The following is a 57,671-nucleotide window of genomic DNA, read 5'->3' as shown; positions in this document are numbered from 1 at the left end:
CGCTGGACCCGTGGCAGTCGTCGATGTATCCGAAGAGCTGAAGTCCCTCTCCTCGACCATGGGGTCGATCGAGGCCGTCCTGGACCTTGAGAAGATGAGGGCCGACATCGCCGTGCTTGAGGAGCAGGCAGCGGCCCCGTCGCTGTGGGACGACCCCGAAGCGGCACAGAAGATCACCAGCAAGCTCTCGCACCTCCAGGCCGAGCTGCGCAAGACCGAGGCGCTCCGGAGCCGGATCGACGACGTGGCCGTGCTCTTCGAGCTGGCCGAGGCAGAGGACGACGCGGACACCCTCGCCGAGGCCGAGTCCGAGTTGACCAATGTCCGCAAGGCCCTGGACGAGATGGAAGTGCGCACGCTTCTGTCCGGCGAGTACGACGAGCGCGAGGCCCTGGTCAACATTCGTGCCGAAGCCGGTGGCGTCGATGCCTCGGACTTCGCCGAGCGGCTCCAGCGCATGTATCTGCGGTGGGCCGAGCGACACGGATACTCCACCGAGATCTACGAGACCTCGTTCGCGGAGGAGGCCGGCATCAAGTCGACCACCTTCGTGGTGAAGGCGCCCTACGCCTACGGCACCCTCTCCGTTGAGCAGGGCACCCACCGTCTGGTCCGCATCTCGCCCTTCGACAACCAGGGTCGCCGTCAGACGTCCTTCGCGGGCGTCGAGGTGCTGCCCGTGGTCGAGTCGAGCGACCACGTCGAGATCGACGAGTCCGAGCTGCGCGTGGATGTGTACCGCGCTTCGGGCCCCGGCGGTCAGGGCGTCAACACCACCGACTCCGCCGTCCGCATCACGCACATCCCCACCAACATCGTCGTCTCCTGCCAGAACGAACGCTCGCAGATCCAGAACAAGGCGAGCGCGATGAACGTCCTTCAGGCGAAGCTGCTGGAGCGCCGCCGCCAGGAGGAGCAGGCGAAGATGGATGCGCTCAAGGGCGACGGCGGCAATTCCTGGGGCAACCAGATGCGGTCGTACGTCCTACACCCCTACCAGATGGTCAAGGACCTCCGGACGGAGTTCGAGGTCGGCAATCCGCAGGCCGTTCTGGATGGCGAGATCGACGGATTCCTGGAGGCGGGCATCCGCTGGCGGAAGCGTCAGGAGCGCTAAGAAGTGTTCGCAGAGTAGCGTCGTCCGCGGAGCGCGCTGCGCGGAGTAGCCGTAGAACATGATGCCGACCCCTTCAGTTCCGAGGGGTCGGCATCATTGCGTGATAACGGGTTTCGAAGAAACGACCGATGCGTGTACGAGTGCACCTTCCGCCCGGGACCCCGGGGCGCCCGTACGTAGTTCGGGGTGTTGGTGCATCGTTTCCGCTTGCCGGCTTTCTACGGTGCGTAGCGGGAATGGTGGCGTTACGCCCTCAGCCCATTCGACGGTGTGTGAGTGCAGCTCACGAGGGCGCAGGGTCGGTGGGGTTGCCCGGGGCTGATGTTGAATTCGCGCTCGCAAGTGGTGCATTGGGCCTTCACTCGCTTTGTCGATAAGGCAATCCCTAGCTCATAGGTCGTCAGTTTGCTTGTGTGTCACAGTTGTATCCCCCCTGGTCAGGCAAGCCGCCTTATACCGGACATCGCACGCGCAACCGCCTTGACGGGTCCGCGAAAACTGGGAAAGCTGACGCGCGGCAGACGCATTTCCGGGGCTCGTGTGTGACGGGGGAAGAGTCCAACTCCCTGTAGCCGACACCCTGGCGCGCTGCACTATTTGACGAATAGCTACTGGGGGTAGCAGCTACATGACGAAGAAGACGCGCATCCGCGTGGCGCGGATCGTCGCCGGCGCGGTGATCGCTGCCGGTGCGTCGCTGACCGCCGCGGGTGTTGCTTCGGCCGTCGGCGCCGACGTCGACGCTGGAATCGGTATTGACGCACGGCTCGACGGTGACCCCACCGGGGACCCGACGACCATCCCGACCGACCCCGGTCCCACTGACCCCGGTCCGACCGACCCGGGCCCGACGGACCCGGGTCCCACTGACCCCGGCCCGACTGACCCCGGTCCCACGGATCCGGGTCCCACCGACCCGGGCCCGACTGACCCCGGTCCCACGGATCCAGGTCCCACTGACCCCGGTCCGACCGACCCGGGCCCGACTGACCCCGGCCCCACGGATCCAGGTCCCACCGACCCCGGTCCGACCGACCCGGGCCCCACGGACCCGACCCCCAACCCCACGAAGCCCGGCGGGACCACGAACCCGGGCGGGACGACGGGCGCCAATACGGGAGGCGGGGGTGACGACGGCGACGCCGGCACCTGCACCGTCGACCTCGACGGCGCCGAGTGCACCGACAACACCGACACCAACAACGCGGGCTCGCAGCCGGTCGAGCAGGGCAAGGCCCAGGAGGAGCTGGCCGAGACCGGCGCCCTGGAGACCACCTACCTGGTCATCGGTGCCGCAACCATGATCGCCGGCGGCATCGGCTTCCGTTTCCTGCCCCGCCTCGTCGGCGGCGGGCGTGCAGCAGTCTGATCCGGATGAGGTATGGACGCGCCTTCTGACCCGAAGGCGCGTCTGACCTCGGTCAGCGAAAGCTGATCGACATTCGTGACATCAGGTGCTGATGCACAGAACACCCGTCCTAGCGCACCACACGGTGCACCCGGACGGTTCCGCTCAGTGAGAAGGGCCCGGGGTGTGGCACAGCACCCCGGGCCCTTCTGCGCACTGTGGAGGCTTCGGCGACCTCAAGCCGTTTGGGACGCCAGTAGGGCCAGTGCCGCCACGAGCAGCACCAGCAACGTCAACAGGGTCGCCGGATTCACTCCGCCGAACGGGCCCTCTTGCTGGAGCCGCTCGCGGTTCGCCCGGCAGACCGGGCAGCGACCCTCGGTGACGGGGGCCGCGCAGTTGGCGCACACCAGTCGGTCATAGGTCATGCGCTCTCCTCCTCCCGCGCGCCGGCGCCGCAGACGCGGACCGTGAGCACAGATCTTTTGGGACAACGCTTCAGGAAACGCGACTGTTCCCCTACCACTGTGCCAGCTCGCGCGCCTTTCGGCGCGCCCCGTCCGCTCGCATAAAGTCCGCATAAGGGCGCACGCGTTCCCCGTTCGTCCGGATCGATGGGTTCGGTGAGGCAAAGTAATGGCTGAAGTACGGGACAAACCGCACATCCCCGGCTGCTGGCTGCCTCTGCTACCCGCGTTCGCGTAGTGTCACGCACACCTACTCCCGGCCGACCGTGGTGCACCCGTGATCCGATTCGACAGAGTCTCCAAGAGCTATCCCAAGCAGAACCGCCCGGCCCTGCGCGATGTCACGCTCGACATCCAGAAGGGGGAGTTCGTCTTCCTCGTGGGCTCGTCCGGTTCCGGAAAGTCGACGTTCCTGCGCCTGATCCTGCGCGAGGAGCGCGCCAGCGAAGGGCTGGTGCACGTCCTCGGGAAGGACCTCGCCCGGCTCTCCAACTGGAAGGTGCCCCATATGCGGCGCCAGTTGGGCACCGTCTTCCAGGACTTCCGGCTGTTGCCCAACAAGACCGTCGCGGAGAACGTGGCGTTCGCGCAGGAGGTCATCGGCAAGCCGCGCGGTGAAATCCGCAAGGCGGTCCCCCAGGTCCTCGATCTGGTCGGCCTCGGCGGCAAGGAGGGCCGGATGCCGGGTGAGCTCTCCGGCGGTGAGCAGCAGCGCGTCGCGATCGCCCGGGCCTTCGTCAACCGCCCGATGCTGCTGATCGCGGACGAGCCCACGGGCAACCTCGACCCGCAGACCTCGGTCGGCATCATGAAGCTGCTCGACCGGATCAACCGCACCGGTACCACCGTGGTGATGGCGACCCACGACCAGAACATCGTCGACCAGATGCGCAAGCGTGTGATCGAGTTGGAGCAGGGACGTCTCGTACGTGACCAGGCGCGCGGCGTCTACGGCTACCAGCACTGAGCCGCCCGCGGTCGTGGCCGCGGGCTGTGAGTCAGTAAGAGCAGCAAGGAAAGGCTGAACGCACGCGATGCGCGCCCAGTTCGTACTGTCGGAGATCGGCGTCGGTCTCCGTCGCAATCTCACCATGACCTTCGCCGTCATCGTCTCCGTGGCCCTCTCGCTCGCGCTCTTCGGCGGTGCGTTGCTGATGAGTCAGCAGGTCAACACGATGAAGGACTTCTGGTACGACAAGGTCAACGTCTCGATCTTCCTCTGCAACAAGAACGACGCGAAGACCTCGCCGCGCCAGTGCTCCAAGGGCGCCGTCACCACGCAGCAGAAGCAGCAGATCAAAGCGGATCTCAAGAAGATGGACATCGTGGAGACCATCCACGAGGAGACCGCCGAGGACGCTTACAAGCTCTACAAGGAGGAGTACGGGGACACGCCGATCGCCGCCACGATCACCCCGGACCAGATGCAGCACTCCTTCCGGGTCAAGTTGAAGGACCCGGAGAAGTACAAGGTCGTTGCCTCCGCCTTCGACGGTCGGGCGGGCGTCCATTCCGTACGGGATCAGCGCGACATCGTGGAGAACCTCTTTGCCCTGATGAACGGGATGCGGGTCGCGGCCCTGTGCGTCATGGCCCTGATGTTGGTCGTGGCGACGATGCTGATCGTCAACACCGTCCGCGTTTCTGCGTTCAGCCGTAGGCGTGAGACCGGCATCATGCGATTGGTCGGCGCGTCCAGTTTCTACATCCAGATGCCGTTCATCATGGAAGCGGCCTTCGCCGGACTCCTCGGTGGTGCGGTCGCCTGCGCCTTCCTGCTCCTGGGCCGTTACTTCCTGGTCGACAACGGCCTTGCGCTCTCCGAGAAGATGCAACTCGTGGAATTCATCGGCTGGGACGCCGTATTCACCAAGTTGCCGCTCGTTCTCGCCATCAGTCTGGTGATGCCCGCGCTTGCGGCCTTCGTTGCTCTGCGCAAGTACCTCAAGGTGTGACGAGCGCCCCGTGCGTCGTGCGGGGCAACCTCCGTACGACGCCGTTCGCTTGTCCTAGACTCAGCGCCATGTCGGGCCCGGAATTCTGTCCATCGCCCCGCCGCATTCGCCGCGGGGCGGCTCTGACATTGGTTTTTGCGACCGTTCTCGCGACCGCTGCGGCCACCAACGCCCTGCCCCGGGAGGGCGAGGCGGAACATCCCCGTGCCCTCGCGGTCCACCCCGCAGGTGCGACCGTCGTACAGGAGGCCGTCGCGCGTGCCGCCGCCGAGGCGGTGGCCGAGGGCAAGTCCGGTGCGAAGGCGGCCGAAGAGGTCGTCAGCCGTAGCGGCGACCGCTGGGGCGCGGTCTACGACCAGCAGGAGTACGAGAAGTTCCAGCAGGCCCTGGACGGCGAGTACACCGGCGTCGGATTGTGGGCGCGTCGCTCAGGGGATGGCCGGGTGGAGGTCTACAAGGTCCAGCCCGGTGGACCTGCGGACCGTGCGGGCATCAGAGCCGGCGACCGTCTCCACGCCATTGACGGGCGGGTCATCGATGACCGGCCCGTCACCGATGTCGTGGCCCTCCTTCGTGGCAAGGACCGCACCACCGTCGCCCTCGGTCTGGAGCGTGCCGGTCGCGACTGGACGAGGACGCTGACCCGCACCACTTTGTCCACCGAGTCCGTCACCGTGCAGAAGCTCAAGGGCGGTGCGGTGATGATCAAGGTCGCGGCCTTCACCCGGGGCTCGGGAGCCCGGGTGCGGGAGGCCGTGCGGGCCGCGCCCGGCGGCGCGGGGGTGCTGCTCGACCTCCGCGGCAACGCCGGCGGTCTGGTCACGGAGGCCGTCGCCGCGGCCTCCGCCTTCCTCGACGGCGGTCTGGTGGCCACCTACGACATGCGGGGCAAGCAGCGGGCCCTCCACGCGGACCCCGGGGGCGATACGGAACGCCCCGTGGTCGCCCTGGTCGACGGGGGCACGATGAGCGCCGCCGAACTGGTCACCGGGGCGCTGAAGGACCGGGGCCGGGCCGTGACGGTCGGTTCCCGCACCTTCGGCAAGGGTTCGGTCCAGATGCCGAGCACCCTCCCCGACGGTTCGGTCGCCGAATTGACCGTCGGCCACTACCGCACCCCCTCGGGCCAGAGCGTCGACGGACAGGGCATCACCCCGGACCTCGCCGCCGACGAGGGGGCCGAGGAACAGGCGCAGTCAGTATTGAGTGGCCTCGGTACGGGGTCGTAGTGCGAAAATGGCCGCACTATGGCTAAGGAAAAAGGGCGCAAGCTGATCGCGCAGAACAAGAAGGCGCGGCACGATTACCACATCATCGACACCTACGAGTGCGGTCTCGTGCTGACCGGTACCGAGGTGAAGTCCCTGCGCCAGGGGCGGGCGTCCCTGGCGGACGGCTTTGTTCAGATCGACTCCCACGAGGCGTGGCTGCACCACGTCCACATCCCGGAGTACAGCCAGGGCACCTGGACCAACCACTCCGCGCGCCGCCGCCGGAAACTGCTGATGCACCGAGCGGAGATCGACAAACTGGAGTCCAAGTCCCAGGAGACCGGTCATACGATCGTTCCTCTGGCGCTGTACTTCAAGGACGGCCGGGCCAAGGTCGAGATCGCGCTGGCGCGCGGCAAGAAGGAGTACGACAAGCGCCAGACGATGCGTGAGCGCCAGGACCGGCGCGAGGCGGACAAGGTCATGTCGGCGGTGCGCCGCCAGCAGCGGGCCTGATCTGCGCCCTTCGGGCGAGGCCGCACGGAATACGCTGGCACCCGCCCGCGTTGGTCACGTACGATGGGCAGCAGTCCTCCACAGCGGGGACGTGCATTGAAAAATCAACATGGGGATGATCGGTTTCGACAGCGGATGTCGAAGCAGGAGAAGCGAGCCGAGGAAGCGGCAATGATCTCGTAAACCATATGTCGCAACCAATAATCGCCGATTCTAAGCGCGATAACTCCGAAGCCTTCGCCCTCGCTGCCTAATAAGCAGTAAGAGCGAACCTTCACTCATGGAGCGTTAGCCCGGGGCTGTTCCCGACCCGGTTCCTAACGTCATCAAGGGAACTAAACCTCTAGGCCCGGTCACGGGGTCCTGAGGGAAATCAAACAGTGACTGAGCCCGTCGGAGACTTGTCCGCGTGATCTCCGGGGCTGAGAAAATCGCAGCGGACTGCGCTCGGAGAAGTCCTGATTCTGCACCGTTGGACGCGGGTTCGATTCCCGCCATCTCCACCACCCCATGTGTATAAAGACCCTCTGACCTGCGAGAACTTCGCCAGGGCAGGGGGTCTTTTGCATGCCGGGGCGAGCCTCGTGGACGTTCTGGGCCAGGTGCTTGGCCTCCGGGGCACTTCACCGACTTGGCAGCTAATCGCCGCCGGGCCCGCAGGTGTAGATCCTTATCCGAAGCAGATCCCTCTGGACCTGTGCCACATCCGGTGCAACCTTCCTGGTGCCCCCGTGCGTAGAGCCGGTGGCTGCGCCCGCATTCCGCGGCGCGGCTCGCTCTGATGCACGGGAGAAGAACTCACATGGTCTCAGGAATGGTGGGCAAGGGCACGGCGCTGGGTGCTGCTCTGCTGGCTCCGCTGGTCGCCCTCGTCCCCGCGCAGACGGTGTCCGCCGCGCCCTCGACGGCTTCGACCACCGTCACCCGGGCCGCATCCGCCACCTCCGACCTCACGGCCCTGCGCGAAGCCCTGCGGAGCGCGCTCGCCCTCGGGGCTCCGGGCGCGATGGCCCGGGTCGACGACAACGGCACCGTCCACAAGGTCACCGAAGGCATCGGCGACCGGGGCACCGGACGGGCGATGAGCGCGGACGACCGCTTCCGCGTCGGCAGCGTGAGCAAGTCCTTCACCTCGGTGGTGCTCCTCCAACTCGTCGACGAGGACAAACTGACCCTCGACGCCCCCGTCAACACCTATCTGCCGGGCCTGCTGCCGGACGACCGGATCACCGTGCGGCACCTGCTGAGCCACCGCAGCGGCCTGTACGACTACACGAACGACATGTTCGCCGCGACCGTCCCGGGCTTCGAAGCGGTACGGAATCGGGTCTTCAGCAATCAGGAGCTGGTCGACCTCTCCCTCGCGAAGCCCAGGACCGTCCAACCGGGAGCCGCGTACGCGTACTCCAACACCAACTTCGTGGTCGGCGGCATGCTGATCGAGAAGCTCACCGGCCGATCCGTGGCCAGCAACTTCAAGAAGCGGATCATCAAGCCGCTGAAGCTCTCCAGCACCTTCTACGTCCACCCCAGGACGACCATCCCCGGTCAGCACATCAAGGGCTATCTGCGGCCCGACGAGGCCGGTGCCCCGCTGGTCGACTCCACCGAGCAGACCGTCTCGTGGGGGCAGAGCGCGGGCGCCGTCATCTCCAGCGCCAAGGACCTGAACACCTTCTTCTCCGCACTGAACCGCGGCGAGGTGATCTCCGACGCCCAGCTCTCGCAGATGCAGCAGTGGACGACGGTCAACAGCACCCAGGGCTATGGGCTGGGGCTGCGCCGACGGGACCTGTCCTGCGGGGTGTCGGTGTACGGCCACACGGGCACGGTCCAGGGGTTCTACACCTTCTCGTTCACCTCTGCGGACGGCAAGCGCTCGGTGACCTCGGTCGCCAACACCTCGAACAACGGTTCCGTCCTCAACACCCTGCCGCGCACGCTGGAAGCCGTCTTCTGCGGCGCTCCGGTCGCCAAGTCGGCGCGCAGCACGGCCCCCGCCGAGCGGGAGGACATCGCTCCTGACGTCGTGCGGGACTGAGGTCCCTCGGGCGAGCGGTCGGATCAGCTCCGGGAGGAGGGGTTCCGACCGCCCGTCCGGGCAGGCACTCTGGAGGGCGAAGAGCGGGTAGTGGCTCCCCGGACAGTGACCTGAGGCAGTGACCTTGAGGCGGTGACAGGCGGATGACGACCGATGCGACCGGTACGGCTGACTACGACTGGCGGTTCGACTCCGGACGCACCTGCCTGGACCTCATGGCGACATCGGCGCCGGGCGCCGGCCCCGAACTCCTGCTGAACCGGGGGTTCCTGGGCCGCTGGTTGCTCGATGCGGCTCTCCTCCCGGCCGGCACCCCGGTGAGCGTCGTGGACGGGCCGTGGGCCGACCGCTTCGTCGAACTCAGGCTGTGGATCGATCAACTGGTCCGGGCCGAGCTCGGCGGGCGCTTCGCGGACTCGGCCCTGGAGCGGGTCAACGCCCTGGCCACCGCTTCACCACCCTCGATCAGGGCGGTGCGCGACGGGAACGGCTCGCTCGTACGGACCCTCGGCGGCACCCCCGAATGCACGGCACTGCTCGCCGCGGTGGCCCGGGACGCGCTGGATCTGCTGACGGACCCGCAGGCGCTCTCCAGGCTCCGCCAGTGCGAGGGGGAGAGCTGCCGACGTATCTATCTGGACACGTCCCGGGGGCGCAGAAGGCGCTGGTGCTCCAGCGAGGTCTGTGGAAACCGGGAGCGAGTTGCCCGGCATCGACGCCGGGCAGCGGCCGTGGCCCGGGTTTGACGGGGCCTCAGCACCCTGACAAAGCGGCACCAAGGCGTTCATCCTCATCATATGAAAGACCGTCAACTGCCGCTATCCACAACAGAATAGGACCAGTCGACCCCTGGAAAGAACTTGAAACATTTTTGGCTCGGCATTGAATGACTCGACGCCCGCCCCCGTAGAGGAGGGGGACAAGAGTCAGCCGAAGTCAGGGTCTCGACCGGGAGGTTGCAGGTGCGCAAAGATGCGGCCGTGGCCGATGACCGTCCGCACAGGGCCCGCCATCGAAGCGAGAAGCCACGCTCGAATTCCTCTGTCCCCGACGAGGAACTCATGCGTGCGCTGTATCGCGAACATGCGGGTCCTCTGCTCGCCTATGTACTGCGCCTCGTGGCGGGAGACCGTCAGCGTGCCGAGGACGTGGTGCAGGAGACGCTCATCCGTGCCTGGAAGAACGCCGGTCAGCTCAACCGAGCAACTGGCTCTGTCCGACCCTGGCTGGTGACGGTGGCTCGCCGCATCGTCATCGACGGTCACCGCAGCCGGCAGGCCCGGCCGCAGGAGGTTGACCCGTCGCCGCTGGAGGTCATGCCCGCGGAGGACGAGATCGACAAGGCGTTGTGGCTGATGACGCTCGCAGATGCGCTCGATGATTTGACCCCCGCCCACCGGGAAGTACTTGTCGAGACGTACTTCAAGGGGCGTACGGTCAATGAGGCGGCCGAGACACTCGGCATACCCAGCGGGACGGTGCGGTCCCGTGTGTTCTACGCACTTCGTTCCATGAAACTCGCACTGGAGGAAAGGGGGGTCACGGCATGACCACGCCTGAGCCGGAATCCGTGCACGACGCCGTCGGCGCATATGTGCTCGGCGTACTCGACGACGCGGATGCTTCGGCGTTCGAGATGCACCTCGCGGGGTGCGATATCTGCGCGACCCACCTCGAAGAGTTCGCGGGCATGGAACCGATGCTCGCGATGCTCGCCGAGGTCCCTTCAGTGCCGTTCCAGGCGTCCGGGCCCAATGTGGTGAATCTGCCGGGGCCTCGATCCGCCGGATGGAGCGAGCCGTTCCCGCCGCCTTCGCCCGGTGGCTACCAGCAGCCCTCCAACGGGTTCCAGCAGCCTCCTCCTGCGTACCGGTCGACCTCGGCCGGGCACGAGCAGGCCAAGCCCATCCCGGTGGTGCCCGTCCCGCCCGGCCCCAAGGTGCTGAACGGCCTCCTCGACGAGGTCGCGACCAAGCGGGCCGCCAAACGCCGGCGCGGGATGTACATGATCGCCGCTGCCGCCGCCCTGATCATCACGGGACCCACGGTCGCCGTGCTGGCCACCGCGGACGACCCCCAGCACGGTCCCAAGGTCGAGGCCCATCCCACGTCCCCCGCCGAGGACGCCTTCTTCAACCACATGGAGGAGAAGATCGAGGCGACGGACATGACGACGAGCGTCACCGCCACCGTCGGGCTGGAGAAGAAGGGCTGGGGCACCCACACGGTCTTGGAACTCAAGAACGTCAAGGGGCCGCAGAAGTGCTCGCTGGTCGCCATCTCGAAGACCGGCGAGGAGGAGGTCGTGACCTCCTGGGCGGTTCCGAAGTGGGGATACGGCATTGTCGACAGTCCGCACAAGGCCGCGAAGAATCCGCTCTATGTGCACGGCGGAGCCGCCATGGAGCGCAATGAGATCGACCGTTTCGAGGTCCGTACCTTCGACAACAAGAAATTGGTAGAAATCGACGCCTGACAGAATCGCCCCCTTCGCGTACGGTTGACGGCTGCCCAGTGCACGTCAGAAGGGGGCCCTCAGTGGCCGCGCAGGAAGCCGCTGTCGACGCTGTTGATGCTGTCGACCAACACCCGAGCGATAGATCCGCCCGGGGCGGTTCGCTCCAGGACGACCCGCTCCAGTCGCTCCGGGATCGCGAAATCGACACCGAACAACAGCATCTGGACCAGGTCTACCGCCGACTGGAAGAGAACATCCATCAGGCGGAGTTCCTGATGCGTGACGCCGCAAAACTGGGCCAGGTCGGAACCCCCGGCGCCCTCGCCGAACGCGACGCGCAGGTATTTCGCGCCGGAGTCCATCTCAATCGGCTCAACAACGAGTTCGAGGACTTTCTTTTCGGCCGAATCGACCTCCTCCTCGGCAAGGACGGCAAGAAGGGTCCCGATGGTGCCTACACCTCCATCGAGCCCGCCGACGACGCCATCGGACCCCAGAACACCGCAAAGATCGCCGAGACCCTCCACATCGGTCGCATCGGCGTCCTCGAAGCCGACTACACACCGCTGGTGATCGACTGGCGAGCCCCGGCCGCCGCGCCCTTCTACCGCTCCACCCCAGTCGACCCGGGTCGCGTGGTGCGCAGACGGGTCATCCGGTCCAAGGGACGCCGGGTCCTCGGAGTCGAGGACGACCTGATGCGCCCCGAACTGACGGCCACCCTCGACGACGCGCCCCTGGCCGTGGTCGGCGACGGGGCGCTGATGGCCGCGCTCGGCCAGGCCCGCAGCCACACCATGCGCGACATCGTCGCCTCCATCCAGGCCGAACAGGACCTGGTGATCAGGGCCCCCGCCGCCTCCGTCACCCATGTGGAGGGCGGCCCCGGCACCGGAAAGACCGCAGTGGCCCTGCACCGGGCCGCCTACCTCCTCTACCAGGACCGCAGGAGGTACTCGGGCGGCATCCTGATCGTGTCCCCGACCCCGCTGCTCGTCGCCTACACCGAAGGCGTGCTGCCGTCACTGGGCGAGGAGGGACAGGTCGCGATCCGAGCGCTCGGCCATCTCGTCGACGGTGCCGAGGCCACCGCCTACGACCCGCCCGAGACCGCCCGGATCAAGGGCTCGGCCCGGATGCTCGCGGTGCTCCGCAAGGTCGCCCGCGGGGCGCTGGAGCGATCGGGCCCCACCGTGTCCGTACGCAACGGACAACTCGCCCTCGACGAGTCAGCCGACGCCGGCACCCCCGACCGGCTGCGCGTGGTCGCCTTCGGCCGCCGCATCGAGCTGGAGGCCGAGGAACTGCATCGCATCCGACACTCCGTCCTCAGCGGCACGGCACCGGTCAACCTGCTCCGCCCCCGGGCCCGGCGGCTGCTCCTGGACGCGCTGTGGGCGAAGTCGGGCGCCTCCGGTCGGCACACCGATCCGGAGCTCGCCGCCGAACTGCGCTCCTCCTTCGACGAGGACATCACCAGCGAGGACGCCTTCATCGCCTTCCTGGGCGCCTGGTGGCCAGAGCTCACCCCGCGTGGGGTACTGGCGGCCATGGCGGACGAACGACGGCTCGGACGCTGGGCCCGGCGCATCTTCACCCCCGGCGAGGTGCGCCGCCTCGCCCGTTCGCTACGGCGCGCCGGTACGGATGGCAAGGGACCGCTATCCGTCCATGACGTGGCGATCCTCGATGAACTCCACACGCTGCTCGGCACGCCGCACCGCCCCCGCAAGAAGCGGGAGCTCGACCCGTTGGACCAGCTCACCGGTCTGGAGGAACTAATGCCACAGCGGGAGGAGACCCAGCGGGAGCGCGCCGAACGGCTGGCCGCGGAGCGGACCGAGTACGCCCACGTCATCGTCGACGAGGCACAGGACCTCACCCCCATGCAGTGGCGGATGGTCGGGCGGCGCGGACGCCACGCGACCTGGACCGTGGTCGGCGACCCTGCCCAGTCCTCCTGGCCCGACCCCGAAGAGGCGGTCGCGGCGCGTGAGGAGGCGCTCGGCAGCAGGCCGCGCCGCCGCTTCCAACTGACGGTGAACTACCGCAACCCCGCCGAGATCGCCGAGTTGGCCGCCAAGGTGCTGGCGCGTGCCATGCCCGGGATGGAGTCGCCGACCGCGGTCCGCTCCACCGGTGTCGTACCGCGCTTCACCGCCGTGGGCGACGACGACCTCGGTTCCGTCGTGCGCAAGGAGACCGAGCGGCTGCTCGACCGGGTGGACGGCACGGTCGGTGTGGTGGTCGCCATGAACCGCCGCGAAGAGGCCGCGCGCTGGCTGGAGGGGCTGGGGGAGCGGGCGGTGGCCCTCGGCTCGCTGGAGGCGAAGGGATTGGAGTACGACGCGACGGTGGTGGTCTCCCCGGCCGAGATCGCGGGGAACACCGCGGCCGGTCTCAGGGTGCTGTACGTCTGTCTCACCCGGGCGACGCAGGAGCTGACCGTGGTGTCGGGGCGGCGCGACGCTCCCGACGGCGAGGGCGTGCCGGAGCTGCTGCGGGACTGAGGGGGCGGGTCCCGCGGAGGGGCGGTCACGGGCCCGAGGGGGCGGGTCCCGCGTGACCGCCCCCGTACGTCCCCTCCGTCTCTTCGTGCGTCTCCTCGTACGTGCCGTTGCGCGGGGCTTCCTACGGGCCTTCTTAGAGGCCGGTATGCGGGGCCCGTCCGCTCCGGTCCTTCGAGGTCACCCGAGCGCGCGCCGGGAAGGCCGCTCCCGCTGGCCCCGCTCCTCGATTCCGTACCGAACGGAGGCATCCTGGTGACTGACACGGAGTCAACGTGCGCGGGGGGAATCACTTACCGGGGTGGTTTGTTAGCCTGGTTGTGACACCGGCCCGATCCAAGCCCCCGGGCCCAACCTTCGTCGCTTCGAGCGACCACTTGCCGCGAGGCGAGCATGGCGGGTCGGTGTCATCTCTTCCTTTCGCTCCACCGTGAGGCCCACTTCACCCACCTGGTGACGTGGGCCTTTTCACATATGGGCCGGACGGAGCTCTCATGAGGTCCTCATAACGCCGGGTCCATCACCTGAACGGCCACATCGGGCCCGTGAATCTCGTATCGTGGAAGAGCGATTCCGGAAACAAAAGGACCATTATTACCTGCTACCCGCAGGTAGGTGCGACCATCAGAATGCATCCGCCGGGGGCTGCCCCCGCCGCGGAGGCATAGCAATGAAGCTAGGGAAAGCAGAGGAACCCGGTCATGGCAACGGCGCCCAGCGTCTCGTATTCGATGACGGTCCGGCTGGAGGTGCCCGCGAGCGGAACCGCGGTCTCCCAGCTCACCACGGCTGTGGAGTCCTCCGGCGGGTCTGTGACCGGTCTGGACGTGACCGCGTCCGGCCATGAGAAGCTGCGGATCGACGTCACCATCGCCGCAAGCTCCACCGCGCACGCCGAAGAGATCGTCGAGGGTCTGCGCGGCATCGAGGGAGTCATCCTCGGCAAGGTCTCGGACCGTACGTTCCTGATGCACCTCGGCGGCAAGATCGAGATGGCGTCGAAGCACCCCATCCGCAACCGTGACGACCTGTCGATGATCTACACCCCCGGTGTGGCGCGGGTCTGCATGGCGATCGCCGAGAACCCCGAGGACGCCCGTCGCCTCACCATCAAGCGGAATTCCGTCGCCGTGGTCACCGACGGCTCCGCCGTCCTCGGCCTCGGCAACATCGGCCCCAAGGCCGCCCTGCCGGTCATGGAGGGCAAGGCCGCCCTGTTCAAGCGCTTCGCCGGCATCGATGCCTGGCCGCTCTGCCTGGACACCCAGAACACCGATGAGATCGTCGCGATCGTCAAGGCCATCGCCCCCGGTTTCGCCGGCATCAATCTGGAGGACATCTCCGCCCCCCGCTGCTTCGAGATCGAGGCACGGCTGCGCGAGGCCCTGGACATCCCCGTCTTCCACGACGACCAGCACGGCACCGCGATCGTCGTCCTCGCCGCGCTGACCAACGCCCTGCGGGTGGTCAGCAAGGGCATCGGTGATGTCCGGGTGGTCATGTCCGGGGCCGGCGCCGCCGGAACCGCCATCCTGAAGCTGCTGATCGCGGCCGGCGTCAAGCATGCCGTCGTCGCCGACATCCACGGCGTGGTGCACGCGGGCCGCGAGGACCTGCGCGACGCCGCGGCAGACTCCCCGCTGCGCTGGATCGCGGACAACACCAACCCGGAGGGCGTCACCGGCACCCTGAAGGAGGCCGTGGCCGGCGCGGACGTGTTCATCGGTGTCTCCGCGCCGAACCTGCTCGGAGCCGACGACGTCGCCGGCATGGCGAAGGACTCGATCGTCTTCGCCCTCGCCAACCCCGACCCCGAGGTCGACCCGGCAATCGCCCGGCAGACCGCGGCAGTTGTCGCCACGGGCCGTTCCGACTTCCCCAACCAGATCAACAACGTCCTGGTCTTCCCCGGCGTCTTCCGCGGACTGCTGGACGCCCAGTCGCGCACCGTCAACACGGAGATGATGCTCGCGGCGGCGACAGCGCTTGCCGGCGTGGTCACCGAGGACGAGCTGAACCCGAACTACATCATCCCGTCCGTCTTCAACGACAAGGTCGCTGGAGCGGTCGCCGGAGCCGTCCGCACCGCCGCGAAGGCCGCTGCCGCCACTGTGACGGGTCCCACGTCTCCTTGAGCTACGGCGCGTCGCGAGATGCCCGGCCCTGACCGCCGATCTAGGGTGGCGGACCATGGCCCCAGTGGCTCCGAGGAGTTCCCACCCTGTGGACGGAACGTCACCACGACGTGGCAGTGGCGCTTTTCGTGTGACTCTGGTGGGTGCCGGATTGGCGTTCCCGCCGTTGGTGGGGGCAGGATGCGTAACTGGGCGCGAGGGTCTGACGTAGACCCTGGTCCGGGGACTGTCAGTGGGCCCTGGCAGCATCGGCTTCGATCTCACGCCTCATAGGCAAGAAGAAACACGGGAGTAAGAACATGAACCGCAGTGAGCTGGTGGCCGCGCTGGCCGACCGCGCCGAGGTGACCCGCAAGGACGCCGACGCCGTTCTGGCCGCCCTCGCCGAGACTGTCGGCGAGGTCGTCGCCAAGGGCGACGAGAAGGTCACCATCCCCGGCTTCCTGACCTTCGAGCGCACGCACCGTGCGGCTCGTACCGCGCGCAACCCGCAGACCGGCGACCCGATCCAGATCCCCGCCGGCTACAGCGTGAAGGTTTCGGCCGGCTCGAAGCTGAAGGAAGCGGCGAAGGGCAAGTAAGCGGTTACTGCTTACGCCACTTGGCGCTACAAGGGCGGCTCCCCGCGGGGAGCCGCCCTTGTGCATGCCATGCAAGGACCCTGTGCCGCCCGTGGACGCTCTCCCGCGAGACGGCCGACCCGGAGTGGGGCCCTGGGCGGGCCGGGGCTCCGTAGGCCCTGTTGAGCGCTTGGAGTCGATCGCAGCTCCCCGTTGGATCGGTCCTCCCACGGCGTAGGACAGGATCGGCCCCGTGTGCTCCCATGGCCGGCGCTGGGGCCATGGGGGTGTGGAGGGGCGTGGGGACCGAGCTCGAACCGGCTGTCGAACGGTTGTCGGGCCTGCCCTCGAACGCTCGTTGAATCGATCGTCCAGGCCCGAGAAAGGCACGTGGACTTCTGGGGCCGTCCCGCGGGCCATGGGCGTCAGCGTCCCTCGTGCAGGGCCTCGCTGAGGGCCTTTCGGGTGGAAACACGGAACGCCGGGTGGGCTGGATCATCCAGCCCACCCGGCGTTCATCACCGTGCGGAGTACTGCGAAGTGCGGCCGGTCGGCCGTGACGCACACACCACCGACCGGCGCGGTCCCGATCGCCGGACAGGGCCTAGGCCAGGCCCCTGCCCGGCAGTTCGACCTTGGCGCCGAGTTCCATCAACTTCGCCATGAAGTTCTCGTATCCACGGTTGATCAGGTCGATGCCGTGCACCCTGGACGTCCCCTGGGCCGCGAGGGCGGCGATCAGATACGAGAATCCGCCCCGCAGGTCGGGAATGACCAGATCGGCGCCCTGGAGCTTCGTCGGCCCCGAGACCACCGCCGAGTGGAGGAAGTTCCGCTGGCCGAAGCGGCAGTCGGAGCCGCCCAGGCACTCGCGGTACAACTGGATGTGCGCCCCCATCTGGTTGAGCGCCGAGGTGAAGCCCAGCCGTGACTCGTACACCGTCTCGTGCACGATGGACAGGCCAGACGCCTGGGTGAGCGCCACGACCAGCGGCTGCTGCCAGTCCGTCTGGAAGCCGGGGTGGACGTCCGTTTCGAGCGCGATGGCGTTCAGCGACCCGCCCGGATGCCAGAAGCGGATGCCCTCGTCGTCGATCTCGAAGGCGCCGCCCACCCGGCGGAAGGTGTTCAGGAAGGTCATCATCGAGCGCTGCTGGGCGCCCCGCACATAGATGTTGCCCTCGGTCGCCAGCGCTGCGGACGCCCAGGACGCGGCCTCCAGCCGGTCCGGGAGCGCCCGGTGGGCGTAGCCGCCGAGCCGGTCGACACCGGTGATCCGGATCGTCCGATCGGTGTCCACCGAGATGATCGCGCCCATCTTCTGGAGCACGCAGATCAGATCCTCGATCTCCGGCTCCACCGCGGCGTTCGACAACTCCGTGACGCCCTCGGCGAGGACGGCCGTGAGCAGCACCTGCTCGGTCGAGCCGACCGAGGGGTACGGAAGCCGGATCTTGCAGCCGCGCAGCCGCTGCGGTGCTTCCAGGTACTGGCCGTCCGCCCGCTTCTCGATCTTCGCGCCGAACTGTCGCAGCACGTCGAAGTGGAAGTCGATCGGCCGGCCGCCGATGTCGCAGCCGCCGAGTCCCGGGATGAAGGCGTGGCCCAGTCGGTGCAGCAGCGGGCCGCAGAACAGGATCGGGATGCGCGATGAACCGGCGTGGGCGTCGATGTCGGCGACATTGGCGCTTTCGACGTACGTCGGGTCAAGCACCAGTTCGCCCGGTTCATCACCGGGGCGAACGGTCACGCCGTGCAGTTGGAGCAGTCCGCGCACCACCCGCACATCGCGGATGTCTGGCACATTGCGCAGTCTGCTCGGCTCGCTGCCGAGGAGGGCGGCGACCATAGCCTTCGGCACCAGGTTCTTGGCGCCGCGGACGCGGATCTCGCCCTCTAGCGGGGTTCCGCCGTGGACAAGCAGTACATCGTCTGTGCCGGTCATGAATCTCGCGTTCCGGAGGGGGTCCCCCCAGTGCAGCGAGGGGGATGGCGGGCAGAGGGTCAGAGAAAAGGGTAAGGGGCCTTCACCCATGTCCTGTATGGGCGAGGACCCTCAGCGTCGTAATGACTTCGGTACAGCACACTGGGTCCACCAGGGCTTGCACAGTGTCACGCTCTGTACGGGAGCGTGGTGGTTCGGTCTGTCCTGTCCTCGGACCTGTCCTCGCCGACTGTGGCAACCCTGCCCCCGTGGACGCCGAACATGCGGGATCATGTGTCGCATGACCGAGGTGTCCTCGCTCACAGGCCGACTGCTCGTCGCCACCCCTGCCCTCGCGGATCCGAACTTCGACCGCGCCGTCGTTCTGCTGCTCGACCACGACGACGAGGGTTCCCTCGGCGTGGTCCTCAACCGTCCCACTCCGGTGGGCGTCGGTGACATCCTCGCGTCCTGGGCGGGGTTGGCCGGTGAGCCCGGGGTGGTCTTCCAGGGCGGCCCGGTCTCCTTGGACTCGGCGCTCGGCATCGCGGTCATTCCAGGGGACGAAGGCCCCCTCGGCTGGCGCCGGGTGTTCGGGGCGATCGGCCTGGTCGACCTAGAGGCGCCTCCCGAACTGCTCGGACCCGCCCTCGGTTCGCTGCGCATCTTCGCGGGGTACGCGGGATGGGGTCCGGGCCAGTTGGAGAGCGAACTCGGGGACGGCGCCTGGTACGTCGTCGAGTCGGAGCCAGGCGATGTCTCATCGCCGCGGCCGGAGGGCCTGTGGCGGGAGGTTCTGCGCAGACAGCGCAGCGAACTGGCCATGTTCGCCACGTACCCCGACGACCCCTCGCTCAACTGATCGGTTCCGGTGGTGGCCGGGTCGTACGAGGTCCCCGGGGGTATCGGGACGGGCGGGGCCGGTGCCGTCGGGAGGGGTGGTGTCGGACGGCCGGAGCAGGGGATCGGCGACGGGTCGGGGCCGCTGCAACCCGGGGGGTCGGCACCCGGGTATTCTTGGAGTTCATGAGCACTCTTGAGCCCGATCGCGGGACTGGGACGGGAACCCTCGTAGAGCCGACGCCACAGGTGTCGCATGGCGACGGCGATCACGAGCGCTTCGCCCATTACGTCCAGAAGGACAAGATCATGGCGAGTGCCCTCGACGGCACTCCCGTGGTGGCACTGTGCGGCAAGGTCTGGGTGCCGGGGCGCGACCCCAAGAAGTACCCGGTCTGTCCCATGTGCAAGGAGATCTACGAGTCGATGGGTCCCGGCGGGGACAAGGGCGGCAAGGGCGGCAAGGACTCCTGACCGGCTGACGACACCGCTTCGGTCTTTCGACGTTTCGGCCCCGGGGGCGCGCGATCATCGCGACGCCCCCGGGGCCGTTTCGTATGCGCCGATCGATGGGGGTGCGCGGTATTCGGCCGACCGGTTCGGGTCCGCCTATCGACGGGGGCGCTCGCTCAGTCGCGCGAGCAACCAGCCGGCTGCCGGCTGGTTGCTCGCGCGGTGGCCGTTGGGCTTCTGGCCGTCTTCAGGTCTTCAGGTCTTCTTGTCTTCCGTTGGACGCGCGGTGCACTCCTGTCCCGGTGATATCACCGCGCCCCGGCCGTCCCGTTGGGGACCCCGAGGCTCCTTTTTCAGCCTCTCCCCGACAATCCGGACTTTGAGATTCCGAGGCGTCGAAGCCCTGGGGCGCGGCTCGATGGACGGCGCTCGTGCAGGTCACTCCAGCCCCTTGTGACTCAACTGCCGCGTTGCGGAGGATGCATCTGCACGTCACAGAGTGGTTGAGACCTCTTGTCCCCGTCTTGTCCCCGCTCTAGCCTCCTCTCTGTTGTGGAGAACGAAACGTGCGTTGCGTATTTTGCAACGTCTACTTGTAGGGGACCGCCCAATGAAACTCAGCTCCCGCTTCGCCGCCCCTGTCGCGGCGCTCGTGCTGGCCGGCCTCACGGCCACCGCCTGTGCACCCCAGACCTCCGACAACAGCGCCAAGAAGGACGAGAAGAAGGGCACCCTGCGCGTCTGGCTCTTCCAGGAGGTCAACAACGACCCCAAGAAGAAGGTCGTCGACGAGGCCGTGGCCGCCTTCACCGCCAAGAACAAGGGCTCCAAGGTCGAGGTCGAGTACATCCCCGTCGAGACCAGGGCCCAGCGCATCAAGGCGGCGTTCAACGACCCCAAGAGCGCACCCGACCTCATCGAGTACGGCAACACGGACACCGCCGGCTATGTGAAGGACGGCGGGCTCGCCGACATCAGCAAGGAGTTCGGGGCCTGGGACGAGGCCAAGGACACCGACCCGACCGCCACCCAGTCGGTCACCGTCGACGACAAGGTCTACGGCGCACCCCTCTTCGTCGGCGTGCGCGCGCTCTACTACCGCACCGACGTCTTCAAGGAGCTGGGCATCCAGCCGCCCAAGACCCAGGACGAGCTGATCTCCACCGCCAAGCAGATCCGCAAGGCGAAGCCCGAGCTGTACGGCATAGCCGTCGGCGGTGCCTACACCTACGGCGCCATGCCGTTCCTGTGGTCCCACGGTGGGGAGTTGGCCACCGGCGACGCCGGGTCCTACAAGTCGGCCATCAACAGCGCCGAGTCCCAGAAGGGCATCAAGGCGTACACCTCGCTCTTCAGCAACGACAACTGCCCGGCCGCCAAGTGCGCCACCATGGGCGGCAATGCGACCGTCACCGCCTTCGCCTCCGGCAAGGCGGCCATGGCCATCGGCGGTGACTTCAGCCACCAGGCGGTCGAGGACGGCGTGGTCAAGGGCAAGTACGCGGTGGTTCCGCTGCCCGGGCTGAAGGCGGGCGAGATCGCCCCGGCCTTCGCCGGCGGCAACAACCTGGGTGTCCTCAAGAGCAGCAGCCACCGCACGCTCGCGGTCGACCTGATGAAGGGCATCGCCGGCAAGGACAGCCAGCGCAAGCTCTTCGACGCCATGGGCTTCCTGCCGACCTACACCGACGTGCGTACCGAGGTGGCCCAGAAGGAGCCGTTCGTCGAGCCCTTCGTCAAGACGCTGGGTGCGGGCGCCAAGTTCGTCCCCGCCTCCGCGGGCTGGGGCCAGATCGACGCCTCCCTCGTCCTGCCGACGATGTTCCAGGAGATCGTCAGCGGCAAGAAGGACGTGGCCACCGCCTCGGGTGAAGCGGCCAAGAAGATGGACGCCGCCTTCTCGTCCGCAGGCTGATACGAGCGGCTGACCGAACATGACGCACCAAGCGACAGCCCCCGGGCCGGCCGCGGTCGACAAGACCGCGCCGGCCCCGGAGGGCCGCTCCAAGAAGCGCCGCCCCACGGGTCGGCACGGCAGCCGCTGGACGCCCTGGCTCTATCTGGCGCCCGCGATCGTCGTCCTCGCCGGACTGCTGGTCTACCCGATCTACCAGCTCGGCCTGATCTCCTTCCTCGAATACACCCAAGTCCAGGTCAGCGGTGGTGAACCCACCACCTTCAAGGGGCTCGACAACTACCGGGAACTGTTCGCCGACAACCAGTTCTGGCAGGTCCTCCTGGCCACGGTGGTCTTCGCAGCCGCCTGTGTGATCGCCACCCTCGCCGTCGGCTGCACCATGGCCGTCCTGCTCACCCGCATCCGGGCGATCCCCCGACTCGCGCTGATGCTGGCCGCCCTCGGCGCCTGGGCGACGCCCGCGATCACCGGTTCCACCGTGTGGGTCTTCCTCTTCGACCCCGACTACGGACCCGTCAACAAAGTCCTCGGACTCGGCGACTTCTCCTGGACCTACGGCCGCTACAGCGCCTTCGCCCTGGTCCTCTTCGAAGTCGTCTGGTGCTCGTTTCCCTTCGTGATGGTGACCGTGTACGCGGGCATCAAGGCCATCCCCGCCGAGGTCCTGGAAGCGGCCTCGCTGGACGGCGCGTCCCAGTGGCGCATCTGGCGCTCCATCACGGCACCCATGCTGCGTCCCATCCTGGTCGTGGTCACCATCCAGTCGATCATCTGGGACTTCAAGGTCTTCACCCAGATCTATGTGATGACCAACGGCGGAGGCGTCGCGGGCCAGAACCTCGTGCTCAACGTCTACGCGTACCAAAAGGCGTTCGCCTCGTCGCAGTACAGCCTCGGTTCGGCCATCGGCGTCGTCATGCTGCTGATCCTGCTGGCCGTCACCCTTGTCTATCTGCGCCTGCTGCGACGTCAGGGAGAAGAACTGTGAGCCGTATGAGCCGACTGCGCATACGCCGCCCCTGGCGCCTCGCCGCCGAGGTGTCCGCGCTCGTCATCGCCGTCGTGGTGGCCTTCCCGCTGTACTGGATGGTCCTCTCCGCCTTCAAGCCGGCGGGGGAGATCCAGTCCACCGACGCCAAGCCCTGGACACTGTCGCCCTCGCTCGACAGTTTCCGACGGGTCTTCGAGCAGCAGGACTTCGGCCGGTACTTCCTCAACAGCCTCTTCGTGGCGAGCGTGGTGGTCATCGCCTCCGCGCTGATCGCGTTCCTCGCCGCGACGGCGGTCACCCGATTCCGCTTCAAGTTCCGCACGACCCTGCTCATCATGTTCCTGGTGGCGCAGATGGTTCCGATCGAAGCGCTGACGATTCCGCTGTTCTTCCTCATGCGGGACACCGGTCAGCTCAATACGCTCTGGTCGCTGATCATTCCGCACATCGCCTTCTCGTTGCCCTTCGCGATCTGGATGCTGAGGGGATTCGTCAAGGCGGTTCCGGAGGCGCTGGAGGAAGCGGCCTACATCGACGGCGCCAGCCGCACCCGATTCCTGTGGCAGATCCTCTTTCCGCTGGTCTTCCCGGGCCTGGTGGCGACCAGCGTCTTCTCGTTCATCTCCACCTGGAACGACTTCCTGTTCGCCAAATCGTTCATCATCAGCGATACCTCGCAGTCCACATTGCCGATGGCGCTGCTGGTCTTCTTCAAACCCGACGAGAACGACTGGGGAGGCATCATGGCCGGCTCCACCGTCATGACGGTTCCCGTACTGATCTTCTTCATATTCGTCCAGCGACGCCTCGTCTCCGGACTCGGCGGCGCCGTCAAGGACTGAGCCCCGCCCGGAACCCGGGTTGTGTGCCCCACCCGCGACACGATGGAGGACCGACGTCATGCCCCCCGAAACCCCCGCGCAACTGATCCCCGCGCCGAGTTCCATCGACGGCACCCGCCGCGGTGGATTCACCCTCGACGCCCGCACCACCCTGTCCGCGGGGCCGGGCACCGAGACCACCGAACGGTGGCTGCGCTCCACCCTCGCCCCGGCGCTCGGGCTTGCCCTGGCCCCGGGAGACGAGGGGGGAGGGGCGGCGAAGAACACCATCCGGCTCGTCGTGGACGAGACGTTGGAGTCCGAGGGCTACCGGCTTCAGATCAGTGCGGAAGAGGGCGTCGAACTGCGGGGCGGTAGCGGCGCCGGTGTCTTCTGGGGTGCGCAGACCCTGCGTCAACTCCTGGGCCCCGAGGCGTTCAGGCGGGCGCCGCTCACGGGTCACAAGCCCACGGTCATCGCCGAACAGACCATCGAGGACCGACCGCGCTTCTCCTGGCGCGGTCTGATGCTGGACGTCGCCCGCCACTTCACCCACAAGTCCGACGTCCTGCGCTACCTCGACCTGCTGGCCGCACACAAACTGAACGTCTTCCATTTCCATCTCACCGACGATCAGGGCTGGCGCATCGAGATCAAGCGCTATCCCAAGCTCACCGAGATCGGCGCATGGCGATCCCGTACGAAATGGGGCCACCGTTTCTCCGACCTCTGGGACGAGAAACCATACGGTGGTTACTACACGCAGGATGACATTCGGGAAATCGTGGCGTATGCAACCGCGCGTCACATCACCGTCGTACCCGAAATCGATATCCCCGGTCATTCACAGGCGGCCATCGCTGCCTACCCCGAACTCGGAAACTCCGATGTCGTCGACACGGCCGCCCTCGCGCCGTGGGAGACCTGGGGGGTCAATCCGAACGTCCTCGCCCCGACCGAGCACACCGTCGAGTTCTACGAAGGCGTGCTGGAAGAGGTCCTGGAACTCTTCCCGGCCGACACCTCCCCGTTCATTCACATGGGAGGTGACGAATGCCCCAAGGGCCAGTGGAGGCAGTCCCCGACCGCCCAGGCGCGCATCGAGCAACTCGGTCTCGCCGACGAGGACGAACTCCAGTCCTGGATGATCCGTCACTTCGACGGCTGGCTCACCAGCCGAGGGCGACGGCTGATCGGCTGGGACGAGATCCTTGAGGGCGGCCTCGCTCCCGGCGCCACCGTCTCCTCCTGGCGCGGGTACGCGGGCGGCATCACGGCGGCCGAAGCGGGTCACGACGTCGTCATGTGTCCGGAACAGCAGGTCTACCTCGACCACCGTCAGGACGGCGGCATCGACGAGCCGATGCCCATCGGCTACGTCCGCACCCTGGAGGACGTCTACCGCTTCGAACCCGTGCCGCCCGGTCTGAGCCCGGAAGCCGCCGCCCATGTGATCGGCACCCAGGCCAATGTGTGGACCGAGGTCATGCAGGACCGCTCCCGCATCGACTACCAGGTCTTCCCCCGACTCGTCGCCTTCGCCGAGGTCGCCTGGTCCGCGCTGCCGGCCCCCGAGGCACGGGACTTCGCGGACTTCGAGCGACGGATGGTCGAGCACTACCGACGACTGGACGCCCTCGGCGTCGACTACCGTCCGCCCGGCGGGCCGCTGCCCTGGCAGAAGCGACCGGGAGTACAGGGATTTCCGCGCGAGGGAGCACCCCCGACCGTGTGAGCCCCCGGCGCACGCCTCGGATCGAGCCCCCGGCCACATGTCCCCATCGGGTTCCCGTCCATCGCCCCGCGGGCACGGGCGGGCGCCCCCGGTACGGATCGGCGATCCGGGGCGCGCCTCCCGCCCCGGTCAACTGCCCCACCCGTGCCACCAGTCAAAAGACCCAAGGCGGGCAAGGCGGGCAAGTTGTCCAGGTGTCGTGGAGTTCATCCGCCCCCGGCAGCCCTATGAGGCCCCACAGCAGCCTCTAAAACGGGTCAACAGCACAACAAAGGTGCATCCGTCATGGATGCATCCTTCGTGGACCCTCTCGCCGGTCGTCTCAGAAGATGTGCCAGAGTTGCCACGTCCGGACCGTGAGCACGTACGGTACGGCAACACAGGCGGGATGGCCGGACACCGGGAAGGGGCAGCTGGGTGACCACGCACGCACCGCAGACACCGCGGTCGGTGACGCTGCCGACCTCGCTCGACGAGGCCGTCGCAGCACTCACCGCCATGCCCGCGGCCGTGCCGGTCGCAGGCGGAACCGACCTGATGGCAGCCGTCAACAAGGGCCAACTCAGGCCCGCGGGACTGGTCGGCCTCGGCCGCATCAGCGAGATCCGCGGCTGGCGCTACCTCGACGGCCACGCCCTGCTCGGTGCAGGTCTCACCCACGCGCGCATGGGCCGCCCCGACTTCGCCGCACTCATCCCGGGCCTGGCCGCCGCAGCTCGCGCGGCGGGCCCGCCGCAGATCCGCAACGCGGGCACCCTCGGCGGCAACATCGCCTCCGTCGCGCCGACGGGCGACACCCTGCCCGTGCTCGCCGCCCTGGAAGCCGACCTGATCATCGCAGGCCCCGACGGCGCACGCCGCGAGGTCCCCGTCGCCCATCTCCTCGCCGGCCGCGACATGCTCGCCCCGGCGGAACTCATCGGCTACGTACGCGTGCCTCTGCTGCACGCCCCGCAGATCTTTCTCAAGGCGACCGGCCGCACCGGGCCCGGCCGCGCCACCGCGTCCGTCGCGGTCGTCCTCGACCCGGCGCGCCGCGGAGTGCGCTGCGCGGTCGGAGCCATCGCCCCCATGCCGCTGCGTCCCCTGGAGGCGGAGCGCTGGATCGCCTCCCTCATCGACTGGGACGGCAGGCGCGGACTGACCACCGAAGCGTTGACGGCCTTCGGGGACTATGTGGCCGCTGCCTGCATCCCGGACCCGGAGCCGGCCCTACCGGGTGAGGAACCGCCACAACACCCGCCCGCCGTACTGCATCTGCGACGCACCGTCGCCGCACTGGCCCGTCGTGCACTGGGGAGGGCGCTGTCATGAGCAACGAGGAGCACCCGCAAGGGCACCCGGCCGCACCCCCCGGGCACCCGTACGAGCACGGCGGATGGCAGCCCACGCCGCACGGAGAGTACGACCCCGAGGGCACCGCCTTCGTGCAACTGCCCGCTGAGGACGTGCCGCACGCCGCGCCGCTGGAGGCGCCCGGTCACGGCTATGTGCCGCCGACCATCACGCCGCCCACGCCCAACGGCCCTCCGTCCGCGCCCGCGTGGCCCACGGTCCAGCACACCCAGGGCCACCCCGGTGAGTACGGCTGGCCCGACCCCGCCGGCCATCCGCAGGGCGCCCCCAACGAGGACCCACACGCCACCGGCCAGTGGAGCATCCCCACCGCCGAGCACCCTCCGCAGGCACCCGAGTCGACCGGGCAGTGGACGATCCCGCTGGCCGGGAAAGACGTACCGGACGAGACGGGCGAGTACACCACCGCGATGCTCCAGTCGCAGTGGAGTTCCGCACCCGCCACGCTGCCCGGAGGGGCCACGGCGCCCTGGGCGACCGATCCCGCGGCCACCCTGCCCGGAGGGGCCCCGGCCCCGTGGGCGACCAACCAGCCCGAGCAGCAGGAACAGCCCGCCGACACCGCGGAACCGGAGCCCGACCACCCCCGGCAGGCCGCCGCGGGAGAGGCGCCGGTCGAGCACGCACTGGTGGCCGACGGGGCACCGGCGAACACGTCCCCGGACTCCGAGGACGCCGAGCTGCCCGAGGTGTCCGCCGAGGGGCATCCGTCCGACCCGGCCCCCGCTGACGTCGACGCCGACGAACGCACCGACGGCGAGGCCGCCGACGAGCCGACCACCGCAGCGGGCGACCCACAGCCGACAGCACTGCGGGAGCCCACCGACGACACCACTTCGGCGGACGGCCCGGAAACCTCGCCCGAACTACGGACCGAGCCGACCGAGGACCTCGAAGCGGAGGTCGTGCAGGGCGCGACGACCGAGGACCCCGGCAGGGCGAGCGCCGCCGACGAACACCCGCCCACCTCCTACGTCCTGCGTGTCAACGGCACCGACCGTCCGGTCACCGACGCCTGGATCGGCGAATCCCTGCTCTACGTACTGCGCGAGCGCCTCGGTCTCGCCGGCGCCAAGGACGGCTGCTCGCAGGGGGAGTGCGGAGCCTGCAACGTCCAGGTGGACGGCCGGCTCGTCGCCTCCTGCCTCGTCCCCGCCGCGACCACCGCGGGCTCCGAGGTCCGTACGGTCGAGGGCCTCGCCACCGACGGCGAACCGTCCGACGTCCAACGCGCCCTCGCCACCTGCGGGGCCGTCCAGTGCGGCTTCTGCATCCCGGGCATGGCGATGACCGTCCATGACCTCCTGGAGGGCAACCACAAGCCCACCGAGTTGGAGACCCGTCGAGCACTCTGCGGCAACCTCTGCCGGTGCTCCGGCTATCGCGGCGTGCTCGATGCCGTGCGCGAGGTCGTCGCAGGTCGCGAGGCCAGCGCGGCAGCCGCGGCCGAGGCCAGCGAAGCCGCCGCCGACCCGGCTCCAGAAGCCCGCATTCCGCACCAGGCGCCGCCCGGTGCGGGTAGTGTGCAGCCCCACCCGCATGACGGAGGCATGGCGTGAGCAACGACGCGGCCACCACCGCGACGCCCCTGGCGGCCGGTTCGGTTTCCGGCACCGGCGCCGGCTCCTCGGGGGGCCCGCGTTCCGAGCCCGCGGCCATGGGCCTGGGCATCTCGCTACCGCCCGCGGACGCCCGGGCGAAGACCGAGGGCACCTTTCCGTACGCCTCCGACCTCTGGGCCGAGGGTCTGCTGTGGGCGGCCATCCTGCGCTCGCCCCACGCCCACGCCCGCATCCTCGCGATCGACACCTCCGGCGCACTCGACATGCCGGGCGTTCGCGCCGTCGTCACCCACCAGGACATTCCGGGCGACGCCTCCTACGGCCGAAAGATCGCCGACCGTCCCGTCTTCGCCTCCGAGGTCATCCGCCACCACGGCGAGGCGATCGCCGCAGTCGCCGCCGACCACCCCGACACCGCACGGCTGGCCGCCGCCGCCATCGTCGTCGAGTACGAGGTCCTGGAACCGGTCACCGACCCCGAACGGGCCTTCGAGGCACAGCCCCTACACCCCGACGGCAACCTGATCCGCCATATCCCGCTGCGATACGGCGACCCGGACGTCGTCGGGGACGTCATCGTCGAGGGCCTCTACCGCATCGGCCGCCAGGACCCCGCCCCGATCGGCGCCGAAGCCGGACTGGCCGTACCGCGCCCGGACGGGGGTGTGGAGCTCTACGTCGCCTCCACCGACCCCCACACCGACCGCGATCTCGCCGCCTCCTGCTTCGGGCTTGACCCCGACCGGGTCAAGATCGTCGTCACCGGCGTTCCCGGCGCCACCGGGGACCGTGAGGACCCGGGCTTCCAACTGCCCCTCGGCCTCCTCGCGCTGAAGACCGGATGCCCGGTCAAACTGACCGCCACCCGCGAAGAGTCCTTCCTCGGGCACGCCCACCGCCACCCCACCCTCCTGCGCTACCGCCACCACGCGGACCAGGAAGGCCGACTGGTGAAGGTGGAGGCCCAACTCCTCCTCGACGCCGGCGCCTACGCCGACTCCTCATCCGAGTCCCTCGCGGCGGCCGTGGCCTTCGCCTGCGGGCCCTACGTCGTACCGCACGCCTTCATCGAGGGCTGGGCCGTCCGCACCAACAACCCCCCGTCCGGGCATGTGCGCGGCGAGGGCGCGATGCAGGTGTGCGCCGCCTACGAGGCCCAGATGGACAAACTCTCCACCAAACTCGGCCTCGACCCGGTCGACGTCCGGCTGCGCAACGCCCTGGCCACCGGAGACATCCTCCCCACCGGCCAGACGGTCACCTGCCCGGCCCCGGTCGCCGAACTCCTCCAAGCCGTACGGGACTACCCGCTGCCGCCCCTGCCCAAGGACACGCCCGAGGACGAATGGCTGCTCCCCGGGGGCCAGGAAGGCGCGGGCGAACCAGGCGCCGTGCGCAGGGGCGTCGGCTACGCCCTGGGCATGGTCCACATGCTCGGCGCCGAAGGCACCGACGAGGTCTCCACGGCGACGGTGAAGGTGCAGGACGGCGTCGCCACGGTCATCTGCTCCGCCGTGGACACCGGCTCGGGCTTCGCGACCCTGGCCCGCCAGATCGTGCAGGAGACCTTGGGTGTCGAAGAGGTCCACGTGGCCTCGGTCGACACCGACCAGCCCCCCGCCGGACCGGCCGCCCACGGGCGTCATACCTGGGTGTCGGGAGGTGCGGTCGAGCGCGCGGCGAAGATGGTCCGTACGCAACTCCTCCAGCCGCTGGCGCACAAGTTCGGGATGTCGACCGAACTCCTCCAGATCACCGACGGCAAGATCACCTCGTATGACGGGGTGCTCTCCACGACGGTGACCGAGGCCCTGGACGGCAAGGAGCTCTGGGCGACCGCCCAGTGCCGCCCGCATCCCACCGAGCCGTTGGACGAGTCCGGTCAGGGCGACGCCTTCGTGGGCATGGCGTTCTGTGCGGTACGCGCAGTGGTGGATGTGGACATCGAGATCGGCTCGGTCCGAGTCGTGGAGATGGCGGTGGCCCAGGACGTGGGCCGCGTGCTCAACCCCGCCCAACTGGCCAGCCGCATCGAAGCCGGAGTGACCCTGGGCGTCGGAACGGCCCTCACGGAGAATCTACGTACGGCCCGTGGACTGCTCCGCCACCCCGATCTCACCGGGTACGCACTCCCGACATCTCTGGACGCGCCAGACATTCGCATCGTGAAACTGGTGGAGGAACGTGACGTTGTCGCCCCGTTTGGGGCGAAGGCGGCAAGTGCGGTTCCTGTGGTCACTTCTCCTGCCGCGGTGGCCGCCGCGGTACGCGCTGCCACGGGCCGCCCCATCAACCGTCTCCCCATCAGGCCGCAGGCCGCCGTTTCCGCCGCACTCAACTCATAACCCCGGTAAGGCATTGCAGCTGCAATCCAGAGGTGCGGGCTGTCGGCGGCGCTCGGTAAAGTGATTCCCCTAGACGCAAGTCAACGGGGAGGCGTTCGTGGCAGAGGACGACGGGACGGGGCGGCCGGTATACGGCCGGCCGACGCCGATGCCCAGCAAGGGTGGTAGTGGCAAGGACCTCGATGTCGACGCCGAAGAGCTGCTCAAGTTCAAGGACCGCGTCGACAAGTTGCTGGTCAAGCTGGAGAGTTCACCGGCCGCACCGACGAGGATGACCGACGGTCAGGTCCCCGCGGGTGACCTCGGCGTGGGCTTCGGCGAGGCGACCGCACTGCATGGGATCTATCAGAAGGTCCATGCCGAGCTACAGAACCTGTCGAAGGGTCTGGCGGGCCAGATCGAGGGCCTGAGCATCGCGGTCCATGGCTCGACCAAGGGCTACCAGAACATCGAAGAGGACATCAAGGAGCGGATGCGCACCATCAGCAAGGACGCACGCGAGGCGTACGACCGGCGCGAGGAAGAACGTCGCGGGTCCGAGCCGGCAGAGCCTGCCGAGCCGAAGCAGCCGGGGGCGGAACAGCCTCCGCAGGCGGGCTCCGGCGACACGAGCGGTGGAGCGTCCTGATGGTGAAAGTTACGGGGACCACGGGGACAAGGGGAAGGGTGGGGTGACGTCATGGGCGCTGAGTCGACACCTGGTGGTGGGGGTTTCTTCTCTCCACTGAGGATTCTGGGCAGTCTCTTCGGAACCACCGATTTCGAGGCCCACACGCACGAACAGCTGCTGGCCATGGTGGAGGCAGCCAATCCGAAGTCGCTGGAGACCCTCTCCGCGCAGCTGGTGGATGCGGCGAAGACCATCACCGAGATCGGTGAGGATCTGAAGACGTACATCACCACCGTCCCGTGGGAGGGCGAGGCCGGCAAGGCCATGGAGACCTGGGGCGAGGGCGCCTGGAAGGCCACGCTCCAACTCGGTGAGTACAGCAACGTCGGCGGCAAGTGGATGGGCCTCGCGGCGCAGACGCTCCGCGAGGTCAAGCAGAACATGCCCCCGCTGGACGCCACCGCCAAGGGCAACGTCGAGTCGGCGCACAAGTACCGCAACATGCCGGACTACAAGGAACTCCTGGGCCCGGCACAGGCCAAGCTGCGCGAGGACAAAGCGCAGGCTGTTCAGCAGATGAACAAGCTTGCGCAGTCGTACTCGCTCTCGACGTTCGTGATCAGCGCGGCGGAGGCGCCGACATTCCCGCCGCCTCCGGGGGAGTTCGTGCCGAAGGACGAACGTAAAGCAGGGGGTGACCTGTCTCGCTCCACCAACGCTGTGCCTCGGGAGCGCAGTGTCAGTGGGGAGAACCCACGTCGCTCCGCGCAAGTTCCGGTTGCTGACGTTCAGAGCAAGCCGGAGAACTCGAACTTCGCCCCACCTCAGGGTGTTACGGAGGCGCTACGGCCTGGAGAGCCACCGGTAAGCCGCCCCACTGACCAGCCGGTGAGCATGGAGATCGACAGTGTAGGAACGCTACCGCCGGCAACGACCCCACAGTCCCAGCCCCCTGCTTCGAGCTCGTTGCCCGTCAGGCCCGATGGTGCGAGCCCGGTCATGCCAGGTTCGGTTCCGCCAACGTTCGCCAAGAATCCCGGGCTCCCCAGTGCCGCCGGGTCTGGTGCCACCAAGGGTGTGTCCGGCGGGCGAGGCGTTGTGACACCTGGTCTGGTTGGAGGAGTGGGCCCGATCGGGCAGGTCGGATCCTCCGGTGTCGCTGGCTCCAGAATGCCGTTGGCGCGTGAAGGTGGGATCGTCGGCGGAAAGCCCGTCATGCCGACCACGAACAACCCAAACGGCGCGATTCCGCGGGGCACAGTGGTCGGAACGGAGAACACCACGGGCTCTCGTGGTGGCGCTATGGGGCGTGGCATGGCTGGTATGGCCGGAGGCATGTACGGCGGTGGCCCGATGGGCGGTGCCGACCAGAGCGGCGTCTCTGGCGGGAGGCGGCTGGCATCCGAAGCCGGTGGCGTGGTCGGAGGCAGGCAGCAGCAGCCGGGACAGGCCAACGCCCGCCCATTCACACCTGGTGGGTCTGGACTTGTCAGGGGCGCTGGTGACCAGAGCCAGACGGGTAGAACTGGCATGGGTGGCGCTGCAGTGAACAGGCCCGGTTCCTCTCCCGAGGAGTCCACCGGTGATCGTCCTGACTATTTGTCCGAAGATGAAGAAACCTGGCAGCAGGGAAGTCGCCGGGTAGTCCCGCCTGTGATCGACTGACTATCCCCCCACCACTAAAAGACGGTCTGAGGAAGCAGATGCCTACCAGTAGCAGTCGGAACGTTCGATACGGCGGAATTGTGTCGAGCACGTTGGGATTGCTGCTGGTGGTCGTCGCAGCAACGCCAGCGCACGCGGAGACGGTGCGATCTCAGCAATGGCATCTCGATGCGATGCGCGCGGATGGAATGTGGAAGTCAAGCAAGGGCAAGGGGATTGTCGTTGCCGTTCTTGATACTGGCGTAGCGCCGCTCAAGGAACTGGAAGGCCAGGTTCTTCCCGGGGGTGCCGACTTCACGAACATTCCTGGGGACGAGCGCGACGACTACAGCAAGCACGGCAGCGATATGGCGTCACTCATCGCAGGAACGGGTGCGGGGCCCGGCGGAGATGGCGCCTTCGGATTGGCTCCAGGATCGAAGATCCTCTCCGTGCGAGTCCCCATGGGCGGTGGAGGAGGTCCAACTCCGGACGAGGGCATGTCCCAGGCTATCCGCCATGCAGTCGATGCTGGGGCCAAGGTGATCAACATTTCCATGGGCAGCCCGGCTAACGAGGGTGACCTTGTTCCCAATGCTGTGAAGTACGCCCTAGAAAAGGGCGCGCTGATCTTTGCAGCAGTGGGCAATGACGGCTGGGACGCGCCGATTGACTTTCCTGCGGCTACTCCCGGAGTGGTAGGCGTTGCCGCCGTCGATCAGAAGATCAATGGAACCAAGCAGTCACACCGAGGGGCAGAGGTAGATCTAGCTGCTCCTGGTGCAGATATCGTCTCTGGCTGCACCGGGAAGACTGGATACTGCAAGGGCGACGGAACCAGTGCTGCCACTGCTCTTGCGTCTGCGTCCGCCGCGCTCATCTGGGCCAAGTACCCCAAGTGGACCAATAATCAGGTGCTCCGGGTCATGCTCAACACCGCCGGTGGGCCCACGAGTGGTGCCGAGCGCAACGACGTCATTGGCTACGGCATGGTTCGGCCGAGGATCGCGCTGACCGAGCCCGGGGATCCGGGGCCCGCCGATGTGTATCCGCTTCCCGATCTGGCCGCTGCCGCACCCAAGCCCCCTTCCGCGGCGGCGTCCAAGCCTCCGGCCGACGGAAAGCAGGCGGAGCAGCCCACCGAGGCCGCCGCTCCCGCCGCTGACAAGGACGACGGCAACACCGGTCTGTGGATCGCCCTCGGGGTCGGTGCCGCCGTGCTCATCGGGGCGGCCGTGGCCGTTCCCGTCGTTCGGTCACGGCGACGGGCCGCAGCAGAATCCGTACCCGTCCCGGCCGGGCCCCCCGGCTATCCGCAGCAGCAGTATCAGGGTGGCCAACCGTCCTACGGTCCTGCTCATCCAGGTGCACAACAGCCTCCCGGGCAGTCGTATCCGCAGCAGGGCACATATCCGCCCTACGGTCCGCCAGCGGCGGGACAGCCGCAGAACAACCCGCCCTATCCCGGACAGCAGTGACGCATTGCTGAATTGCGGACGTATGGATTGAGTCCTGTCCGACGGGGTTGTCACCGAGCCTGCGGTTTCACAGAATCCCCACCAAACGCCGATCATGCGTGCGGGTCGCCGTCCTACGGTGGGGCCACTCCGTCCCACCGGAAGGTCGACGGGGGTCAACGTCGCTTCTGCCGACGTGCACCATCACGAGACAGCAAACGGGGATTTTCCATGTCGTTCGACCAAGAGTGGGTCTCCACTCGCTCCGCCTCCACAGTGAACGTCAGCATGCGGCTGAACCAGGTTGAGCCGTCAGGGGGCGGTGGCGGTGGCGGCGGGGCGGACCTCGGCGTGAATCAGGACCAGCTCGGTGCGCTCGGGAGCGCCGCCTTCAAACTGCACGGTCAGCTTTCGGCTGACGGAAAGCATGCCGAGGCCAGCACCACCGAGGCCGGTACGACCATGACGGTGAACGGCTTTCAGACCGGTGCGGCGATCGGCACCGTACAGAAGACCTGGACCTCGCAGCTGAAGACGCTTCTTGACGCCTGCGCCCATATATCGAACCACCTCGACTACACCTCCGCCTCCCACGTCAATGAGGAGAAGGACATCCAGACGGCCTTCCGGACGTCTCAGATCACCGAGTTCCTCAAGTAAGGCGGGGGCCACAGATGCTGACGTTCGACAATGTGTACCAGGCCCCGCTGGGCAAACTGAATTCGGCGGTCGGTGAGTGGTCGGCCATGGTGACCAAGCTGGAGAAGCTCGCCGAGGACGCTCGTACGACCATGGCGAACAAGGCCAAGGACGACTACTGGCGTGGTGTCAACGCCGAGGTCACGAAGCCGTTCATCGACAAGACGGCCAAGGAGTTCGACGACGCAGCCAAGGCCGCCAAGGGCATCAAGCAGATCCTTGAGGACGGCCATCGTGAGTTCAAGAAGTCCCAGGACGAGCTGAAGAAGATCGTTGACGTGGATGCCCCCGCCCAGGGGCTCGTCGTGGGGGCGCACGGGGTGGTTCGTCCAAAGCACGATCTGGCCCAAGACCGCACGTATCGTCGCGATCCCGACTACGAGCCCGCGCTCAGGGAACAGCGGGCCAAGGTCGAAGCCATGCAGGCCCGTATAGAAGCGGTGCTTGAGACATGTACCGACGCCGATGTGGCGACGTCCAACGCGCTCAAGGCGAACATCACGAGCGACCAGCACAACTTCAGCGCGCCCAAGTACACGAGCATCGATGCGGAGGAGGCGGCCCGCGCTGTCGACCTCGCGAACAAGGGCCGCGATCTCACCCACACCGAGCTCCAGCAGCTGAATGAGTTGCTGAAGGACAACCACGGTTCGCGCGACTTCTCCCGGGCGTTCTACGACACCATGGGGCCGAAGAAGTCACTGGAGTTCTTCGGTCAGTTGTCCACGGACACCTACAACTACAGCAAGCAGGACAAGGAACGGTTGAAGGACGTCCAGGAGCTCCAGCGCAATCTGGGCCTCAATCTGGCGACTGCCACCGGTTCCTCCGGCGCGGACGACAAATGGGGTCAGCGCTGGTCCGAGGAAATGCGCAAGTTGGGTACCGAGCGTATTCCCCTTGCCAAGTACGACCACAATGGCCCGTTCGGCTATCAGCTCCTCGGCGGCATCATGCGGTACGGGAACTACGACCCCAAGTTCCTGACCCCGATCGCTCAGCATGTGACGCAGCTCCATGCCAAGGACCCGTACCTGTTCGCCGAGAACAAGAGCACGTCGAGCTGGGACAAGAACCCGTTCAATCCCTCGGGCAAGAACGGTTCCGGCTATGACCCGATGCTGAGCATGTTGGAGGCACTGGGGCACAGTCCCGAAGCCTCCAAGGAGTTCTTCTCCTCCGATCCGAAGGCGTTCAACGACGACGGCACCGTCAAGGGCGGTCTGCCGAAGGACGAGGACGGCAAGGAGATCAAGAGCTATCTGGACTACTTCGGTGACAAGGACTTTAAGTCCTTCCCCGACATCACGGGCCATGACCCCGATGAGATGGGCAAGTCGCTGAACCACATGCCCGATGCGTTCGGGCACGCCCTGGAGGCCGCCACGCTCGGCCATGCCTACGACGACCCCAACCCCAAGCTGATCCGGGACGAGACCTCCTCGAAGATCATGGAGGAGGTCGTCGAGAAGTACGGGGGCGACGCGGGGCTCCTCAAGCAGCAGGAGGCGATGGCCGACAGCCTCGGACGCATGGGCGCCGGCTATGTCGACGACATCAACTGGGCGCTCAACGAGAACAAGTCGGACAGCCTCTTCGCGCCGGGCAAGGACGCCGAGGCGCACGCCGAGTTCGGTCGTGACAACGCGCGCCAGTTCCTGAGCACGCTCGGCCAGCATCCGGATGCGTACGCCTCCGTCTCGGTGGCCGAGCGCATCTACACCACCAGCATGCTGGAAGCGCAGGTCGGCGAGGGCGGGAAGGTCAACGAAGGCCACGCCAGGGAAGTGGTCCGCACCGGTGCGGAGGTGCAGGGCATGCTCGACCAGTCGCGCGCCGATCAGGTCGACGCGACGAACAAAAAGAAGGACGAGGAGTACAACAAGGCGTTGGAGGAGCGTTCGGCCTGGGTCAACTTCGGGGCCGCGGCGGCGATCGGTGCGGGTGTCGCCTTCCTTCCGGCCACTGTGGCGGGCGCGGGGGCGGCGGCGATCCTCGTACCGCTGGCTGTGGAGACCGGTAGCGGGGCTCTGGAGACCCAGATCGGTCAGGTGATCAGTGACTGGACCAAGACCGAGCAGCAGGACAGTTCGGAGAAGACCCAGGAGACGCGCAACGAGATCTTCCGCGCGGGTGAGATGACGGCCGAGTCGCCGATGGAGAAGTTCATGCAGCAGCACCGGATCGATCCGAACAGCGACTTCGGTCAGGACCTCGAAGAGGCGCTGACCAACGGCTACAGCAAGGGAACGCTGGGGCAGGGTCGACACGGCACGACCCCGCAGACATGAGGGATGTGAAGGTCATCAAGGCGTGGCAGGCGGCGGCATCCGCGATCCTCGTTGGGGCGCTCGGTCTTTCGCTGGTCTCCTGTTCGGGGAAGGACGGCGACGGCGGTGACGGCTCGGACCAGAAGCTCGTCGGCGCCGGTGAGATCTGTGAGGGGGTCTTCACGGCCCCCGCGGCCCGTCAGGCTCTGACCAAGGTCACCGAAGCGGATCGCTTCGTACAGAACAGTGTCGGGAACGGCCTGGACAAGACGGTCTCCAACATCGTCTTCGACTATGAGTCGTCCGGTCCGAGCAAGGGGAGGGAGTCCAGTGTCTGCCACGTCTACGCAGATGGGCCTTCCGACCTGGACGATGTGTCGTTGGCGTTCGCCCTGGACGACGGTGAGTTCCTCGACAGCAAGGACATCGCGGCCAGGCTGACCGCATATCAGCTCGGTCGCCGCGCGCTGGCCGGCAACAACTACGCCTCCCAGTACTTCCTTTGTACGAGCCCCAAGCTGGGCAGCACCAAGGATGATCCTGCGGTCGTGCGGGGAGTGTTGCGTGTCAGATCGGAGCCGAGTGGGGACGTGCGTGAACTGAGCGCGGCCAATATGACCTTGCTCAACTCGGCCGCTTTCGCCGTCGCCAAGAAGCTCGGATGTGCGGGAGACGGCGGACTGACCGATGCACCCGTTCTGAAGCCGGTGGCTCCCAAGCCGACCGCCGGCTAGTTCGCCCTGCGGTGAGCGCATCCGAGGGGCGTGACGGAAAACCGGGGTGAGAGTGACGACGGGGATGGCTAGCGTCCTGGGACATGAGCGAACCACTGAAGTCCTCCGTCGTCCTCATCACCGGGATCATGGCCTCCGGCAAGTCCACCGTTGCGCAGACCCTCGCCGAACGTGTCCCGCGGGCCGCTCATGTCCGCGGGGACGTCTTTCGGCGCATGGTCGTCTCGGGGCGGGCGGAGATGGGCCCGGGCCTCGATCCCGAGGCCGTCGCCCAGCTACGGCTGCGGTACCGGCTCGCCGCCATGACCGCCGACACCTATGCGGGGGCGGGATTCACCGCTGTCCTCCAGGACGTCGTCATCGGCACGGAGTTCGCCGGGTACGTCGGCCTCATCCGTACCCGCCCGCTGTACGTGGTCGTCCTCGCGCCGCGCCCGGACGTCGTCAGTGTCCGGGAGGCCGGTCGAGCGAAGAGCGGATACGGCGAGGGGTGGACGGCGGAGTCCTTGGACGCGGAGCTTCGGGAGCGGACACCCAGGGTGGGGCTGTGGCTCGACACCAGTGAGCAGACGCCGGAGCAGACCGTGGACGAGATCATCGCGCGTCTGCCCGAGGCGTCGGTCACGACCTGTCCGTAGTCGGGCCCGTTCCCCTCACCGCGCGGGGTGATCCCCGCCGCACCCAGCGGCCCGTTCACCACGCTCGGAGTGTGAGGTCACTCACCTCGCGCGCCGGGCGGGGAGTGGTGGGCCGGTCCGGGAACCCGCGGCACGGGGGCGAGGTCGGGACCCGCGGGCCCATCGCCCGGTACGGAGGTGAGTTTCCCTCTCGCGGATGCCGGATGCCGGATGCCGGATGCCAGATACCCGGTACCCCATGCCCGGTACCGCATGCCCTGCGGCCCGGCACTGACAACGACAACGTCCCGGACCTCGACTGTGGGGAACCCCTCAGCTGAAGTCCGGGACGTCCCGGCCTGGAGACCGCGACCGGATTCGAACCGGTGTAACTCGAGTTGCAGTCGAGTCCCTGAACCACTCGGGCACGCGGTCGTGCGTTGCTACTGATCAGACCGTAGGCCGTCGGTCGGCGCCCGCTCAAGACCACCGGGCACACTGCAATACAGCTGCCACAGGGCGTTCACAGTCGTACGACCAAGGGACCAGGACGGGTCGGACCATGCGACAGGGTTCAAGCCGGTTCACGCCCCTTACCCTTGGGTCATGACCGCCCTGGACCCACGTGACGCCGACGTCACGAAACCGACCCCTGCGCCCGACGCACCCACCATCGACGAGCAGTCCCAGGGCGGGGTACTCGGCCGGAGCTATCGAGCGCTTAGCGTGGGCATCGTCTCCGTCGTCCTGCTGATCGCCTTCGAGGCGACCGCCGTCGGCACCGCGATGCCGGTGGCCGCCCGTGAGCTGAACGGCATCGGGCTATACGCCTTCGCCTTCTCCTCGTACTTCACCACCAGCCTCTTCGCGATGGTCCTGTCCGGTCAGTGGGCCGACCGGGACGGTCCGCTGAGGCCGCTGGCGACCGGTATATCCGCCTTCGGTGCCGGACTGCTGCTCTCCGGCACCGCGAGCACGATGTGGCTGTTCATCCTGGGGCGCGCGGTACAGGGCCTCGGCGGCGGCATGGTGATCGTCGCGCTCTACGTGGTCATCGGACGCGCCTACCCGGAGCGGCTGCGGCCGGCGATACTCGCCGCCTTCGCCGCGAGTTGGGTGATCCCCTCCGTGGTCGGACCGCTGGCCTCCGGGACGGTCACCGAGCAGTTGGGTTGGCGCTGGGTCTTCGTCGGCATCCCCGCGCTCGTGGTCTTCCCGCTCGCCCTGGCCCTGCCGCAGATCCGACGCATGGCGTCCGGGCCCGCCGATCCTTCGGCGCCCCGATTGAGCTTCGACGCCCAGCGCATCCGGCTGGCCCTCGGCATCTCCCTCGGTGCCGCGCTCCTCCAGTACGCGGCGCAGGACCTGCGATGGCTCTCCCTGCTGCCGGCGGCCGTCGGCGCGGCGCTGCTGGTGCCCGCGGTCCTCGGGCTGCTGCCGAAGGGCACCTACCGGGCCGCCCGCGGGCTGCCGTCCGTGGTGCTGCTGCGCGGTATCTCCGCGGGCTCCTTCATCGCTGCCGAGTCCTTCGTCCCGCTGATGCTGGTCACCCAGCGCGGGCTGTCCCCGACCATGGCCGGCTTCTCGCTCGCCGCGGGCGGGGTGACCTGGGCTCTGGGGTCGTTCATCCAGTCCCGGCCGCGGATGGAGCCGCACCGGGAACGGCTGATGGTGTTCGGGATGGTGCTGGTGGCCGTGGCGATCGCCGGTGCTCCGACCGTACTGATCGACTGGATGCCGGTGTGGATCGTGGCCGTCTCCTGGGCCATCGGCTGCTTCGGCATGGGCATGGTGATCGCGTCGACCAGCGTGATGTTGCTCAAGCTCTCGGAGCCCGAGGAGGCCGGGTCGAACTCGGCGGCCCTCCAGATCTCGGACGGGCTGTCGAACGTCATCCTGCTCGCCGGCGGCGGCGCGGCCTTCGCAGCGCTCGGCGGCGCCTCGGTGGCCGGCCACGGCGCGATCACCGAGGCCGGCGCCTCGCACCCGGCCGCCTTCGTGGTGGTCTTCCTGCCCATGGCGCTGGTCGCCCTGGTCGGAGCGTGGGTGTCGACGCGGGTGCGGGTCCAAGAACCCGTGTGACACGGATCGACGACCCCGGCTCCCGACCCTCTCCCCGCGGTGGTCGTCGCCACCCGGGGGAGTGGTCGACACCCGGGAGGAATGCCCCGATGAGGGTGAAGTGGGCCGTCGGGGCGGATGCCCGTGAGGTCCATCTCACCGTCCGCGGGGGCGTCGTCCGGAGCGGACCGGCGTGGTCACACAGGTAGGGTGGCCCGGTTGTCATACCCGTACACCACCCGTGGCACCCCCCGCCGCGTCGTGCCCTGGACGAGCGTCGAAGCGGAGACCGTGACTACTACCGCCTCCCACTCCCACCACCTCTCGCCCGCCTTCCCAGGCCGGGCCCCCTGGGGTACCGCCAGCAAGCTGCGTGCCTGGCAGCAAGGGGCGATGGAGAGATACCTCCAGGAACAGCCCCGCGACTTCCTGGCCGTCGCCACCCCCGGCGCGGGGAAGACCACCTTCGCGCTCACCCTCGCCTCCTGGCTGCTGCACCACCATGTGGTCCAGCAGGTGACCGTCGTCGCGCCCACCGAGCACCTGAAGAAGCAGTGGGCCGCGGCAGCCGCGCGGATAGGGATCAAGCTGGACCCCGACTACAGCGCGGGCCCGCTCAGCAAGGAGTACCACGGCGTCGCGATCACCTACGCGGGTGTCGGCGTACGCCCCATGCTCCACCGCAACCGCTGCGAGCAGCGCAAGACCCTCGTCATCCTGGACGAGATCCATCACGCCGGTGATTCCAAGTCCTGGGGTGAGGCGTGCCTCGAAGCCTTCGACCCGGCGACGCGTCGGCTCACCCTGACCGGTACGCCCTTCAGGTCGGACACCAACCCGATCCCCTTCGTCACCTACGAGGAGGGCAACGACGGCATCCGACGATCCGCCGCCGACTACACCTACGGCTACGGCAACGCCCTCGGCGACGGCGTCGTGCGGCCCGTCATCTTCCTCAGCTACAGCGGCAACATGCGCTGGCGCACCAAGGCCGGGGACGAGATCGCCGCCCGCCTCGGTGAGCCCATGACCAAGGACGCCATCTCGCAGGCGTGGCGCACCGCGCTCGACCCGCGCGGCGAGTGGATGCCCAATGTGCTGCGGGCGGCCGATCAACGGCTCACCGAGGTGCGCAAGTCCATCCCGGACGCAGGCGGCCTGGTGATCGCCTCCGACCAGGACTCGGCCCGCGCCTATGCCAAGCTCATCCGTGAGATCACCGGGTCCAAGGCGACCGTCGTCCTTTCCGATGACACCGGTGCCTCACAACGCATCGACGACTTCAGCGAGAACGAGGACCGCTGGATGGTCGCGGTCCGGATGGTCTCCGAGGGCGTGGACGTGCCCCGGCTGGCCGTCGGCGTGTACGCCACCACCATTTCGACCCCCCTGTTCTTCGCCCAGGCCGTGGGCCGTTTCGTACGGTCCAGAAGGCGGGGCGAGACCGCGTCGGTCTTCGTGCCCACCATCCCCGCGCTGCTCACCTTCGCCAATGAGATGGAGGTCGAGCGTGATCATGTGCTCGACCGGCCGAAGAAGGACGGCGAGGAGGACCCGTACGCCGACTCCGAGAAGGAGATGGACGAGGCCAACCGGGAGCAGGACGAGGACACCGGCGACCAGGACATGCTGCCCTTCGAGGCGCTGGAGTCGGACGCCGTCTTCGACCGGGTGATGTACAACGGGGCCGAGTTCGGGATGCAGGCCCATCCGGGCAGCGCGGAGGAGCAGGACTACCTCGGCATCCCCGGGTTGCTGGAGCCCGAGCAGGTCCAGTTGCTGTTGCAGAAGCGTCAGGCGCGGCAGATCGCCCACAGTCGCAAGAAGCCCGATGCCGAGGCCGATCTTCTGGAGCTGCCGGCCGAGCGCCGTCCGGTGATCTCGCACAAGGAACTGCTGGAACTGCGGAAGCAGTTGAATACGATGGTGGGCGCCTACGTCCATCAGAGCGGCAAGCCACACGGTGTGATCCACACCGAGTTGCGCCGGGTGTGTGGCGGGCCGCCGAGCGCGGAGGCGACGGCCGGACAGATCCGTGAGCGGATCAAGAAGGTCCAGGAGTGGGCCACACGGATGCGTTGATGTGACCGTCCGGGACCGCGGAGGCGCTCCCGGCGCACGCTCGACGGGCGTGCGGTGCCTGCCGTACGTCACGGCAGATGTGCCGTTCCCGCGGGGAAGGTCCGCTGGTCCCGGCCGGTGCGGACATCTGCCAACGTCTGCGGACGTCTGATGGCATCTGATGGCATCTGGATCCGGGTACGGGTGCGCCCCGGGTGCGGCGGCGATGGCTGCCCATGCGAGGTGCCCGTCCGGCCGGGACGCCAGGACCCACCTCGACCGCCCGGCAGCGGGCGACCCTGCACACGGCCCACAACGGCGACCCGCCGCACAGGCCAACGATCGACTGGGCACACTGCCGCGATCGACCTCGTACACGGGCGGTGGTTCGCCCCTTCGAGCCCCCTTGCCCAGGCCCCTCGACCCGGTTCACCCCCACTTCTCCCGAGCACATGGGGCGATGAGCCGCGCTCAGGTACTTGTTGGCGCAATCCGGTATGAGCGGGTCGGGGGCGGATGTAGTGTTCGAACGATTGCCAACCCACCCAATATCACGGGTGGGCATCCGGATTCTGGACGAGGTCTTCCGCTGAGCGGACCGGATCGCTACTGTCCGGGCAATACAACTGCTTCCGTGGCAGCACGAGCCGCGGAGCCCAGCCGGTGTGCCATGGCCTGCCGGCGGCCTCTGGGTGCGGTGCCGACGCGACCGGCACCGCGGATACGACCGCGAGGATCCGCCGTCACTCACTCCGAAGGAGAGGGCGTCGTGACCGCGGAAACCTCCCAGACGCTCGACCGAGGACTGCGCGTCCTCAAGCTGCTCGCCGACACCGATCACGGGTTGACCGTCACCGAGCTGTCCAACAAGCTCGGTGTCAACCGGACCGTGGTCTACCGTCTGCTGGCCACCCTGGAACAACACGCCCTGGTCCGTAGGGACTTGGGCGGACGTGCCAGGGTCGGCCTCGGTGTGCTCAGGCTCGGTCGACAAGTCCACCCGCTGGTGCGCGAGGCGGCGATGCCCGCGTTGCGGGCCCTCGCCGAAGACATCGGGGCGACCGCGCACCTCACCCTGGTGGACGGTGCGGAGGCCCTCGCGGTCGCCGTCGTTGAGCCCACCTGGACGGACTACCACGTCGCCTATCGGGCCGGTTTCCGCCATCCGTTGGACCGGGGCGCGGCGGGCAAGGCGATACTGGCCGCGCGACTGGGCCACGCCGACGATCCCGGCTACACCCTGACCCACGGCGAGTTGGAGGCCGGTGCCAGCGGAGCGGCTGCACCGCTCGTGGGAGTCACCGGGATAGAGGGGAGCGTGGGTGTGGTGATGCTCGCCGACTCGGTTCCCGAGCGAGTGGGCCCACGGGTGGTCGACGCCGCCCGCGAGGTCGCCGACGCCCTGCGCTGATCCTTCCCCTGCCCGTAGGGCCGTGCGCTCGATGGGTGCGGGCGGCGCCCTGTGCGGTCCCGGCACTCCGCCCGGCCCGGATAGATTGGGTCGGTGCTCTCCCGTCTCTCGCGCCCGCGGGCGCTCATCCTCAGCGCCGTTCCCCTCGTGGCCCTCTTCGGCGTCGTCGGTTTCGCACCGCTGCCGTACGTCATCGCGCAGCCCGGGGACACCGCAAATGTGTTGGGCACGCACAAGGGCACGCCCGTGATCTCTATCAGCGGCGCCCCGGTCCGCACCCCCGAGGGCGCCCTGCGGATGACCACGATCCTCGCCACGGGTCCGGCCGCCGACATCCGCGTCGGCGAGGTGGTCGACGGTTGGTTCCGCACCGACCGTTCGGTGCTGCCGCGGGATTCCGTCTACCCCAGCGGCAAGTCCACCGGGGAAGTCGCCGAGCGGAACCTCAAGGACATGACGGAATCGCAGCACGACGCCACCTTGGCCGCGCTCGCCTACTTGGACGAGGACCCCGCGAAGGTCAAGGTCACCCTGCGGCTCGCCGATATCGGTGGTCCCAGCGCCGGACTGTTGTTCTCGCTCGGCATCGTCGACAAACTCGACGGCAACGGCGAGGGGGGCGATCTCACCGGTGGCCGCAGCATCGCGGGTACGGGCACGATCTCCCCGAACGGCAAGGTCGGCCAGGTCGGCGGGGTGTCGCTGAAGACGCAGGCCGCGGCCCGGGACGGCGCAACCGTCTTCCTGGTGCCGGAGGGTGAGTGTTCGGACGCCCTGGCCGAGGCCCCCAAGGAGCTGCGACTGATCCCGGTCACTTCCCTCCAGGGCGCCGTGGAGTCCCTTCGCGCGCTGGACGCCGGGGGGAAGGTGCCGTCTTGCTGAGTGCGTCCACGGGGGTCGAGTTCAGCTCCCGCCAACAGGGGAAGATCGCGGGCGCCAGGTTCGCCGCGAAGTAGGTCCCTCCGAGGACCCACAGGGTCGTCCACAGCCCCACCTGTTCGATGAGGAAGCCGGCCGCGAGTCCGCCCAGGGGAGTGGTCAACAGGGCTCCGGCCACCGTGACGCCCGCGACCCTGCTGCGCAGCGCGTCCGGGACCCGCTCGTACACGACGGTGGTGAGGATCGGGTTGATCATTCCGGCGCCGATCCCGCCGGCCGCCAGGATCAGTGCCAGCGGTACGGTCCCGTCGGTCAGCGCTGCTCCCACGTACTTCGGTGCTCCGGCGATCATGAACGCCACCGTGAACACCACCCGCCGCGGGAACCGCTCGCCTATCGCCCCGTACAGCAGTGCTCCGAGCAGGGCGCAGCCGGCGAAGAGCGCGACCAGCATGCCCAGTTCACCGGCCCCGCCGAGGTTCTCCTTGGCGTGCACGGGCAGGAGTACGGCGCTCCATGCCTGGTCGAGGCCGTTGGTGAGCATCACCATCAGGGTGATGCCGAACAGCAGGGGGTCGCGCAGCAGGAAGGAGTATCCCTCGCGCAGTTCGCCCGTATAGGTGCGCAGCGAGACGGGGCGGGTGTTCTTGCTGGGTTCCGCAGCGGCGACGTTCCGTACGCCGAAGTAGATCAGCAGGGCCGAGCCGGCGAAGGTCAGGGCGTCGAGGAGCAGGACGGTCTCCGCGCCGGTGAGGGCGATCAGTACGCCCGCGAGGGCGGCGCCGGCCATGCGCGCACCGCGCGACACCGCGTCGAAGATGCTCGCGGCCCGGGGGATCGGGGTGCCCGCGATCACGGCGAGTTGGGGCAGCAGGACGTAGCGCGCGGTTTCGCCGGGGGCGTGGAAGAGGCCCGTCACCGCCATCAGGGCGCACAGCATCCAGAAGTGGAGGAGGTCCGCGTAGTGAAGTAAGGGGATCGTCGCGACGGAGATCGCGCAGACGGTGTCCGAGATGATGCTGATCCGGCGGCGGCCCGTGCGGTCGATGATGGGGCCGCCCGCGATCGCTGCCACGACGACGGGCAGGGTGGCGCAGAAGGCGACCAGACCAGCTTTGGCGGGGCTGCCGGTGGTCTCCAGGGCGAACCAGGGCACGCCGACCAGGGTGAGCGAATTACCGGTGATGGAAACGGCGTTGGCCGCCAGGACATGGGCGAGCGGGCCGCGTCGACGAGGGCCCCCCGGGATCGCGTCGCTCCCGGTTGGGCCGGGCCCTTCTGGTGTTTCGGGTGATTCTGTTGCTTCGGTCGGGGTCTCTCCGGCGGTCATGGCGGGGTCCCTTCGGTTGCTGACCCGGGGGCGCGAGGGGCGCGGGCCGTGCGAGGGGTGCGGGGGAAGGCATGGAGGTGGATGCGCACCTGGGCGGCTCGATCGGCATCCGTTCGTGCGGTGGCCGGGGCGGGGCGGGTGGAGCCTTCGGGATTGCTGGGCACTTCGGGGTGCGGGGGGTTCTCGCGGTGCTCCGGGTCGGGTTCGTCCGTGTCCTTGGGTGCGGGTTCATGGTCCCGGTAGCTCTCGATCAGTGCATGGACCTTTCGGTTCAGCTCCCTGGCCGCTTCCGGTGTCAGTCGCAGGGTGAAGTCGCTGAGGTCCGATGCCCGACGCCACTCCTTTGGCCATTCGTCGGCGGTGTCGAGCCAGCCGCTGACCTCCTCCGCGTGCTGGGCCGCGACCTCCTGGATGAACAGGCCGGCGGCTCCACGGACGGCCGGGTCCTCGCTGTGGAACATCGAATGGTCGATGCTCGTGCCCTCGGCGGAAGCCCGCCACCAGCGCTCGCGCCCCTTGTTGAGGTCGGGGGCGTCTTCGACGAAGCCGTGCGCCGCGAGTTGGCGCAGGTGGTAGCTCGTGGCACCGCTGGACTCGCCCAGGGAATGCGCCAGTTGTGATGCGGTCGCCGGCCCGTCGTGGCGCAACGCGGTGAGCAGTCGCAGCCGCAGGGGGTGGGCGATGCCCCGCAGGGACCGCGGGTCCAGGGGGCGGTAGCGGGAATCCGGCTGCGGCTCGTGCATAGTGCAAAGATATGCTTGCAAATAAAGCTTTGCAAGCATTGTTTTTGCGTCACACGCCACCGCGAGAGCCGTGCAATGGTCTCCCTAGGTGGACGGCTCCTCGGGCCTCCCGGGCCCCGGCCGGCCACCCTCCCTGGCCGCCTGTTCCACCAGCGGGATGATCCGCAGCGGCACCGGGTTCTCCATCACGATCGCCGTGGAAGCGCGCATGATCCCCTCGAACCCGACCACGCGATCGATCACCCGCTGGAGGTCGGCGTTGGACCGTGCCACCAGCCGGCACAACATGTCCCCCTGTCCGGTGGTGGTGTGCAACTCCAACACCTCAGGAACGGTGGCCAGATGCGCCCTGACGTCCGCCCCCTGCCCCTGCTTGATCTCCAAGGTGGCGAAGGCCGTGACCGGGTACCCCAGCGCGGCCGGGTCCACGTCGGGCCCGAAGCCGCGCAGCACACCATGGGTGCGCAGCCGGTCGAGCCGCGCCTGTACGGTCCCCCGGGCAACTCCGAGCCGACGCGATGCCTCCAGTACGCCGATCCTCGGTTCACGTGCCAACAGCACGATCAGTCGGCCGTCCAAATGATCGATCGCCACACTGCACTCCCATGGGGCCTTTGGGTGGTCATCCTGTACAGAAAGCGGGACCATCGTGGACCCTGGTAGTGCAGATTGCCTAGCGTTGTGACGAACTATTGCGCACCTTGTGGAGCGAGAGGAGTCTGGCGCTATGACTGAGACCATCGATCACCACCCCACAACCGCGAGCAAGGTCGACCCCTTCCCGGTGAAGGGCATGGACGCGGTCGTCTTCGCCGTGGGCAACGCCAAGCAGGCCGCCCACTTCTACTCCACGGCCTTCGGCATGAAGCTCGTCGCCTACTCCGGACCGGAGAACGGCAGCCGGGAGACCGCGAGTTACGTGCTGGAGAACGGTGGGGCGCGGTTCGTCCTCACCTCCGTCATCAAGGAGGCGACCGAGTGGGGCCGCTTCCTGTCCGAGCACGTCGCTGAACACGGTGACGGCGTCGTCGACCTCGCGATCGAGGTACCGGACGCCCGAGCCGCGTACGCGTACGCCACCGAGCACGGCGCCCGTGGCGTCACCGAGCCGTACGAGGTGACGGACGAGCACGGCACGGTGGTGCTCGCCGCCATCGCCACCTACGGCCAGACCCGGCACACCCTGGTCGAGCGCTCCCGCTACGACGGCCCCTACCTCCCCGGCTTCGCCGCCGCCACGCCCATCGTGGAGCCCCCTGCGAAGCGGACCTTCCAGGCCATCGACCACTGCGTCGGCAATGTCGAACTCGGTCGGATGAACGACTGGGTGGCCTTCTACAACAAGGTGATGGGCTTCACCAACATGAAGGAGTTCGTGGGCGACGACATCGCCACCGAGTACTCCGCACTGATGTCGAAGGTCGTCGCCGACGGCACGCTGAAGGTGAAGTTCCCCATCAACGAGCCGGCGATCGCGAAGAAGAAGTCGCAGATCGACGAGTACCTGGAGTTCTACGGCGGCGCCGGTGTCCAGCACATCGCACTGGCCACCAACGACATCGTGGCGACCGTACGCTCCATGCGCGCCGCCGGCGTCCAGTTCCTCGACACCCCCGACTCGTACTACGACACCCTCGGCGAGTGGGCCGGTGAGACCAGGGTCCCCGTGGAGACCCTGCGCGAACTGAAGATCCTCGTCGACCGGGACGAGGACGGCTATCTGCTCCAGATCTTCACCAAGCCGGTCCAGGACCGACCGACGGTCTTCTTCGAGATGATCGAGCGCCATGGCTCGATGGGCTTCGGCAAGGGCAACTTCAAAGCGCTCTTCGAGGCCATCGAGCGCGAGCAGGAGAAGCGCGGCAACCTCTGACGGCCGACCGGCGGGCGCCCGGCGCCTTCCGGCCGTACGGCACCGGTGGGCGGGACCTGTGAGGGTCCCGCCCACCGTCCCGTTCGACGCGGGTGCATACGATCGGCCGTGTGTGCGCACATGTGACGATCGCTGAGGACGACGAGAAGCAGGCCGAGCTGGTCCGCCGCTATCTCGAACGGGAAGGGCACACCGCCACGGTCGTACGCGACGGGCGCGCCGCCATCGACCTGGTGCGCCGACAGCCGCCCGACCTGCTCATCCTCGATGTGATGATGCCCAAGTGCGATGGTCTCGACGTGCTGCGCATCCTGCGGGCCGAGGGGTTCGACCTCCTGGTCCTGATGCTCACCGCCCGTTCCACCGAGGACGATCTCCTGCTGGGACTGGACCTCGGGGCGGACGACTACATGACCAAGCCGTACAGCCCCCGTGAACTGATGGCCCGGGTGAGGACGCTGCTGCGCCGCAACCGAGTGCCGGACCCGGCCGAGCCGAAGACCGGAACGACGCTGACCGTGGGTGCCCTGGCGGTCGATCCCGAGCGCCATGAAGTCACCGTCGACGGCGTGTACGTGGAGTGCACCCCGGGGGAGTTCCGCATCCTGGCGGCGATGGCAGCCGAGCCGGGCCGGGTCTTCACCCGACAGCAACTGCTGGAGGAGCTGCACGGGTTCACCCGGTACATCGGGGACCGGACGGTCGACGTCCACATCATGAACCTCAGAAAGAAGATCGAACCCGAGCCACGACGGCCCCAGCGGCTGGTGACCGTCTTCGGGGTGGGCTACAAACTGTCCGCCCCCAAACCGTCCGCGGTCTCGCGCGGCGGTGGGGCCGTAGCACCCGCGCGGCCCATACGACCGGTTTCGGGCGGGCGCGATGCGCGGTCGTAAAGCCCCCTCGCGCGAGGGCCGCACCAGACTGCCCCTGCGCAAGAGCCTCCTCGGCAGGCTGCTCGCCGTCTCCACCCTGGTCGCCGCCTGCTCGGTGGCCGCCACCGCCTGGCTCGCCGTCCAGAGCACGTCCGGCGCCATCAAGGAGCAGCAGGGCCAGAACCTCACCGACGACACCGACATCTACGACACCCTTCTCGCCTACGCCGCCACCCATCCGCGGTGGGACGGTGTCCAGAACACCGTGCAGACCCTCGCGGGCAAGTACGACCGCCGGATCGTGCTCACCACCCAGAACCGGCAGCCCATCGCCGACTCCGCCGAAGCCGCCGCCCAGCCGGCCGAGCTCCCCATCCGGAACGCTGCCGTCCTGAATCCGCTCGCCGCCGACACCGGGCTCGCCACCAGCAGGACCGGAGCGGACACGACCGACGGCATCGACCCCCGGGCCGTCGGCCCCTTCCGGTTGACGGCGCCTGAGAGCACCAAGTTGGAGAAGATCGCCAAGCGGATCGTCAGCTGTCTGTCCGACAACGGTGTCGCCGCGGATGTGGTCCCCACCCCCAGCGGACGCCCGAGCATCGAGGTCGTCGGCCAGGACGGTGAACGCGTGCACGGCATTCGCTGCGCCGTCATCGGGCTCGACGAGTTGGACGCCCCCACCCGTACGGAACGCACGGCGCTCGCCGCACTCAATGAACTGGCCACACAGTGCCTCAAGGACAAGGGCCATGGACCGGTGAACGTCGACCTCGACCTCTCCTGGCAGCGCGGCCCGAAGGACATCCTGTTCAAAACACGCACGCCCGTGATCACCATCGCATCACCCATGCCGAGCCCACCCGGACAGCTGGAGAGCACCGCGGATCGTGACACCGCCACCTGTGTGAACACCGCCCGCAAAGCGCAGCTCCGCGCCCATGTCTCGCCGCCCGCGCTCCTGTTCATCGACGATCCGGTGGGAGCCGAACCTCCCGGCTTCGACCTCTCACCGGCGAACACCGTCCAGATCGCGGGTGTCGCCGCGCTGGTGCTCGCACTGACCGTGGGTGCCTCCGTGCTCGCCGCCACCCGACTGGTCCGGCCCCTACTCGCACTCACCGGAGCCGCCCAGCGGATGAAGGACGGCGAGCGGACCGCTCCCGTGCCCGTCACCACGGACAACGAGATCGGCCGGCTGGCCGTCGCCTTCAACGACATGGCCGCCCATCGCGCCCTCCTCGAAGCACAGCGCCGGGCGATGGTGAGCGACGTCGCCCATGAACTGCGCACTCCGCTGAGCAACATCCGCGGCTGGCTGGAGGGCGCCCAGGACGGAATCGCCGACCTTGATCCGGCGTTCGTCTCCTCGCTCCTCGAAGAGGCGGTACAGCTCCAACACATCATCGACGACCTCCAGGACCTGGCCGAAGCCGACGCGGGGGCACTGCGGCTCCACCCCGAACCGGTACGGATCGACGAACTCCTCGGCCAGGTCGCCGCAGCCCACCAGGCACGGGCCGAATCGGAGGGCGTCGCCCTGCACGTCCGCGTGGACCCGAACGTTCCGACGCTGCTCGCCGATCCGGTGCGATTGCGTCAGGCGGTCGGCAATCTGGTCTCCAACGCCGTGCGTCACACTCCGCGCGGCGGCTCGGTCACCCTCCGGGCGCGGGGGTCCGCCGACCGGCTCGACGTGGCGGTCAGCGACACCGGCGCCGGCATCCCCGCCGCAGACCTGCCGCATGTCTTCGACCGGTTCTGGCGGGCGGAGAAGTCCCGCAACCGCAGGACCGGAGGCAGCGGTCTGGGGCTGGCGATCGTACGGAAGTTGGCCGAGGCCCACGGCGGCACGGTCGATGCCCGCAGTCGGGTGGGGGAGGGCTCCACGTTCACCCTGCGGCTTCCGACGGCCGCCGCCGACCCGGTGGAAGGCCCTGATCCCCGGATCACAACGATCTGACAGGTTCTTCATATCTCCAGTCCAGCCTTACGGACATACGGAGCACTTCCGCAGCACGGCACGGCCGGCCGGGCTGCACGGGCGCCGCCTTCGAGCGGCCCGGGTGCTCACGCAATGAACTGGAATGGAGCCATCTCTATGTCGTCCCCTCGCCTGTCCCTGCGTGCTCTCGCCGTCGTCGTCACGGCGGCCGGCGCCCTGCTGGCCCCCGCCGCCGTGGCGGTGGCCGACTCCAGCCCCACGCCGGTCGTCTCCTTGGACGCCACCGTCACACCGTCGCCTTCCGAGAAGGTCAAGCGCGTCCCCCTCGCCGAGTCCGGCACATCCGAGAGCCGCCCCGAGGTCACGCGCCCCACGGTCATGCCGCGCGGCGGAGTGGCCGCCGGTGAGCAGCCCACCGCAGCGGCCGGCGACGACAGCAGTGTGAGCATGCCGCTGCTGGCGGCCTCCACCGGTGTGCTCCTGGCCGGTGCGGGCGTCCTCGTGATCCGCCGCCGCAATACCGTCGACGGCCGGGTCTGACACCCCTGAAGCACCCTCCTTCCGCAGTGGCACCGGCCGACCGGTGCCACTGCGGTCCCACGTCCCTCCCAGGAGCCGTCATGATCACCGCACCCGTCCGCCACCGTGGCGCCCCCGCCCTCACGGCCCTCGCCGTCTGCCTGACGCTCGCGCTCTCCGGCTGCTCGGGCGAGCAGGACCCGGAGCGCAAGGAGGAGACGAAGGCCGCCCCGAACACTCCGGCCGGTGCCGCCGCACCCGCGGCCGATGCCAAGGTCCAGAACCCGGTTCATGTCTCGATCCCCTCGATCGGCGTCGACAGCCAACTGATGCGGCTGGGGCTCAACGGCGACGGCACGGTCGAGGTCCCACCAGCGGAGAAGGGAATGACGGCGGGCTGGTACACGGGCGGGGCCGTCCCGGGCGAACCCGGCGCATCGGTGATCATCGGCCATAACGAGACCAAGTCGGGCCCCGCGGTCTTCCAGGACCTCGGAAAGCTCCGCAAAGGGGCGGAGATCGCCGTGCGCAGCGCCTCGGGCGCCACCAACCGCTTCACCGTCACCGGGACCGAGTCGGTGAAGAAGAAGGCGTTTCCGACGAAGAGGGTCTACGGCCCGACCAACGGCCGTGAGCTGCGGTTGGTCACCTGCTCCGGCGCCTACGACGCCGAAGGCCACACGGTCGACAACCTCATCGTCTACGCGACCTTGGGCTGAGCCCGCGGCCTTGGACAGGCCGGCCCGGGAACGCCCGCGCACCGGCCCTTCGACGGGCCGGATCGGGCCCTGCGCCGCGTCACTCCCGACCCGTACCCCCGCCCGTCGATGTGCCCACCCCGCCGGATCCCGCGGGCTGACCGGACGCCGCGGGACGTACCGGCCGGGGCTGCGCTTGCGGCTCCACAGGCTTAGCAGGCTTGACCGGTTCCGCCGGTGCAGCTGGTTCGGCTGGTTCGGCCGGTCTGGCAGGCGAAGAGCCCACGGCCCCCGACGCCGCGCCACGCCCCTGTCCCGCACCCGACGGCGTTCCGCCACCGCCCGGGTTCACCGCGCCCCCGCCCGCTTTCGGCTTCGGCTTGACCGCCATCCCCTCCTTCCCCGTCACCTTCCGCGGTCCACCGGGCGGCGGCTGCCCCAGTGCATCGAGCGCGTCCCGTGCAGCAGGCGCCAGCAGCGGGGAGAAGTGGGGATTGATCCGCAGCGCCTGACCGAGGTACCGACGGGCCGGCCCGTACCGCTGCAACGCCCGCTCGATCTCGCCCCGGTGGTACGCGAACAGCGGACTGCGCAGCCCCTCGTCCGTCGCCTTCTTCGCGTACGGCAGGGCCTCCTTCACCCGGCCCGCCCGGAACAGCGCCCACCCCAGGGCGTCCGCGATCTGGATGCTGCGCCGACCCTCGTCCCATTCGGCCTGCAACAACTCGACCGCGTCCTGCGGATCGCCGTGGTCGGCTTCGTACCGCCCCACCACCAGTTCCTCGTTCCGGCCGCCCGCCGTCGCCTTCCGCGCCAGTTCGCCCACCAACTCGTACTGGGTGTCGGCATCGCCGTCGAGCCCCAGCGACTCGTTCAACTCGCCCGCCTCCAAGGCGTACTCCGCCAGGGGTCGCTTGGCCAGCGCCGACTGGTAGTCGCGCAGCGCCGCCTCCGTTCGGCCCAGCGCGGTCAGTGCCCGCCCGCGCGCCGCGAGCGAAGGATGGTGGTCGGGGGCGAGCCGCAGTGCCAGGTCGTACCGCTTGATCGCCTCCTGCGGCTCACCCCGCTCCCAGGCCAGCTCCCCGAGCGCATACAGCGCCGCCGCCTTCTCCGCGGCGCCGTCCGCGCTGCCCACCGCGTCCTCCGCATTGGCGGACGCGTCCTCCCGCCAACCCCGGTCCCGGTAGACCCGGGCGGTGACGACCCGCGCCTGCGACCCCGCGTACAGCTTGTGCAACGTCTCCAGCGCCTTGCCGACCGACTTGTAGTCGCCCAGCCCGGTGTACGCCTCGATCAGCACCGGGTAGACCGTCCAGCGCCGCGGTTTCTGCTTCTGTGCCTGCCGGGCCCAATCGCGTGCCGCGGTGTAGTCCTGCCGGGTGTTCGCGAGGGTCGCCAGCCCGAGGAGCGCCTCGGTGTTGCCCGCGTCCGCCGACACGATCTCCAGCGAACGTTCCAGCGCGCCCTCCGCCTCGGACAGCGCGTCCCAGTCGGCGAGCCGGAGGGCTCTTTCGATCTGCGCGGTGCCCAGGACCGCCCAGGACTCCTCGTCCCGGGGGTGCTCGCGCAGCCACCCGGAACGATCGGCGATCAAGGCGTCGAGGTCGCTCAGCGCGGCCGGCGCCCCCATGGCCGCTGCGCTCTGTGCCCGGGCGACCGGGCCCGGAGCAGGGGGTGGGGCTTCGCCCCCGCCGACCACCATGGCGCACACTCCGCCGACCAGGGCGGCGGCGACCAAAGCGCCGATCGTCGCGTTCAGCCGACGCCCACCAGTGCCGCTGCCGCTGAGGCCACTGGTCTCAAGGAGTTCACCGCTTCTACCGCTCTTACCGCTTCTACCGGACGCACCGCTCATGGCGTTCACTCTGCGTCAGCGGTCGGTCTATACGAAGAACGCTCCCCGCGGTGTGAGTCGGAAGGCGTACGGGTTCACACCGATGGCCCCGGGTGCGACGCTGGCAGCATGGACGATCTCCTAGAACGGCTGCGCGCCGGGCTCCCCGCCGAGGCCCTGATCAGCGACCCGGACATCATGGTCTCCTACGGCCGGGACATGGCGAGCTTCTGCGACGCGGGCCTGCCGGCCGTCGTCGTCCTGCCGCGCACGGTCGAACAGGTCCAGCACGTGATGCGCACGGCCACCGCCCTGCGCGTCCCCGTCGTTCCGCAGGGCGCCCGCACCGGTCTGTCCGGCGCCGCCAACGCCTCCGACGGCTGTATCGTCCTCTCGCTCATCAAGATGGACCGCATCCTGGAGATCAGCCCCGTCGACCGGATCGCCGTCGTCGAACCGGGAGTGATCAACGCCGTCCTCTCCCGCGAGGTGAACAAGCACGGGCTGCACTATCCGCCCGACCCCTCCAGCTGGGAGACCTGCACCATCGGCGGGAACATCGGCACCGCATCCGGTGGGCTGTGCTGCGTCAAGTACGGAGTGACCGCCGAGTACGTACTGGGCCTCGATGTCGTCCTCGCCGACGGACGCCTCCTCACCACCGGCCGTCGTACCGCGAAGGGAGTCGCCGGCTACGACCTGACCCGATTGTTCGTCGGCTCCGAAGGCAGCCTCGGCGTCGTCGTCCGGGCCGTGCTCGCCCTGAAGCCCAAGCCGCCCCAGCAGTTGGTGCTCGCCGCCGAGTTCGACTCGTCAGCGGCGGCCTGTGCCGCAGTGTGCGCGATCATGGAAGGCGGCCACACCCCCTCGCTGCTGGAACTCATGGACGGCACGACCGTACGGGCCGTCAACGCCCTCGCCCAGATGGGTCTGCCCGAGTCCACGGAAGCCCTGCTGCTCGCGGCCTTCGACACCCCCGATCCGGCTGCCGATCTGGCCCTGGTCGCCGAGGTGTGCCGGGCCCACGGCGCCACCGAGGTCGTCCCCGCCGACACCCCCGCCGAATCGGAACTGCTCCTCCAGGCCCGCAGGATCTCCCTCAACGCCCTGGAGGCCGTCAGGACGGCCACGATGATCGATGACGTCTGCGTCCCGCGCTCCCGACTGGGCGCCATGCTCGACGGCACGGCCGCCATCGCGAAGAAGTACGACCTGACGATCGGCGTCTGCGCCCATGCCGGCGACGGCAACACCCACCCCGTGGTCTGCTTCGACCACGCCGACCCCGACGAGTCCCGCCGCGCCCGTGAGTCCTTCGACGAGATCATGGCGCTCGGCCTCTCCCTCGGCGGCACGATCACCGGAGAACACGGCGTCGGGGTGCTGAAGAAGGAATGGCTCGCACGGGAACTGGGCCCGGTGGGTGTGGAGTTGCAGCAGGGCATCAAACGGACGTTCGATCCGCTGGGCATCCTCAACCCCGGCAAGGTTTTCTGAGCCAACTGGCTCGAATGCGACTCGTTCGTCGGACCGGTGGGGGTGCCGACCTGGGGCCTACGACGGATGCCCCCGGTTCTAGGGCCTTCGCCCGATGCCTGGGCGCGGCGTCCCTTCCTAGGGTGAACTCACCACGCACTGCGGTGCTTTCGAGCAACCTCCCGGGAGGATCCATGCCCGCCCGTCTCGACCACACCATCGTCCACGTGTCCGACCGCTTCGCCGGAGCTCGCTTCCTCTCCGAACTCCTCGGTGGACCCGAACCCGTGAAGAACGGCCCCTTCGTCGCCCTCACCCTGGACGGCGATGTGACCCTCGACTACCTCGATGAGCGCGAGGGCCCCCAGCCCTCGCAGCACCTGGCCTTCCGGGTCTCCGATGAGGAGTTCGACGGCATCTTCGCCAGGATCGTCGAGCGGAAGATCACCTACTGGGCCGACCCGGCCCGGCAGACATCGGGGGAGATCTTCCGCCGCCCCGGAAGTCACGGGGTGTACATCGACGACCCCGACGGACATCTGTTGGAGTTCCTGACCGCGGACGCCCCGTAGGCCGTGTCGTCGAAGCCCCGTCCGCCCGTTGCCGGTCCTCCGGGCGGGCGACGGGACTTCGACGACACTCTCCGGCGCGGGACCGATCGTCAGCAGCCATCGCCGTCCTGGGCATCATCCAGCGGTCCCGGCACGTCCTTGCCGCCCGCGGGGTGGTGCCCGCGCGCCCACAGACCGTCCGCACGGCGAGGTGCGAGCAGGTCCGCCAGTGCGGTGTCGATGCCGAGCTGTCCCGACTCCGTCCCGGGCGGCACCAACCGCAGGGTCCGCTCCACCCAGGCGCAGACGATCGCGGCCGACGCCTCCAGCAGGGCATCCCCATCGGGAGAACTCAACGCGATCAGCACGACGTTGCGACTGTCCACCTTGGTCGGCCAGATCCGCACGTCACCCTGCCCACACGGCCGGAACACCCCTTCCACCAGCAGCTCACGGGCGAAGGTCCACTTCACCGGGTTCTCCGACCCGATGTGAAAGGTGACGTGGACGGCAAAAGGATCATCCGAACGGTAGGTCAGCAGGGCGGGCACCAGGATGCTCCGCTCCGGCGACAGCACCAGTTTCAACTCAAGCTCGCGTTCCACCATCGAGTGCATAGCAACGGCCCTCTTCTCTTCTGTGTCCCGTCCGTACGAGTCCGTGTGTGCACGTATACGTACGGGCGACCCTGTTTTGAGGCCCTTGGGTGAGCCCTGTGAGAAGAGAGCGACAGGTCACACGACTATGACGCGACTTCGGGTAAGAACTTTCTGTATTTATTTAGTAGCAGAGAGTGACGCTTGCCTCGTGGGCGGCCCGGTACCGCCCGACGCACCGGTTGCCGCTCCCGAACTCGCTTGCAGAGTCCCCTCGTAGAGGCTGCGGCCGGTGGGTGCTTGCGGTACCGGACCATGAGCCATGGTCTTGGGAATGTGGGTACCGTCGGTCATGGATCAGGAGGTCTCCCCCATGACACCGTCCCTCAACGACCACGCAGGCTCGCGAATCGCCCACAATCGCAAGGCGCGGATGCTGACCCAGCGCGAGTTGGCCGATCTGTCGCACGTCTCCTACAGCACCCTGACCAAGGTCGAGCAGGGTGCGATCCCCGCCAGTCCGTCGGT

General features: G+C 68.2%; 49 protein-coding genes, 1 tRNA gene and 1 other RNA gene (1 of these 51 cut by a window edge). 42 read left to right on the top strand and 9 right to left on the bottom strand.

All coding sequences use genetic code 11. The features are described from left to right. The first annotated feature begins 10 nt into the window (after positions 1-10). Both prfB and OID54_RS15170 read left to right on the top strand, forming a co-directional pair. Positions 11-1,117 (top strand): peptide chain release factor 2, encoded by a 1,107-nt coding sequence (prfB, locus tag OID54_RS15175; RefSeq protein ID WP_329019699.1) that lies wholly within the window; start codon positions 11-13, stop codon positions 1,115-1,117. A gap of 628 nt (positions 1,118-1,745) precedes the next feature. Then, positions 1,746-2,486 carry a hypothetical protein gene (locus OID54_RS15170; protein WP_329019694.1) on the top strand — a complete coding sequence of 247 codons (741 nt, stop codon included), beginning with the start codon at positions 1,746-1,748 and terminating at the stop codon, positions 2,484-2,486. A 215-nt stretch (positions 2,487-2,701) separates the two neighbouring features. Here the strand turns inward: OID54_RS15170 and OID54_RS15165 are convergent, their stop codons facing one another. Then, positions 2,702-2,893: a hypothetical protein gene (locus OID54_RS15165; RefSeq protein ID WP_329019691.1), complete on the bottom strand. Its 192-nt coding sequence runs from the start codon at positions 2,891-2,893 to the stop codon at positions 2,702-2,704. 316 nt (positions 2,894-3,209) lie between these two features. Here OID54_RS15165 and ftsE point away from each other — a divergent pair, with 316 nt between their 5' ends. The 9 genes from ftsE to OID54_RS15120 all read left to right on the top strand — a co-directional run bounded on the left by ftsE (position 3,210) and on the right by OID54_RS15120 (position 11,131). Next, the gene (gene ftsE / locus OID54_RS15160) at positions 3,210-3,899 is read left to right on the top strand and encodes a cell division ATP-binding protein FtsE (protein ID WP_329019689.1); all 690 of its coding nucleotides are present in this window, start codon (positions 3,210-3,212) and stop codon (positions 3,897-3,899) included. A gap of 67 nt (positions 3,900-3,966) precedes the next feature. Then, complete coding sequence (gene ftsX / locus OID54_RS15155; RefSeq protein WP_329019684.1) at positions 3,967-4,887, top strand: permease-like cell division protein FtsX; 921 nt, start codon at positions 3,967-3,969, stop codon at positions 4,885-4,887. Positions 4,888-4,955: 68 nt separating this feature from the next. After that, positions 4,956-6,116 carry a S41 family peptidase gene (locus OID54_RS15150; RefSeq protein WP_329019682.1) on the top strand — a complete coding sequence of 387 codons (1,161 nt, stop codon included), beginning with the start codon at positions 4,956-4,958 and terminating at the stop codon, positions 6,114-6,116. Between the two features lie 18 nt (positions 6,117-6,134). Continuing rightward, a complete protein-coding gene (gene smpB, locus OID54_RS15145; protein ID WP_329019679.1) occupies positions 6,135-6,614 on the top strand; it encodes an SsrA-binding protein SmpB in 480 nt (159 codons plus the stop codon). A gap of 111 nt (positions 6,615-6,725) precedes the next feature. After that, positions 6,726-7,120: a transfer-messenger RNA gene (gene ssrA, locus OID54_RS15140) on the top strand. A 296-nt stretch (positions 7,121-7,416) separates the two neighbouring features. After that, positions 7,417-8,655: a serine hydrolase domain-containing protein gene (locus tag OID54_RS15135; protein WP_329019675.1), complete on the top strand. Its 1,239-nt coding sequence runs from the start codon at positions 7,417-7,419 to the stop codon at positions 8,653-8,655. A gap of 143 nt (positions 8,656-8,798) precedes the next feature. Continuing rightward, the gene (locus OID54_RS15130; protein WP_329019673.1) at positions 8,799-9,401 is read left to right on the top strand and encodes a CGNR zinc finger domain-containing protein; all 603 of its coding nucleotides are present in this window, start codon (positions 8,799-8,801) and stop codon (positions 9,399-9,401) included. Positions 9,402-9,617: 216 nt separating this feature from the next. After that, positions 9,618-10,205 (top strand): sigma-70 family RNA polymerase sigma factor, encoded by a 588-nt coding sequence (locus OID54_RS15125; protein WP_329019670.1) that lies wholly within the window; start codon positions 9,618-9,620, stop codon positions 10,203-10,205. Beyond that, positions 10,202-11,131 carry an anti-sigma factor family protein gene (locus tag OID54_RS15120; RefSeq protein WP_329019667.1) on the top strand — a complete coding sequence of 310 codons (930 nt, stop codon included), beginning with the start codon at positions 10,202-10,204 and terminating at the stop codon, positions 11,129-11,131. Before OID54_RS15125 ends, OID54_RS15120 begins: the two co-directional genes overlap by 4 nt. 59 nt (positions 11,132-11,190) lie before the next feature. On the opposite strand, the gene OID54_RS15115 is transcribed toward OID54_RS15120, so the two are convergent. Beyond that, entirely contained in the window at positions 11,191-11,373 is a 183-nt protein-coding gene (locus OID54_RS15115; protein WP_329019664.1) for a hypothetical protein, read from the bottom strand. 15 nt (positions 11,374-11,388) lie between these two features. Between OID54_RS15115 and OID54_RS15110 the strand changes: the two genes are divergently transcribed. From OID54_RS15110 to OID54_RS15100, 3 genes are all read left to right on the top strand, one after another. After that, on the top strand, positions 11,389-13,623 hold the full coding sequence (locus OID54_RS15110; protein ID WP_329019661.1) for a HelD family protein: 2,235 nt from the start codon (positions 11,389-11,391) through the stop codon (positions 13,621-13,623). A gap of 698 nt (positions 13,624-14,321) precedes the next feature. Next, on the top strand, positions 14,322-15,755 hold the full coding sequence (locus OID54_RS15105; RefSeq protein ID WP_329019658.1) for an NAD-dependent malic enzyme: 1,434 nt from the start codon (positions 14,322-14,324) through the stop codon (positions 15,753-15,755). A gap of 299 nt (positions 15,756-16,054) precedes the next feature. Then, complete coding sequence (locus OID54_RS15100) at positions 16,055-16,336, top strand: HU family DNA-binding protein (RefSeq protein WP_004571953.1); 282 nt, start codon at positions 16,055-16,057, stop codon at positions 16,334-16,336. A 583-nt stretch (positions 16,337-16,919) separates the two neighbouring features. Here OID54_RS15100 and murA read toward each other — a convergent pair. After that, positions 16,920-18,260 carry a UDP-N-acetylglucosamine 1-carboxyvinyltransferase gene (gene murA, locus OID54_RS15095; RefSeq protein WP_329019655.1) on the bottom strand — a complete coding sequence of 447 codons (1,341 nt, stop codon included), beginning with the start codon at positions 18,258-18,260 and terminating at the stop codon, positions 16,920-16,922. 280 nt (positions 18,261-18,540) lie between these two features. On the opposite strand from murA, the gene OID54_RS15090 reads away from it, so the two are divergent. The 16 genes from OID54_RS15090 to OID54_RS15015 all read left to right on the top strand — a co-directional run bounded on the left by OID54_RS15090 (position 18,541) and on the right by OID54_RS15015 (position 38,312). Next, the gene (locus tag OID54_RS15090; RefSeq protein WP_329019653.1) at positions 18,541-19,101 is read left to right on the top strand and encodes a YqgE/AlgH family protein; all 561 of its coding nucleotides are present in this window, start codon (positions 18,541-18,543) and stop codon (positions 19,099-19,101) included. A gap of 164 nt (positions 19,102-19,265) precedes the next feature. Next, positions 19,266-19,553, top strand: a complete 288-nt coding sequence (locus OID54_RS15085) for a DUF3039 domain-containing protein (RefSeq protein ID WP_250922584.1) — start codon at positions 19,266-19,268, stop codon at positions 19,551-19,553. 589 nt (positions 19,554-20,142) lie between these two features. Then, on the top strand, positions 20,143-21,447 hold the full coding sequence (locus OID54_RS15080) for an extracellular solute-binding protein (protein ID WP_329019649.1): 1,305 nt from the start codon (positions 20,143-20,145) through the stop codon (positions 21,445-21,447). Between the two features lie 19 nt (positions 21,448-21,466). After that, entirely contained in the window at positions 21,467-22,438 is a 972-nt protein-coding gene (locus OID54_RS15075) for a carbohydrate ABC transporter permease (protein ID WP_329019646.1), read from the top strand. Positions 22,439-22,443: 5 nt separating this feature from the next. Next, positions 22,444-23,283, top strand: a complete 840-nt coding sequence (locus tag OID54_RS15070) for a carbohydrate ABC transporter permease (RefSeq protein WP_329027517.1) — start codon at positions 22,444-22,446, stop codon at positions 23,281-23,283. A gap of 58 nt (positions 23,284-23,341) precedes the next feature. Continuing rightward, on the top strand, positions 23,342-24,997 hold the full coding sequence (locus tag OID54_RS15065; RefSeq protein WP_329019643.1) for a beta-N-acetylhexosaminidase: 1,656 nt from the start codon (positions 23,342-23,344) through the stop codon (positions 24,995-24,997). Positions 24,998-25,414: 417 nt separating this feature from the next. Continuing rightward, complete coding sequence (locus OID54_RS15060) at positions 25,415-26,311, top strand: FAD binding domain-containing protein (RefSeq protein ID WP_329019640.1); 897 nt, start codon at positions 25,415-25,417, stop codon at positions 26,309-26,311. Further along, positions 26,308-27,912, top strand: a complete 1,605-nt coding sequence (locus OID54_RS15055; RefSeq protein WP_329019635.1) for a 2Fe-2S iron-sulfur cluster-binding protein — start codon at positions 26,308-26,310, stop codon at positions 27,910-27,912. Before OID54_RS15060 ends, OID54_RS15055 begins: the two co-directional genes overlap by 4 nt. Then, on the top strand, positions 27,909-30,260 hold the full coding sequence (locus OID54_RS15050) for a xanthine dehydrogenase family protein molybdopterin-binding subunit (protein ID WP_329019632.1): 2,352 nt from the start codon (positions 27,909-27,911) through the stop codon (positions 30,258-30,260). Before OID54_RS15055 ends, OID54_RS15050 begins: the two co-directional genes overlap by 4 nt. A 97-nt stretch (positions 30,261-30,357) precedes the next feature. Then, positions 30,358-30,888: a hypothetical protein gene (locus tag OID54_RS15045; protein ID WP_329019630.1), complete on the top strand. Its 531-nt coding sequence runs from the start codon at positions 30,358-30,360 to the stop codon at positions 30,886-30,888. Positions 30,889-30,939: 51 nt separating this feature from the next. After that, the gene (locus OID54_RS15040) at positions 30,940-32,535 is read left to right on the top strand and encodes a WXG100 family type VII secretion target (protein WP_329019626.1); all 1,596 of its coding nucleotides are present in this window, start codon (positions 30,940-30,942) and stop codon (positions 32,533-32,535) included. A 92-nt stretch (positions 32,536-32,627) separates the two neighbouring features. Then, complete coding sequence (mycP, locus tag OID54_RS15035) at positions 32,628-33,992, top strand: type VII secretion-associated serine protease mycosin (protein WP_329019623.1); 1,365 nt, start codon at positions 32,628-32,630, stop codon at positions 33,990-33,992. 210 nt (positions 33,993-34,202) lie between these two features. Then, entirely contained in the window at positions 34,203-34,631 is a 429-nt protein-coding gene (locus OID54_RS15030) for a hypothetical protein (protein ID WP_329019619.1), read from the top strand. A 14-nt stretch (positions 34,632-34,645) separates the two neighbouring features. Then, a complete protein-coding gene (locus tag OID54_RS15025) occupies positions 34,646-36,961 on the top strand; it encodes a hypothetical protein (protein WP_329019616.1) in 2,316 nt (771 codons plus the stop codon). Further along, positions 36,958-37,674: a hypothetical protein gene (locus tag OID54_RS15020; RefSeq protein WP_329019614.1), complete on the top strand. Its 717-nt coding sequence runs from the start codon at positions 36,958-36,960 to the stop codon at positions 37,672-37,674. The genes OID54_RS15025 and OID54_RS15020 overlap by 4 nt, the downstream gene beginning before the upstream one ends. Before the next feature lie 83 nt (positions 37,675-37,757). Beyond that, positions 37,758-38,312 carry an AAA family ATPase gene (locus OID54_RS15015; protein ID WP_329019611.1) on the top strand — a complete coding sequence of 185 codons (555 nt, stop codon included), beginning with the start codon at positions 37,758-37,760 and terminating at the stop codon, positions 38,310-38,312. A 339-nt stretch (positions 38,313-38,651) separates the two neighbouring features. Here OID54_RS15015 and OID54_RS15010 read toward each other — a convergent pair. Continuing rightward, positions 38,652-38,726 (bottom strand) — tRNA-Cys (locus OID54_RS15010). Positions 38,727-38,897: 171 nt separating this feature from the next. On the opposite strand from OID54_RS15010, the gene OID54_RS15005 reads away from it, so the two are divergent. The 4 genes from OID54_RS15005 to OID54_RS14990 all read left to right on the top strand — a co-directional run bounded on the left by OID54_RS15005 (position 38,898) and on the right by OID54_RS14990 (position 44,706). Then, on the top strand, positions 38,898-40,373 hold the full coding sequence (locus tag OID54_RS15005; protein WP_329019608.1) for an MFS transporter: 1,476 nt from the start codon (positions 38,898-38,900) through the stop codon (positions 40,371-40,373). 270 nt (positions 40,374-40,643) lie between these two features. Next, complete coding sequence (locus tag OID54_RS15000; protein ID WP_329027516.1) at positions 40,644-42,434, top strand: DEAD/DEAH box helicase; 1,791 nt, start codon at positions 40,644-40,646, stop codon at positions 42,432-42,434. Between the two features lie 748 nt (positions 42,435-43,182). After that, positions 43,183-43,824, top strand: coding sequence for an IclR family transcriptional regulator (locus OID54_RS14995; RefSeq protein WP_329019606.1), 642 nt, complete (start codon positions 43,183-43,185; stop codon positions 43,822-43,824). Between the two features lie 93 nt (positions 43,825-43,917). Further along, positions 43,918-44,706, top strand: coding sequence for a S16 family serine protease (locus tag OID54_RS14990; protein ID WP_329019603.1), 789 nt, complete (start codon positions 43,918-43,920; stop codon positions 44,704-44,706). Here the strand turns inward: OID54_RS14990 and OID54_RS14985 are convergent. The 3 genes from OID54_RS14985 to OID54_RS14975 all read right to left on the bottom strand — a co-directional run bounded on the left by OID54_RS14985 (position 44,636) and on the right by OID54_RS14975 (position 47,370). Next, the gene (locus tag OID54_RS14985) at positions 44,636-46,033 is read right to left on the bottom strand and encodes an MFS transporter (RefSeq protein WP_329019600.1); all 1,398 of its coding nucleotides are present in this window, start codon (positions 46,031-46,033) and stop codon (positions 44,636-44,638) included. The genes OID54_RS14990 and OID54_RS14985 overlap by 71 nt on opposite strands. Further along, positions 46,030-46,776, bottom strand: a complete 747-nt coding sequence (locus tag OID54_RS14980; RefSeq protein ID WP_443055589.1) for a helix-turn-helix domain-containing protein — start codon at positions 46,774-46,776, stop codon at positions 46,030-46,032. The genes OID54_RS14985 and OID54_RS14980 overlap by 4 nt, the downstream gene beginning before the upstream one ends. An 84-nt stretch (positions 46,777-46,860) precedes the next feature. After that, entirely contained in the window at positions 46,861-47,370 is a 510-nt protein-coding gene (locus OID54_RS14975) for an Lrp/AsnC family transcriptional regulator (RefSeq protein WP_329019597.1), read from the bottom strand. Positions 47,371-47,503: 133 nt separating this feature from the next. Between OID54_RS14975 and hppD the strand changes: the two genes are divergently transcribed. From hppD to OID54_RS14950, 5 genes are all read left to right on the top strand, one after another. Continuing rightward, a complete protein-coding gene (gene hppD / locus OID54_RS14970) occupies positions 47,504-48,649 on the top strand; it encodes a 4-hydroxyphenylpyruvate dioxygenase (protein WP_329019594.1) in 1,146 nt (381 codons plus the stop codon). 110 nt (positions 48,650-48,759) lie between these two features. Then, the gene (locus OID54_RS14965; RefSeq protein WP_329019591.1) at positions 48,760-49,545 is read left to right on the top strand and encodes a response regulator transcription factor; all 786 of its coding nucleotides are present in this window, start codon (positions 48,760-48,762) and stop codon (positions 49,543-49,545) included. Further along, positions 49,532-51,487: a sensor histidine kinase gene (locus tag OID54_RS14960; RefSeq protein ID WP_329019588.1), complete on the top strand. Its 1,956-nt coding sequence runs from the start codon at positions 49,532-49,534 to the stop codon at positions 51,485-51,487. The genes OID54_RS14965 and OID54_RS14960 overlap by 14 nt, the downstream gene beginning before the upstream one ends. A gap of 138 nt (positions 51,488-51,625) precedes the next feature. After that, a complete protein-coding gene (locus tag OID54_RS14955; RefSeq protein WP_329019586.1) occupies positions 51,626-52,009 on the top strand; it encodes an LPXTG cell wall anchor domain-containing protein in 384 nt (127 codons plus the stop codon). 80 nt (positions 52,010-52,089) lie between these two features. Next, positions 52,090-52,707, top strand: coding sequence for a class F sortase (locus tag OID54_RS14950; RefSeq protein ID WP_329019583.1), 618 nt, complete (start codon positions 52,090-52,092; stop codon positions 52,705-52,707). 79 nt (positions 52,708-52,786) lie between these two features. On the opposite strand, the gene OID54_RS14945 is transcribed toward OID54_RS14950, so the two are convergent. Further along, the gene (locus tag OID54_RS14945; RefSeq protein ID WP_329019580.1) at positions 52,787-54,541 is read right to left on the bottom strand and encodes a tetratricopeptide repeat protein; all 1,755 of its coding nucleotides are present in this window, start codon (positions 54,539-54,541) and stop codon (positions 52,787-52,789) included. 108 nt (positions 54,542-54,649) lie between these two features. Between OID54_RS14945 and OID54_RS14940 the strand changes: the two genes are divergently transcribed. Further along, a complete protein-coding gene (locus OID54_RS14940; RefSeq protein WP_329019577.1) occupies positions 54,650-56,017 on the top strand; it encodes an FAD-binding oxidoreductase in 1,368 nt (455 codons plus the stop codon). Positions 56,018-56,190: 173 nt separating this feature from the next. After that, positions 56,191-56,568, top strand: a complete 378-nt coding sequence (locus tag OID54_RS14935; RefSeq protein WP_329019573.1) for a VOC family protein — start codon at positions 56,191-56,193, stop codon at positions 56,566-56,568. 89 nt (positions 56,569-56,657) lie between these two features. On the opposite strand, the gene OID54_RS14930 is transcribed toward OID54_RS14935, so the two are convergent. Further along, positions 56,658-57,164: an SsgA family sporulation/cell division regulator gene (locus OID54_RS14930; RefSeq protein ID WP_329019571.1), complete on the bottom strand. Its 507-nt coding sequence runs from the start codon at positions 57,162-57,164 to the stop codon at positions 56,658-56,660. Between the two features lie 352 nt (positions 57,165-57,516). Here OID54_RS14930 and OID54_RS14925 point away from each other — a divergent pair, with 352 nt between their 5' ends. Beyond that, a protein-coding gene (locus OID54_RS14925; protein WP_329019567.1) for a helix-turn-helix domain-containing protein crosses the window boundary here: on the top strand, positions 57,517-57,671 show its beginning. 1,030 nt of this gene lie beyond the right edge of the window; only the first 155 of its 1,185 coding nucleotides appear in the window; it begins with the start codon at positions 57,517-57,519; the stop codon falls past the right edge of the window.

This window comes from Streptomyces sp. NBC_00690 (genome assembly GCF_036226685.1).
Taxonomy (GTDB): domain Bacteria; phylum Actinomycetota; class Actinomycetes; order Streptomycetales; family Streptomycetaceae; genus Streptomyces.
This window is presented reverse-complemented; position numbering and strand designations above follow the sequence as displayed.

Excerpts from the sequence above, each read along its gene's own strand:
- OID54_RS15005 (WP_329019608.1), top strand. The coding sequence starts at position 38,898 with ATGACCGCCCTGGACCCACGTGACGCCGACGTCACGAAACCGACCCCT.
- OID54_RS15070 (WP_329027517.1), top strand. The coding sequence starts at position 22,444 with ATGAGCCGACTGCGCATACGCCGCCCCTGGCGCCTCGCCGCCGAGGTG.
- OID54_RS14940 (WP_329019577.1), top strand. The coding sequence starts at position 54,650 with ATGGACGATCTCCTAGAACGGCTGCGCGCCGGGCTCCCCGCCGAGGCC.
- ftsX (WP_329019684.1), top strand. The coding sequence starts at position 3,967 with ATGCGCGCCCAGTTCGTACTGTCGGAGATCGGCGTCGGTCTCCGTCGC.
- OID54_RS15120 (WP_329019667.1), top strand. The coding sequence starts at position 10,202 with ATGACCACGCCTGAGCCGGAATCCGTGCACGACGCCGTCGGCGCATAT.
- OID54_RS15090 (WP_329019653.1), top strand. The coding sequence starts at position 18,541 with ATGACCGAGGTGTCCTCGCTCACAGGCCGACTGCTCGTCGCCACCCCT.
- OID54_RS14950 (WP_329019583.1), top strand. The coding sequence starts at position 52,090 with ATGATCACCGCACCCGTCCGCCACCGTGGCGCCCCCGCCCTCACGGCC.
- OID54_RS15110 (WP_329019661.1), top strand. The coding sequence starts at position 11,389 with ATGCGTGACGCCGCAAAACTGGGCCAGGTCGGAACCCCCGGCGCCCTC.
- OID54_RS15165 (WP_329019691.1), bottom strand. The coding sequence starts at position 2,893 with ATGACCTATGACCGACTGGTGTGCGCCAACTGCGCGGCCCCCGTCACC.
- OID54_RS15030 (WP_329019619.1), top strand. The coding sequence starts at position 34,203 with ATGTCGTTCGACCAAGAGTGGGTCTCCACTCGCTCCGCCTCCACAGTG.
- OID54_RS15115 (WP_329019664.1), bottom strand. The coding sequence starts at position 11,373 with ATGGATGTTCTCTTCCAGTCGGCGGTAGACCTGGTCCAGATGCTGTTG.
- OID54_RS15150 (WP_329019682.1), top strand. The coding sequence starts at position 4,956 with ATGTCGGGCCCGGAATTCTGTCCATCGCCCCGCCGCATTCGCCGCGGG.
- OID54_RS15065 (WP_329019643.1), top strand. The coding sequence starts at position 23,342 with ATGCCCCCCGAAACCCCCGCGCAACTGATCCCCGCGCCGAGTTCCATC.
- OID54_RS14985 (WP_329019600.1), bottom strand. The coding sequence starts at position 46,033 with ATGACCGCCGGAGAGACCCCGACCGAAGCAACAGAATCACCCGAAACA.
- OID54_RS15015 (WP_329019611.1), top strand. The coding sequence starts at position 37,758 with ATGAGCGAACCACTGAAGTCCTCCGTCGTCCTCATCACCGGGATCATG.
- murA (WP_329019655.1), bottom strand. The coding sequence starts at position 18,260 with ATGACCGGCACAGACGATGTACTGCTTGTCCACGGCGGAACCCCGCTA.
- OID54_RS15075 (WP_329019646.1), top strand. The coding sequence starts at position 21,467 with ATGACGCACCAAGCGACAGCCCCCGGGCCGGCCGCGGTCGACAAGACC.
- OID54_RS15080 (WP_329019649.1), top strand. The coding sequence starts at position 20,143 with ATGAAACTCAGCTCCCGCTTCGCCGCCCCTGTCGCGGCGCTCGTGCTG.
- OID54_RS15040 (WP_329019626.1), top strand. The coding sequence starts at position 30,940 with ATGGGCGCTGAGTCGACACCTGGTGGTGGGGGTTTCTTCTCTCCACTG.
- OID54_RS15130 (WP_329019673.1), top strand. The coding sequence starts at position 8,799 with ATGACGACCGATGCGACCGGTACGGCTGACTACGACTGGCGGTTCGAC.
- OID54_RS15025 (WP_329019616.1), top strand. The coding sequence starts at position 34,646 with ATGCTGACGTTCGACAATGTGTACCAGGCCCCGCTGGGCAAACTGAAT.
- OID54_RS14945 (WP_329019580.1), bottom strand. The coding sequence starts at position 54,541 with ATGAGCGGTGCGTCCGGTAGAAGCGGTAAGAGCGGTAGAAGCGGTGAA.
- smpB (WP_329019679.1), top strand. The coding sequence starts at position 6,135 with ATGGCTAAGGAAAAAGGGCGCAAGCTGATCGCGCAGAACAAGAAGGCG.
- OID54_RS14980 (WP_443055589.1), bottom strand. The coding sequence starts at position 46,776 with ATGCACGAGCCGCAGCCGGATTCCCGCTACCGCCCCCTGGACCCGCGG.
- OID54_RS14930 (WP_329019571.1), bottom strand. The coding sequence starts at position 57,164 with ATGCACTCGATGGTGGAACGCGAGCTTGAGTTGAAACTGGTGCTGTCG.
- hppD (WP_329019594.1), top strand. The coding sequence starts at position 47,504 with ATGACTGAGACCATCGATCACCACCCCACAACCGCGAGCAAGGTCGAC.
- OID54_RS15135 (WP_329019675.1), top strand. The coding sequence starts at position 7,417 with ATGGTCTCAGGAATGGTGGGCAAGGGCACGGCGCTGGGTGCTGCTCTG.
- OID54_RS15055 (WP_329019635.1), top strand. The coding sequence starts at position 26,308 with ATGAGCAACGAGGAGCACCCGCAAGGGCACCCGGCCGCACCCCCCGGG.
- OID54_RS14935 (WP_329019573.1), top strand. The coding sequence starts at position 56,191 with ATGCCCGCCCGTCTCGACCACACCATCGTCCACGTGTCCGACCGCTTC.
- OID54_RS15170 (WP_329019694.1), top strand. The coding sequence starts at position 1,746 with ATGACGAAGAAGACGCGCATCCGCGTGGCGCGGATCGTCGCCGGCGCG.
- OID54_RS14960 (WP_329019588.1), top strand. The coding sequence starts at position 49,532 with ATGCGCGGTCGTAAAGCCCCCTCGCGCGAGGGCCGCACCAGACTGCCC.
- OID54_RS15100 (WP_004571953.1), top strand. The coding sequence starts at position 16,055 with ATGAACCGCAGTGAGCTGGTGGCCGCGCTGGCCGACCGCGCCGAGGTG.
- OID54_RS15085 (WP_250922584.1), top strand. The coding sequence starts at position 19,266 with ATGAGCACTCTTGAGCCCGATCGCGGGACTGGGACGGGAACCCTCGTA.
- OID54_RS14955 (WP_329019586.1), top strand. The coding sequence starts at position 51,626 with ATGTCGTCCCCTCGCCTGTCCCTGCGTGCTCTCGCCGTCGTCGTCACG.
- OID54_RS15020 (WP_329019614.1), top strand. The coding sequence starts at position 36,958 with ATGAGGGATGTGAAGGTCATCAAGGCGTGGCAGGCGGCGGCATCCGCG.
- OID54_RS15105 (WP_329019658.1), top strand. The coding sequence starts at position 14,322 with ATGGCAACGGCGCCCAGCGTCTCGTATTCGATGACGGTCCGGCTGGAG.